The organism is Streptomyces sp. CB01249, assembly GCF_001905735.1.
Lineage (GTDB): Bacteria > Actinomycetota > Actinomycetes > Streptomycetales > Streptomycetaceae > Streptomyces.
In genome coordinates, this window is the sequence record NZ_LISW01000001.1 from 527,064 (window position 1) to 583,066 (window position 56,003).

Consider the following 56,003-nt stretch of genomic DNA (forward strand, 5'->3'; position numbering starts at 1 on the left):
GCCCCCGCCACCACGGCCTCGCCCGAGGCGATCCCGCAGTGGATGTCCAGCCGCACCCCGGGCCCGGTCGCGATCGCCGCCACGGACTCGCGTACGGCGCAGGCGGCCCGGACCGCGTGCAGCGCGTCGTCCTCATGGGTGACGAAGGCGCCGAAGACGGCCATCACGGCGTCGCCGATGAACTTCTCGACCACACCGCCGTGTTCGGTGACCGCCGCGGTGCAGGCGCGGTAGTACCGGTCCATCGTGCGCCGCAGCGCTTCCGGGTCCAGGGTCTCGGCCAGCACGGTCGAGCCGACGAGGTCGATGAAGAGTGCCGTGACGATTCTGCGGCTGTCCGACGACGGCGCCCCCGCGACCACCGGCGTGCCGCACTCGGGGCAGAACCGGGCCCCGTCCGGCACCGCCGCCCGGCAACCGCCGCACCGCGCGGCGGCGTTCACAGGAGCTTGATGTCCTGTCCCTCCACCTCGGCGGAGACCGCTTCCAGTCGCTCCTTGACGGAGTTGAGGACCTGGACCTCCTGCTCGCTGAGCGCCGAGAGGACCGAGCGCTGCTCGACCGCCAGCAGGTCCACCGGATGTCCGGCCTCACGCAGTGCGTGCAGGGCGTCGAAGGTCATGGCTACCGGTACCTCGTTCCCGTAGTGCGGCCAGTCGAGCGAGACGCCGGCCGGTCCGATCGAGCACTCCGCGACCGCCGCCGCGAGGGCGCCGACGGCCTCGGGGGCCTCCTGCCGCTTCCGCTCGTCGGCGGGCAGCGGCGGCCAGATCCCCTGGACCAGAACGCCCTGGGCGTACAGCCGCGCAATCATTTCCGTGCGGTTCGACGCGCCCGTTCTTCGAAGCATGTTGCATAAGTGGGCCGCCACCGTGTGCGGGCTGATGCAGAGAGCTTCGGCGATATCCCGGTTCGAGGAGCCGGCGGCCACGAGCGAAGCGATAAGAATTTCACGCCTGGTCAAACCCTTTACCCCTCATTTCGGTGAGCAAAGCATGGGCCGGCGGAGGGATTTCCTCACTCCCGGGGGTCAGAGTAGCTGCGGGTCATGTTCCGGACAAGAACGCCTTGAGCGGGATCACCCGCCCGCCGATTCATAGTCGATCGAGGGATGTGAAGCCGGGGGACGCCGGAGCAGCCTTGCCGTTGCACCAGCCCGTGACCGTCTCCCTGAAGGAGTGACCCATGTCGCAAGCACCCCTCGACGCACTGCGCAGCGCCGGCACCCCGGTCGACCTGCTGTCGGACTCCGAGCGCGAGATCTTCAACGGCCTCAGCCCGGACGAGGTCGCGGTCCTCGGCTCGATCCAGGCCCGGCTGAACGCCGTGTCGGCCGCGGTCGAGGGCCAGGTCAACGACAACCAGGTCAACGTTCTCTGCTGATCCCAGCCTGGGCGGGTCCGGCGGCACCGGCCGCCGGACCCGCCGGAGACGACGCGCCCGACCGCCGTGCGTCCGGACACCCAGTGGGAGCGTGATGATGGACCAAGTCAGCAGATACCTGGTGCTGAGCGACCGCGCGTACGCCGACACCGCCGGCGTCCCGGTACGGCTCGCCTACGGCACCCGCACCGCGAGCACCGTGGCGGTCGACCTCCCCACCGCACGCGCCCTGGAGGCCGGCGACGCCGCCGCGATCAGCCCGGCCTGGACCGGCGCCCTGCGCGCGGCCCGGCTGCTCGTACCGGCCGGCGAGGACGAGCTGGCCGTCGTGCTCGACCGCAACCGGCGCGCCTCGGCGGACCGTTCGGCGGTCCACATCGCCCTGCTGCCGACCTCCTACTGCAACATGGGCTGCGCCTACTGCGGCCAGGAGCACACCAAGGGCGGCCTGTCCCGCAACCACCGCAGCCGGGTGCACGACCGCGTGCTGCGCGCCGTGACCGCCCCGGAGACCCGCAGCGCCCGCATCGACTGGTTCGGGGCCGAGCCGATGATGGGGTACGCGGTCATCCGCGACCTCGCCCCCCGGTTCGTGGCCGCCGCCGCCGAGCGCGGGGTCGCCTACTCCTCGGTGATCGTCACCAACGGTTCCCTCCTGAATCCCGCAAAAATCAACACCCTCATCCGTTCCTGCGGGGTCACGCATTTCGAGATCACGATCGACGGGCCGCCGGATATCCACAATGAACACCGGCCGCTGAAAAGCGGACGCGGATCTTTCTGGAACATCGTGCGCGCCGTGCGTTCCGTACTCGACGAACCGGACCTGGGGCCCACCCATTTCTCGTTCCGGACGAATGTCGATGTGCACAACCAGGACTCCGTTCCGCGCTATGTCGAGCTGATGGCGGAGCTGGGTTTCGGGCACCCCCGCGTTTCCTTCTCGATCGCTCCCGTGCACTCCTGGGGAAACGACGTGTCGGAGATCGAGGTCTCCAAGTACGAGTTCGCCGAACGCGAGACGGGGTGGCTCAGGCTGCTCACTGGTCACGGGCTGCACACGCAACTGCTGCCGACCACCGCGCGCAAGGTCCTCTGCCCCGCCACGACCCGCTCGTCCGAGATCATCAGCAGCACCGGCAACATCTTCTCGTGCAGCGAGTACCCCCTCGTCCCGGAGGCCGAGCGCACCCTCCCGCTCGTGCACATCGACCGGGCGGGCACCGAACCGCTCCGGCCGCTGGGCCCCTTCGACGGCTGGAACGACGAGATCGCCGCGGGCACCACCTGGTGCAAGAGCTGCGTCTTCATGCCGACCTGCGGAGGCTCCTGCCCCAAGGCGTGGCAGGAGGGCCATCCGCCCTGCCCCGGCTACAAGTACAACGTCCAGGACAGGCTGGACCTCATCGCCGCCCAGTGCGGCCTGCACGAGGTCGCCGGTGAGCCCGCCGGAGCCCGGTGATGACGGCGGAGACCGGCCCGGACACCCCGCGCCGGCTGCTCATCGGGGTCTGCGGCTCCGGCAACGTACTCGCCGTCCCGCAGTACCTCATGGCCCTGCGCACCGGCCTCGGACCCGGCGTCGAGATCCGGATGGCCATGACCCGCTCCGCCGCCGCGCTCATCCCGGCCGCGACCATGCGGCTGCTGTGCCGGGACGTGTACTGCGACGGCGAGGACGAGCTGACGACCGGTCATGTCGCCCCCGCCGTCTGGGCGGACCGGTTCGTCGTCCTGCCCGCCACCGCCAACATGCTCGGCCAGGCCGCCCACGGCCTCGCCTCCGGACTCCTCAGCTCCGCACTGCTCGCCCATGAACGCCCGGTGGTCTTCTTCCCGAGCATGAACAGCCTGATGTGGGAACGCCCCGCCGTCCGCCGCAACGTGGACCGGTTGCGCGCGGACGGCCATGCCGTCGTGGACCCGGTGCCCGCCGCCGGCTGGCAGATCGCCGCGGGCGACGTACGCAAGAACCTCGGGCTGCCGCCGCCCGCCACCGTGACGGCGGTGATCGGCGAGTTCCTGGACATGCCGGTCGGCTCGCTCGGCGGCTGACCACCCCACCCAGCAGATGGAGGAGACGTGGCAGCAGCCGGACAGAGGTTCCGGACGGCACTGACGGGCGGACCCCTGTCCGTGCACGGCTTCCGGCTGCTGCTCGCCGGACAGCTCTCCTCCACGGTCGGCGACTACTGCTACGCCGTCGCGCTGCCCTGGCTGATCCTCTCCGGCGACGGCGGCCCGGTCCTGCTCGGCACGGTCCTGGCCTGCTACGGGATCCCCCGCGTCGTCACCATTCCGCTGGGCGGGGTGGTGGCCGACCGGATCGGCGGCCGCCGGGTCATGCTGATGACCGACCTGGTGCGCGCCGCGGCCGTCGGCATCCTCGCGGTGCTCGCCTCGGCCGGGACGCCGACCCTGGGCCAGCTCGCCCCCATCGCCGTCGTCCTGGGCGCCTGCTCCGGCATGTTCATCCCCGCCTCGTACACCCTGCTGCCCGCCCTGCTGCGCAAGGAGGACCTGGGCCGGGGCAACGCCCTGTCGACCATGGTCAACCAGGTCGGCGGACTCCTCGGCCCCACCGCGGGCGGCGCCTTGGTCGCCGCCTTCGACGCGGGCCCGGCGCTCATCGTCGACGCCGCCTCCTTCCTCGTGTCCGCGCTGGTCCTCGCCCGGATCCGCACCGGCGCGGACGCCCCGGAACACGACGGGCCCGACGCCGCCGACGAGCCCCCGGCCCGCAAGGTGTCCTTCCCGGAACTGCTGCGCCACGGACGGCTGCTGCACGTCGTGCTCGTGGTGGCCCTCGTCTGCAATCTGGCCTTCAACGGCACGATCGAGGTCGCGCTGCCCGAACTCGCCCACCAGGGCATGGGCGCCACCGGCTACGGAATCCTGCTGACCTGCCTCAGCCTGGGCGGACTGGCCGGCTCCCTGGTCGCCGCCCGCAGCCGTCCGGTGCGGTCGCCCGCCTATCTGTTCGCCGCGCTCGCGGTCGTCATGGGCCTCGCCCTGAGCGCCGTCCCGTACGCCGGGGGGCTGGCCGGTGCCGCGGTGTGCGTGTGCGTCTACGCCCTGGCCAGCGGCTGGCAGAACATCGTCGTGGTGACGATGCTCCAGGTCTGGGCGCCCTCCGCGCTCATCGGCCGGGTCATGAGCCTGGTCATGCTGGCCGTCATGGGCACCTTCCCGGTCTCCGTCGCGGTGGCCGGCTTCGGGGTCCGCCACCTGGGCGCGGCCCCCTTCTTCCCGGTGGCGGGCGGGGCCATCGCCCTCACCGTCCTCGGCGCGCTCACCCAGCGGGTGTTCCGCGAGCACCGCGCCGACACCGAGTACGCCCCGCCGGTCCCCGTACCCGCCGGGACCCCGGCCGCCCGCTCCCCGCATCCGGGGCAGGACAACAGTCAGGAGTCACAGCGATGAGCGTGTTCGTCCCGTTGGGCATGCCGCGGTTCGAGGGCGGACCGGACCACGGCGCGCGGCCGGGCCGGGGCACCGGTAACACCGCGTACCTGCTGATCAACCCGCCGGTGACCGACCCGACGACCGCCTACCACTCCATCCCGTACCTCGTGGGCGCCGCCCGGGCGGCCGGCCACACCGAGTACGCCTGCGTGGACGCCAATCTCGACGCCTTCACCCATCTCGCCGACCCGGCACGCTTCGGCGCCACGCTCGCGGCGGCCCGCGCCCTGCGCGCCGAGATCGAGGCCAGGTCCGGCGCCCCCCGCCGCCACGACGAGATCCGCTACCGGCAGGCCCTGGCCGCCGAGGGCCTGACCGCCACCTCGGCGCGCGACGCGATCCGGGTGTTCCAGGACCCCGAGCTCTTCTACCACCCGCCGACCTACGCCCAGGCGGTCGCGGTGACGAGCCGGTGGTGGGAGCTGATCGCGCTGGAGATGCCGCCCGGCGCGGCGGACGGCTTCTCGATGCGGGTGAAGTCCGCGGTCAATCTGTGCTCCACGGCGGACCTGTCCGACCCGGAGGTCCCGGCGGCCGTGGCCCGCCCCTTCGAGGGCTACTTCGCCGACGCGTTCGTCCCGAAGCTGCGCGAACGCCCCTGGGCGGTGGTCGGGCTCTCGGTCAACTACACCAGCCAGCTGCCCGTCGCCCTGCGGATGGCCCGCCTGATCCGGGCCGAGCTGCCCGAGGCGGTGATCGTCTTCGGCGGCACCGAGGTCGGCGACGTGGTCAAGTACGCCACCGACCCGGCGTCGGCGTGGCAGGTCTTCCAGGACGCCGACCTCATCGTTCCGGGCGAGGGCGAGACCGCCCTCATCGGCATCCTCGACGCCGTCGGCAACGGAGCGGTCCGGGGCGGTGACGCCTTCGAGGGCATCGGCGGCGTGATGACCCGGCGCAGGCCCGACCCCGTCATCGCGTACAGCAGTGTGGCGACCCTCGACTCCCCGGCGTACGACGTCTGGGACTGGGACCGCTACTGGGCACCCGAACCGGTGATCCTGTACAGCCCGACCCGGGGGTGCTACTGGAACAAGTGCACCTTCTGCGACTACGGCCTCAACACCGACCGGCCGACCTCGCCCTCCCGCGAACGCCCCGTCGCCGCCGTCCTGGAGGACCTGCGGCAGGTCAGCCGCTACGGCAGGACCCTCTACTTCGCGGTGGACGCCATGTCCCCGCGCTATCTGCGCACCCTCGCCGCCGCCCTCGCCGAATCCTCCCTGGACCTGCGGTGGTCCGCCGAACTGCGCCTTGAGCGGACCTTCCCCAAGCGCTCCGCGGGCGAAGTCCTCGCCGCCTCCGGCTGTGTGGCGGTCTCCTTCGGCTACGAGTCCGGCACCCAGCGGGTCCTCGACCTCATCGACAAGGGCGTCAAGATCGATGTGGTCCCGGACGTCCTCGGGGAGCTGGCGCGCAACGGCATCGCCGCCCAGATGATGGGCTTCACCGGCTTCCCCACCGAGACCCGCGAGGAGGCGCTGGCGACGTACGAGTTCCTCCACCAGCACGAGAAGCTGTGGACGACCTCCGGCATCGGTGTGTTCGCGCTGACCCCCGGCTCCATGGTCGCCAAGGACCCCGACCGCTTCGGCATCGACGTCCTGCCGACCTCCGCGTCGGACGACATCCGGCGCTATCTGCCCTGGCGCGACCGTGAGTCCGGCGAGGTGCACTGGCCGGTCGCCGACGACCCCCGCATCCCGCGCGAGTACTTCGCGGGCAACCGCAGGACCAGCTTCGACCGGCCCTTCGTCGGCGGCATCGACTCCGCGCACACCCTGCTGTACTTCGCCCGCTTCGGCCGGGACCTGCTGCCCGAGGCCCCCGAGGGCGCCGGCCGCGACGAGGAGCCCCGCGTCCGCCTGGTCGAGGAGCCGGTCGTGACGATCCCGTTCGCCTCCATCGAGGGGCTGACCGGCATCGGCGACCTGATGGCGCAGGTCAGCCGCCGCAGCCGGGCGGACCTGGACACCACGTCCGGCGGTTACGCGGAATGGCTCGACGGGACCGGCACGGCCCGCCCCGGCTCCTGCGGGGTCCTTGTCCTCGCCCACGGCGACCTGGTCGAGGTGCCCGCCGGGGTGGACTTCGGCACGGACAACGCCGTGACCCGCGCCCTGCGCCTGATGCTCGCGACGCAGGCCCGCGCCTGAGGCGTCCGGGGCGGCCGATTGAGACGCCGGGCGTCTCGGTTCCGGGGAAACTGGGTATTGGACCGGTCACGCCGCCGGGTGCGAGGGTCGTGCCGGACCCCGCACCCGTCTCCCGGAAAGGCCCCGCCGTGCCCGACGCCCTCGATGTCGTGATCTGCGAACCCCTGCGCACCCCCATCGGCCGCTTCGGCGGGGTGTTCGCCGGGGAGAAGCCGGCCGCCCTCGCGGCCCGGGTGATCGCCGAGGTCGTCGCCCGCACCGGCATCGACCCCGACCGGGTGGACGAGGTGATCCTCGGCCACTCCTACCCGTCGGCGGAGGCCCCCGCGATCGGCCGGGTCGCCGCCCTGGACGCCGGGCTGCCGCAGTCGGTGACCGGCCTCCAGACCGACCGCCGCTGCGGCTCCGGGCTCCAGGCGGTCCTGGACGCGGCGATGCAGATCCGGGCCGGGTTCAGCGAGGTCGTGATCGCGGGCGGCGTCGACGTGATGAGCGGCGCCCCGTACTACACGCACGACGGGCGCTGGGGCATCAAGGGCCCCGGCCTCCAGCTCCACGACGCGCTCGCCCGGGGCCGGGTCACCGCGGGCGGCGTCCACCACCCGGTGCCCGGCGGCATGATCGAGACCGCGGAGAACCTGCGCCGGGCGTACGGGATCAGCCGCGAGGACCAGGACGCGCTGGCCCTGCGCTCGCAGCGGCGGGCCGGGCTGGCCGCCGCCGAGGGCCGGTACGAGAAGGAGACGGTCCCCGTCACCGTGAAGACCCGGAAGGGCGGGACGGTGGTCTCCGCCGACGAGCACCCCCGCCCCGACACTACCGCCGAACAGCTCGCCGCCCTCCGCCCGGTCATGCTGAAGTCCGACCCGGAGGCCACCGTCACCGCGGGCAACGCCAGCGGCCAGAACGACGCGGCGGCCGCCTGCCTGGTGACGAGCGCCGCCACCGCCGAACGCCTCGGCCTGACCCCGCTGGTCCGGCTGGTCTCCTTCGCCCGGGCCGGGGTGCCCGCCGCGACCATGGGCCTCGGCCCCGTCCCCGCCACGGAGGCCGCCCTCGGCCGCGCCGGACTCACGCTCGCCGACCTGGACCTGATCGAGCTGAACGAGGCGTTCGCCGCCCAGGTCCTGGCCTGCACCCGCGAGATGGGCCTCGGCGAGAAGGACCACGAGGAGCGGATCAACGTGAACGGTTCCGGCGTCTCGCTGGGCCACCCGGTCGGTGCGACCGGCGCCCGCATCCTCGCCACGCTCACCCGCGAGCTGTACCGCCGCGAGGCCCGCTACGGCCTGGAGACCATGTGCATCGGCGGCGGCCAGGGCCTCGCGGCGGTCTTCGAGCGTGTGGCGCCCTGACACGACGGCTACCGGGCCTCCGGCCCGAAGTCCTCCGTGAAGTAGCTGTCATGGCGGACGCGGAACCGCTTCAGCTCCTCGGGGCCGCGCTGCGACATCTCCGCGACCTGCTCGAAGTACTCCTCGCGCGGGGCGCCCGGCGAGAACAGCATGAGCATCGACATCGGCTCGTCGGTCACGTTCTTGAAGGCGTGCAGCCCGCCGACGGGCACGTACAGGAAGTCGCCCGTCCGGCCGGTCACCCACTTCTCGCCGTTGTAGAGCTCGATCTCGCCGGAGAGCACGTAGAACGACTCCGACATCGCCTTGTGGAAGTGGGTCTTCGCCCCGGCGGACCGGGCCGCCAGATCGACCTTGTACAGCCCGAACTCGCCGCCGGTGGAGTCGTTGGTGGCCAGGTAGTGGGTGGCGCCGCCGCCCGCCGAGGAGATGTCCGGCGGGGTGTCCGACGGCCGGAAGACGGCGTTCACCTCGCCCGTGGCGCCGAGGTAGCGGGGCTCCGGGTACTCCAGGTGCTCCGGGTACGACATGGTGCACTCCTTCGGTTGGCGTGCCCCCACCCTCGCCCCCGCCCCGGCCGGACGGCATCGGGCGCGCGGACGATCTCGACCCGGCCGGGGACCAGGCCCAGGGCCCCGTCCCCGGCCGACCATCGTCCTAGTTCTCCACGGACACCCGCTCGTCCGCCACCGGCCCCGCCGCCAGGTGGTCCGCCGCCGCGTCCGGGTCCGTCAGCCGGTTCAGCCGGGCCGGGACGTCGAAGCCGACGAGCAGCACCACGATCACCGTGCCCGCGAAGGTCAGCACGGCCAGCGCCCGGCCCAGGCTCATCCCGGACGCCAGATGCGCGCCGAGCACCGGCGCGACCGCCCCGCCCAGCGCGCCCACGTTGTAGGTGAAGCCGAGCGCCGCGCCCCGGCTCCGGGTCGGGAAGTGCCCGCCGATGTAGCGGGGGAGGAGCCCGGAGATGCCGAAGCTGGTCGCCTGGAGCAGGAAGAGCAGGGCGCCGAGGAGCAGGAGGTTGTCCTCCACCGCGAAGACCGGGTACACGAAGGCGAGCGAGGCCAGCAGCGTCAGCGCGTACGCCTTCTTCGTACCGATCCAGTCCCCGAGGAAACCGGCCGTCCAGCAGCCCACCATGGTGCCGAAGCCCGCGAAGTACAGGACATCGGTGACCTGGCCCGTGGAGTAGCCCAGCTCCGTCTTCAGGTACGTCGGCAGCAGCGCCTGGATCGGCCAGGAGTAGAGGAACGCGAAGAACAGCGTCACGATCATCGACAGGTACAGCACCCAGCCGCGCTTCCCGCCCAGCTGCACCGCGAGCGCGGCGAGGGAGACCCCGGCGACCACGGAGAGCAGCGGCACCAGGCCCGCGCCGCCCGGTGTGAAGACCAGGAACAGCGAGAGCGTGGCGACGGCCACCAGCATCGTGTTGACGGCCGCCCGGCGCGGGGTCAGGAACAGCGGCCGGAACGGATTGGGCTTCGCGCCCTCGTCCGCGACGGACTCCGTCCACTCCTCCGCCTCGGGCAGCGCCCGCCGCATCCACAGCGCGATGGCGATCGGGATCAGCCCGAGGTAGAACATCCAGCGCCAGCCGAGCGAGGGCACCACCCAGTCGTACACCTGGGCGGCCAGCACCGAGCCCACCGAGAAGCCGGAGATCAGGAAGCCGCTGGCCCGGTTGCGCAGCGCGGGCGGCCAGCTCTCCATGACGTACGTGGAGCTGGCGCTGTACTCCCCGGCCATGCCCATGCCGATGGCCAGCCGGGCGGCGAACAGGCTGTGGTAGTTCCAGGCGAACCCGCAGGCGAAGGTCCCCAGCGAGTACAGCAGGATGCTCGCCACCATCGACAGCTTGCGGCCGTAGCGGTCGCCGAGGGCGCCGAGCACGGCGCCGCCCAGCCAGCGGGTGATGAAGGCGCCGGAGATCAGGCTGGCGGCCTGCACCGTGCTCAGCCCGAAGTCGTCGCTGATCTCGGTCAGCACGAGGGTGATCAGCACGAAGTCGAAGCCGTCGAGGACATAGCCGATCCAGGCGGCGAAGAACGACTTCCACTGGGTGCGGCTCACCTGGCGGTACCAGGGGAGCGTGGGGGGTGTGGTGGTGTGCACGGTGACTCCAGAGTGCGGGACGGTGTTCGCCTTTGAACAGCCGTCCCGCGAAAAGGGGCAGGTCAGCGCCGGGTGATACCCGTCACGAAGCGGGCGGTGAGCGCCGTGGGCGCGGTGATGGCGGTGCCGACGACGACGCTGTGCGCGCCGCGCGCCAGGGCCTCGGCCGCGTCCTCGGGGGTGTTGATACGGCCTTCGGCGACGACGGGTACGTCGGTCGCGGCGGCGAGTGCGGCGACCAGGTCCAGGTCTGGCCCGGTCCGCTTCGGCTGCCCGGGCACATAGCCGGACAGGGTCGTGGAGACGAAGTCCGCGCCGAGCCGGGCGGCCGCGACGCCCTCGGCGAGAGTGGAGACGTCGGCCATGACGAGCGCGCCGGCCGCGTGCACCGCCTCGACCAGCTCCGCGAACGTCGAGCCGTCGGGGCGCGGCCGGTCGGTGGCGTCCGCCGCGACGACGGCCGCCCCGGCCCCGGCCACCGCGAGGGCGTGCCGGACGCTCGGCGTGATGTACACCCCGGTGTCGCCGTCCTTCCAGAGCCCGATGACCGGCAGGTCCACGGCGGCCGTGATCGCGGCGACGACCTCCGGCTCGTTGGCCCGGATCGCCGCGCCGCCGCCCGCGACCGCCGACTGCGCGAGCCGCACCAGCGTGGCGGTCTCCCGCATCGGGTCGCCCGGGGGCGCCTGGCAGGACACGATCAGCTTGCCCCGGAGGGCGGTGACCAGTTCGCGTGCGTTCATCGAAGGACTCCCGGTCGGTGGAGGGGAAGGGTGTGGGTGAGGGCCGCCGCGCCGAGCACGGCCGCGTCGTGGCCGAAGAGCGGGGCGCGCGGGACGAGTCCGCGCAGCGGCCCCATCAGCTCGGCCGCGAACGCCTCGCGCAGCGCGTCCCCGTACAGCGGTCCGATGCGCGGGACCCCGCCGCCGACGACGACCCGGTCGGGCCCGAGCGCGTTGGCGAGCCCGCCGAGCACCCGCCCGGCGGCCCGGGCGCCCGTGGTGATCGCGGTGACGGCGTCCGCGTCGCCCTCGGCGGCGCGCGCGGCGACCGTCTCCAGGCGGTCCACGGGCGCGCCGGTCAGCCGCGCGTAGTGGGCGGCGATCCCGGGCCCGGAGGCGATGACCTCCAGATGGCCGGTGGCCCCGCAGGTGCAGGGCAGCCCGGCCGCCTCCGGGCTCGGCAGGTGGCCCAGGTGCCCGGCGATGCCGGACGCGCCGTGCACCATCCGCCCGTCGGCCGCGACCGCGCCGCCGACTCCGGTCCCGATCGCCGCGAACAGCAGCGAGGCGTGGCCGCCGTGCTCGGCGCGCAGCGCGTCCAGCTCGGGGCCCGCCGTGGCGCGCACGTCGTTGTCGCAGGCCACCGCGGAGCCGGTGCGGTCCGCCAGGCCGGCGCCCAGCGGGGTCCCGGCCCAGCCCCGGATCGCGTCGGTGGCGCTGGTGACCGTGCCGGTACGGGGATCGATGACCCCGGCCGCCGCGACGCCGAGCACGGACGCGGTGCGGCCGGGGTCCACCTCGGCGACGGCCGCCGCGAGCGCGTCGAGCACCGCCGCCGCGCCGTCCCGGGCCGGGGTGGGCCGGGAGTGCCGGGCCACCACGGCGCCGTCCGCGCCGAACAGCGCGGCGGCGATCTTCGTACCGCCCAGATCCAGGCCCACGACCGGCCGCCGCGCCGAAGCCGCAGCCGTCACCGCAGCCGCCACCGGGTCCGTCTTCGGGCCCGTCATCGGACCGGCGGCAGGCCCGCGTCGCGCAGCCGCCCGGAGACGTACGCGACGGACTCCGCCGACAGCTGGACCTGCGGGAACACCGTGTCGCCGCACGCGATGACCCCGAGCAGCCTCAGCGCCGCCTTGAACGAGCCGAGCGCCGAGGAGCTGCGGCCCATGTCCGCCTCCGGGCCCGCGTCGACCATCGCGAACAGCTCGACCAGCCGCTCCTGCTCTTTGGCGGCCAGCGTCCAGTCCCCGGCGCGCGCGGCCTCGTAGAGCCGTACGTAACCGGCCGGGTCCACATTGCCGATGCCCGGGACGACCCCGTCGGCACCGGCCAGCAGGGCCGCGTCCACGGTCAGTTCGGACCCGGTGAGGATGCTGAAGTCCGGCACCGGGCCGTGCGCCCGGCCCTCGCGGCCGCCGAGCTCCACGACGAGCCGGCGCAGCCCGCCCTCGTCGCCGCTGCTGTCCTTGAGCCCGGCCAGCGTGCCGTCCTCGGCCAGCTCGCGGACCAGGGCGGCGGAGAGCTTGCTGTGCACGGCGACCGGGATGTCGTACGCGAACAGCGGCAGGTCCACCTCGGCGCGCAGCCGGCGGAAGTGGGCGGCGATCTCCCGGGGGTGGGTGCGGGTGTAGAAGGGCGCGGTCGCGACCAGGGCGTCCGCGCCGAGGGCGGCGGCGGTCCTGGCGTGCTCGGCGACCCGGGCCGTGGTGGTGTCGATGACCCCGGCGAGGACCGGGACCCGGCCGTCGGTGGCGTTGACGACGGTCTCCAGGACCGTGGCGCGCTGCTCGTCGGTGAGGTAGGCGACCTCGCTGGTGGACCCGAGCGCGAACAGCCCGTGCACACCGCCGCCGACGAGGTGGTCCACGAGCCGGGCGAGCGATGCGGTGTCGATCTCCCCGTGGGGGTCGAGGGGGGTGCAGACCGGCGGGACGACGCCGCGCAGCGGTGCGGACAGGGACATGAGAAGGACTCCAGACGTGAGACGTAAGATGTCTTATGTCTGCGGTACCTTAATCAGACGCTCCTGCGAACGGTCAAGGGGCACCAGCACCCCGGGAGGACGTTGTGGCGCGGCCCACCATGGCCCAGGACATCGAGCGCAGGGTCAAGGAGCTCATCCTGGAGCGCCGCCTCGCCCCCGGCGACGCCCTGCCCACCGAGACCGAGCTGATGGACCTCTTCGAGGCGGGCCGGGTCTCCGTGCGCGAGGCCCTGAAGTCGCTCCAGGCGGTCAAGGTCGTGGAGATCCGCCGGGGTTACGGGACCTTCGTGGGCTCGCTCTCCCTGTCACCGTTCGCCGAGGGCCTGGCCTTCCGGGCCGCCGTCCGCCACCGCCAGGGCGAACCGGGCCTGGCCGAGCTGATGAAGGTGCGCGAGGCGCTGGAGGCCGGGCTCGTCGGGGCCGTCGCGGCGGGCGTCCCGGAGGACGACCTCGACGTCCTGCGCGGGCTCGTCGCGACGATGGAGACCGAGGCGGCGGAGGGCGGCCGGGTCGCCCGCGCCACGGACCGGGCCTTCCACCTCGCGCTCTACGCCTCGCTCGACAACCACCTGCTCAGCGAGGTGCTGGACGCGTTCTGGGCCGCGATGGACCGGGTGCGCGAGGACTTCGACGACGGCCACCAGGATCCGTCGGTCACCTGCCGCCAGCACCGCGAGATCGTGGCGGCGGTGGCGGCGGCCGACGGCGAACGCGCGGTCCGGGCCATGCGCACCCACTTCGACGGCATCCGGGACCGGCTGAACGCGGGCTGACGCACGGACGCGGCCCCCGGCCCGCGAAGGACCCGGGGGCCGCGCCCGCACGCGTCACGGCGTGACGGTCACCGTCCTGCTCCCGGACGCGGACTTCCCGCTCGCCCGGTACGTCGCGGTCAGCTTCGCGTCACCGGAGGCACCGGCCGGGATCGTGACCGGCACCTTGACGTTGGCGCCTTCCCCGGGACGCGTCGCCGGGAACGCCACCGGCTTCGTCGTCCATCCGGCCGGGACGGCCAGTTCGACCGTGCCCGCGTCGCGCCGGACGTCCATCCGGTTGACGACCCGTACGGTGATCTCCGCGGTCGTCCCCGCCTTCAGCGTGGCCGGCGGGGTGATCGTGAGGTCGGCGCAGGTGCCGCCGAGCCACTTCAGGTCGAACGAGGAGTACGTGATGTGCTCGTAGTTCCCCCGCTCGTACAGCAGCCCGAGCCGGCCGTCCGGGAGCCGGGTCAGCGTCGAGTAGGCGGCGGCGCCGGGGTCCACGACCTTCCTGATCGGCCAGGTCTTCCCGTTGTCGCAGGACATCTTGACCGTGAGGTTCTTGCGCGAGGTCGCCTCGGTGTTGCTGAACAGCAGCCAGGAGGACTGCGGGTCCGAGGCCGCCGCGTCGGGGGCGTACCGCATGATCGACCCGTTGTTCGCCGGGTCGGGCAGCTGGGTGTCCTGGACGAACGGCGTGTACGTGACCCCGCCGTCCGAGGAGTACGCGACCGTACGGTACGGCGCCGAGCGGTTGTTGAGCATGACCCTGCCGTCGTTCAGCTCGACGGTCTTGTTCTCGTCGCCGCCGGGACCGACCGGGGTGCCCGTGTGCCAGGTCTCGCCGTGGTCGTCGCTGTACGCGCTGACCGCGTAGTTGGCGCCACCGTTCCGGATGGCGTACTGCTGGATCAGCCGGCCCTTGTGGGCGCCGTTGCGCAGCTGGATGCCCTCGCCGGACGCGGCGAACATCCCGCCCCAGGCCGGGTTCTTGATCTGCTTGGTGATCCGGCGGTGGGTCCAGGTGAGCCCGTCGTCGTCGGAGTAGCTGTAGTCGGCCTGGAGGACGTCCGGGTCGGTCTCGTCGTTGCCGGTGGCCGAGCCGAGGAAGCCCTGGTTCACCCCGGCCGCGTAGAACAGGAAGATCCGGCCGGTGACCCGGTCGACGAGCAGGCTCGGGTCCCCGTACCCCTTCGGCGCGGCGTCCTTGCGGACCACCTGCTGCGCCTGCCAGGTCGTACCGCCGTCGGTGCTCCGCCGCAGCACGATCCCGATGTTGGACGGCAGGTCGCCCAGGGTCGGCCGGGCGTCGTAGGCGGCGAGCAGGGTGCCCTGGTCCGTGGTGGTGAGCGCGGGGATGCGGTAGTGGGGGGAGCCGACGCCGTCGACGGTCAGGTCCTGGGACGTGAGCGTGCCGGGGGCGGGTGACGCGGCCTGCGCGGTGCCGGTCGTGGTGACGACCAGCAGGGCGGCGCCGAGCAGGGCGACAGGGACGGTTCGCTGCATGGACGATCTCTCTCTCGTCAGGAGCGACCGGCCTGCCCCGATGACAGGCCGGTGAACAGGGAGGCCACCCAGGCCAGTTGCTCCCGCTGCTGGTACTCCGCGCCGCCCTCGTGCCCGTTGAACGGATAGACCCGTACGTCCTTGGGCCCGGCATAGCCGTTGTAGGCGGTGAAGCAGGTGGAGGGCGGGCAGATGTCGTCCATCATCGCGATGGAGAACAGCGCGGGAGCCGTCGCCCGGGTGGCGAACAGTGCGGCATCGAAGTGGGCGAGCGTGCTGAAGACCTGCTCGGTGCGGTCGCGGTGCAGCTTCAGGTACTCGGCGATCTCGGTGTACGGGGGACGCCCCGCGATCTCGGCGCCCCGGCGGACGTTGCACAGGAACGGGACGTCCGGCATGACCCCGGCGAGCCCCGGCACCAGCCCGGCGACCGCCAGGGCGATGCCGCCGCCCTGGCTGACCCCGGTCACCACGATCCGGTCCGGGTCGATCCCCGGGTGCGCGCGCACCGCGTCCACGCAGCGCACCGCGTCGGTGAACAGCCGCCGGTAGTAGTACGTCCCGGGGCTCTCGATCCCCCGGGTCAGGAAGCCGGGCACCACGCCCGAAGCGCCCCCGTCCGGATCGGCGGTGGCGCCGCCGGCCGCCGACCAGCCCTGCCCCCGGGTGTCCATCAGCAGGTGGGCGTAACCGGCCGAGGCCCACAGCAGGTTCTCGTGGGCCAGACCCCGGCCGCGCCCGTAGCCCAGGAACTCCACCACGCAGCCCAGGGGTTGGGCCGCCCCGGCGGGCATCCGCAGCCAGCCGCGTACCGGCTGTCCGGCGAAGCCCGGGACCGTCACGTCGTACGTGCGGACCTGGGTGAGCCCGGTCCGCACCTCGGCGAAGACGGGCTCACCGGACGCCTGGGTGCGGGCCTCGTCCAGGGTCCGGGACCAGAAGGCGTCGAAGTTCGCGGGGACGGGCAGCGGCGGCCGGTAGTCGCGGCAGGCGTCGAGCGAGAGGTCCGTCAACGGCATGGAGGTGCCCTCCTGGGGCGCGGCGGGGGAGTACCGGGGGATCGTGGACCTCGACATCAGATGCATGACGTCAGATGTCCTGTCGGCACACGGACCCTAGGCACCGCCCGAGGCGGCCGTCAAGGGTCGTTCCGGGGTCGCCCGTGCCCGCCTCGGCGACGGCGCCCGGCGCCGCGCGGCGGCTCAGCGCCGGGCGCGGGCCTCCGCGATCCGGCGGCGCACCGGCGCGTAGTGCTCGCCGAGCGCCTTCAGGAACCCGGCGATGTCACCGGCCCGCGCGGCGTCCACGATGTTCTGGTGGGCGGTGATCGTCTCCGTCTCGTCGGCCTGCGTGAACCCGTCCAGGTGCGGCGCGACGATCGTGTACACGTCCCAGAAGGCCATCGAGAGCTGGCCGATCAGCTCGTTGCCCAGCGGGGCCACCAGCTGGGCGTGGAAGGCGCGGTCGGCGTCCACGAAGCCGTGCCCCTCCTGGGCCCCGGTCTCGCGCATCGTGGCCACGAGGGCGTCCAGCGCGTCCAGTTCGTCCGAGCCGAGCCGCGAGACGATCCGGTCGGCCATCCCGCGCTCGAACAGCTCGCGCACGTCCACCAGGTCGGCCATGACCTGGAAGTCGTCGTCGGGGGAGAGCAGGCCCCGGAAGGTCAGGCTCTCCACGAGCGCGGACAGGCTCAGCCGGCCGACGTAGGTGCCGTGGCCGTGCCGGACCTCCACGATGTCCAGCGCGTTGAGGATCTTGACCGCCTCGCGGACGCTGGAACGGCTGGCGCCGAGCGCCTCGCACAGGGCGGGCTCGGTGGGCAGCGGGTCCCCGGGGCGGAGCCGTTCCTCGAGGATGTACCGCTTGATGCCGTCCACGACTTCCTGCCGGAGCAGCTGCCGGCCGGGTTTCGTTCCGGACATAGGTGAACTCCCCACCTCTTGACCCCTCTCGATTGTCAAGCTACGTTCCCACGCTATCAAGGCATCAGACATCTGACGTCTGACGCTCAAGGTTCCGCGGGCGCCCCGCGAGTCCGCGCCGCCCCCCGTTTCCCGTCCCAGACGCCCCACCTCAAGTCCCTGGAGGACCCGTGCCCGAGCTGAGATCAGCCGGTGTCGAGCGCCGCACCTTCCTGCGTTACACCGGCTTCGTCGGCGCCGCGGCCGCCATCACCGCCGGCCTGTCCGCGTGCGGCGGGCCGTCCTCGACCGCCAACGGCGCGGCCGGCAAGGGCGGGAGCGGCGACCTCATCGAGGCCGGCCTGTCCTACCCGCTGTCGACCGGCTTCGACCCCATGATCACCTCGGGCGCGACCCCGTACGCCGCCAATATGCACATCTTCGAGGGCCTGGTGGATCTCGATCCGGCAACGCTCGTGGCCCGCCCCGCGCTCGCCACCGCGATGCCGCAGAAGATCAACGCCACCACCTACCGCGCCACGCTCCGCAAGGGCGCGACCTTCCACGACGGCTCGCCCGTCACCGCCGACGACGTGGTCTTCAGCTTCGAACGCATCCTGGACCCCAAGAACGCCTCCCTGATGGCCCAGTTCGTGCCCTTCATCGACACCGTCAAGGCCGTCGACGCGGGCACGGTCGAGTTCAAGCTCAAGTACCCCTTCGCGCTCTTCCCGTCCCGCATCGCCGTCGCCCGGATCGTGCCGAAGAAGATCGTGGAGCCCGACCCCAAGGCGTTCGACGCCAAGCCGGTCGGCTCGGGACCGTACAAGTTCGTCTCCGCCACCCGCGAGGACAAGATCGTCTTCGAGGCGTACGACAAGTACAACGGCGCCCACCCCGCCAAGGCCAAGAAGATGGTCTGGCGCCTGATGTCCGACCAGTCCGCCCGCGTCAGCGCCATGGAGTCCGGCCGCGTCCAGGCCATCGAGGACGTCCCCTACATCGACGTCAAGCGCCTCTCCGGCTCCGCCACGACCGAGTCGGTCCAGTCCTTCGGCCTGCTCTTCCTCATGTTCAACACGGCCGACAAGCGGTTCGCCGACAAGCGGGTGCGCCAGGCGCTGCACTACGCCCTGGACACCGAGAAGATCATCTCCACCGCCATGGTCGGCAACGCCACCGCCGCCACCGGCTACGTCCCCGCCACCCACCCCGACTACCACAAGGCCGCCACCGTCTACACGCACGACGTGGACAAGGCGAAGAAGCTCCTGGACGAGGCGGGCGTCAAGGGCCTCTCCTTCACCGTCCTGACCACCGACACCGGCTGGGTCAAGGACATCGCCCCGCTGCTCAAGGAGAGCTGGGAGGCCGCCGGGGTGAAGGTCACGCTCAACATCGCCCAGTCCCCGGCCCAGTACGCCAAGATCGACAAGGGCGACTTCGAGGTCCTCGTCGCCCCCGGCGACCCCTCCGTCTTCGGCAACGACGCCGACCTGCTGCTCCGCTGGTTCTACTACGGCTTCTGGCCCGAGAGCCGCTACGGCTGGGGCAGGTCCGCCGCGTACAAGAAGGTGCGGCAGACCCTCGACAAGGCCGCGCAGGCCGCCGACGAGACCAAGCGCAAGGAGCTGTGGGGCCAGGTCACCGACCTCGTCGCCGACGAGGCCGCGCTCTACCCGATCCTGCACCGCAAGCTGCCCACCGCCTGGAACGACAAGGCGCTCCCCGGCTTCAAGCCGCTGCCCACGACGGGCCTGTCCTTCCTGGACGTCAGCCGCGGCTAGCCCTTCCAGAACCCGGTCCGGGGCGCCTCGACCGACACGGCGTCCCGGACCGGACCGCCCAACCGCAAGGAACCCGACGATGGTTGCTTTTCTCCGGCTCGCGCTGCGCCGCGTCGCGATGATGCCGGTGATGATCCTCGGCATCGCGCTGCTCGTCTTCGTGGTGCTGCAGTTCTCGCCGGTCGACCCGGCCTTCAACGCGCTCGGGGAGAGCGCCACACCCGAGGCCCGTGCGGCCTTCGCCGACGCCAACGGCCTCAACGACCCGCTGCCCGTGCGCTACTTCCACTTCCTGGGGCAGCTGCTCCACCTGGACCTCGGCATGACGGTCCCGCCCAGCCAGCCCGTCGCGGACCGCATCACCGCCGCCTTCCCGCTCACCCTCCAGCTGACGGTCCTCGGCCTGATCCTCGCGATCGTCCTTGCCGTCGTCGCCGGAGTGCTCGGCGCGATGTACCGCGACCGCTGGCCCGACCAGCTCTTCCGGGTGCTGTCCATGGCCGGGGTCGCCATCCCCTCGTTCTGGCTCGGCGTCCTGCTCATCCAGCAGTTCGCCCTGAACTCCCCGCTCTTCCCGACCGGCGGCTACACCAACCCCGCCGACTCCTTCGGCGGCTGGCTGCGCTCCATGGCCCTGCCCGCCGTCTCGCTCGCCGTACCCGTCGCCGCCTCGCTCGCCCGCCTCGTACGGACCTCGATGGTCGCCGAACTCGACCGCGACTACGTCCGCACCGCGCGCGGCAACGGCCTGCCCGTCCTCCTGGTCGTCCGCTCGGTGCTGCGCAACGCGCTCGTCACCCCGCTCACCGTGCTCGGCGTCAAGGTCGGCTACCTGCTCAGCGGCGCCGTCGTCATCGAAGCGATCTTCGACCTGCCCGGCATGGGCAAGCTCATCCTCGAAGGTGTCACGGGCGGCGACGTCGCCCTGGTCCAGGGCACCGTACTGACCATCGCCATCGCCTTCCTGGTGGTCAACGTCATCGTCGACCTGCTCTACCTGCTGGTCAACCCGCGCATCAGGACGGTCTGACATGTTTGCCACCAGCCGGCTGACCACCAAGCTCTCCCGCCCCGGAATCGCCTTCCGCGCGCTCCCGGTCACCTCCCGCATCGCGCTCGGCGTGCTGCTCGTCGTCCTCCTGGGCGCGGTCCTCGCACCGCTGCTCACCCAGAACCCGCTCACCACCGGAACCCCCGTCCAGGCACCGAGCGGTGACCACTGGTTCGGCACCGACCGGGCCGGACGCGACGTCTTCGCCCGCGTCGTCCACGGCTCCCGCTACTCGCTGATCATCGGCCTCGGCGCCACCGCCGTCGCCCTGGTCGCCGGCTCCGTGCTCGGCGCGCTCGCCGCCACCTCGCGCAAGCTGGGCGACGAGTCCGTGATGCGCACCCTCGACGTGGTGATGTCGTTCCCGCCGATCGCGCTGGCCGCCGTCCTCGTCGCCGTCTTCGGCACCAGCATTCCCGTCATCATCTTCACCATCGCCTTCGTCTACACCCCCTCGCTCGCCCGCGTCGTCCGCGCCAACGTGCTGTCCCAGTACGGTGAGGACTACGTCGCCGCCGAGAAGGTCATCGGCGCCCGGCGCGGCTACATCGTCCTACGGCACGTCGCCGTCAACTGCATGGCCCCGGTCATGGTCTTCGCCACCGTCATGGTCGCCGAGGCGATCATCTTCGAGGCCAGCCTCTCCTTCATCGGCGCCGGAGTGCAGGACCCCGACCCCAGCTGGGGCAGCGTCCTCGCCTACGGCCGGCAGATCCTCCTGGCCGGCGGCTGGTGGGCCACCTTCTTCCCCGGCCTCGCCCTGCTCGTCACCGTCCTCGCCCTCAACATCCTCTCCGAGGGCCTGACCGACGCCTCCGCCGCGCCCGGGGCCGCCCGTCCCGCCGCCCCCTCCGGCACCCCCACCGCCCCGGACCCCGTCGAGGCCCGCTCCACCGTGGACATCGACGCCGCCCTGGCCAAGCTCGCCCGGCGCGTCAACGCCCAGGAAGCCACCCTCACCCCCGTCCCCGAGGACGCCGCCGAGCTCCTCGTCGTACGCGACCTCGCCATCCGCTTCCCCGACCGGTACGGCACGACCCCGGTCGTGGACTCCCTCTCCTTCACCGTCCACGAGGGCGAGACCCTGGGCCTCGTCGGCGAGTCCGGCTGCGGCAAGTCCATCACCAGCCTGGCCGTCATGGGCCTCCTCGCCCGCAACGCCGAGGTCAGCGGCGAGATCCTGTACCGGGGCCGCGATCTCCTGGCACTCCCGCCGAAGGAACGCCGCGCCCTGATGGGCCCCGAGATCGCGATGGTCTACCAGGACGCGCTCTCCTCCCTCAACCCCTCCGTACTCGTCGGCACCCAGCTGAAGCAGCTCACCTCGCGCGGCGGTACGAAGACCCCGGCCGAACTCCTCGAGCTCGTCGGCCTCTCACCCGAACGCACCCTGCGCAGCTACCCGCACGAACTCTCCGGCGGCCAGCGCCAGCGCGTCCTGATCGCCATGGCCCTCTCCCGCAGCCCCCGCCTCCTCATCGCCGACGAACCGACCACCGCCCTCGACGTCACCGTCCAGGCTCAGGTCGTGGAACTCCTCGTACGGCTCCGCGAGGAACTGGGCTTCGCCATGGTGCTCGTCTCGCACGACCTCGCCCTCGTCGGCGACCTCTCGCACCGCGTCGCGGTGATGTACGCGGGACGCCTCGCCGAGATCGGCTCCACCCGCTCCGTACTCACCGCCCCCACCCACCACTACAGCCGCGGCCTGCTCGGCTCCGTCGTCTCGCTGGAGGCCGGCGCCGACCGGCTGCACCAGATCCGCGGCGTCGTCCCCGCACCCCAGGGCTTCGGTCCCGGCTGCCGGTTCGCCTCCCGCTGCGGCGCGGCCACCGAACTCTGCCGCACCACCACCCCGGCCCTCACCCCGCGCGGCGCCGAGCCGGACCACGGCTTCGCCTGCCACCACCCCGCCAAGACCGCACAGCTGGAAGGGAGCGCCCTGTGATCAGGCTCGACGGCGTCCACGTACGCCACAAGGCACGCAGCGGAGGCGTCTTCCGCCGCGACGCCGTCCACGCCCTCACCGACGCGAACCTGGAAGTGAAGCGCGGCGAGATCGTCGGCCTCGTCGGCGAGTCCGGCTGCGGCAAGTCCACCCTCGCCCGGGTCCTGACCGGCCTTCAGAAGCCCACCGAGGGCACGGTCACCTTCCACGGCCGCGACCTGTGGGAGATGACGGGCAGCCGGCGCCGCCAGGACTTCGGCTCCGCCGTCGGCGTGGTCTTCCAGGACCCGTCCACCGCGCTCAACCCGCGCCTCACCGTCGAACAGATCCTCCGCGACCCGCTCGACGTGCACCGCCGCGGCACCCGGGAGGCCCGCACCGCCCGGGTCGCCGAACTCCTCGACCTCGTCGGCCTCCCGGGCCACACCCTGGCCGCGCTGCCCGGACAGCTCTCCGGCGGCCAGCGCCAGCGCGTCGCCATCGCCCGCGCCCTGGCCCTCGAACCGGAACTGATCGTCGCCGACGAACCCACCTCCGCGCTCGACGTGTCGGTCCGCGCCCAGGTCCTCAACCTCCTGGTCGACCTGCGCGAACGCCTCGGCCTCGGCATGGTGTTCATCTCGCACGACATCCAGACCGTCCGCTACCTCGCCGACCGCATCGCCGTCCTCTACCTCGGCCGCATCGTGGAGGAGGGCCGCGCGGCCGACGTCGCCGGCGCCCCCTCCCACCCGTACACCGAGGCCCTGCTCTCCGCCACGCCCAGCCTGCTGGAGACGACCGAGCGCATCGTGCTCACCGGCCCCGTCCCCTCCGCGACCAACCCCCCGTCCGGCTGCCCCTTCCGCACCCGCTGCTGGAAGGCGGACGACGCCTGCGCCACCGTCTTCCCGGTCCGCACCGAGGGACCCGGCGGGCACGGCCACCACTGCGTCCACCCCCAGATCGCCGTACCGTCCGCAAGGAGCACCGCATGACCGCCCGCACCCCCCGCCACACGGGAGTGATCCCGCCCGTCGTCACCCCGCTCACCGCGGACGGCGAGCTCGACCTCCCCTCGCTGGAGCGGGTCGTCGGCCACCTCATCGACGGCGGTGTCACCGGTCTCTTCGCCCTCGGCAGCTCCGGCGAGACCGCCTACCTCACCCCGGGGCAGCAGGACCGCGTCATCGAGGCCGTCACCGCGGCGGCGGGCGGCCAGGTGCCGGTCCTCGTCGGCGCGATCGAGACCACCACCAACCGGGCGGTCGAACGCGCCCGGCGCGCCGCCGAGCTGGGCGCCGACGCCGTCGTCGTGACCGCCCCCTTCTACACCCGCACCCACGCCACGGAGATCGACCGCCACTTCCGGGACGTCGCCGCCGCCCTCGACCTGCCGGTCCTGGCGTACGACGTGCCGGTCTGCGTGCACAGCAAGCTCGACCCGGAACTGCTGCTGCCGCTGGCCGCCGACGGAGTGCTGGCCGGGGTGAAGGACTCCAGCGGCGACGACGGCTCGTTCCGCCGGCTGGTCATCGGCGCCCGCGAGCTGCCCGGGTTCTCCGTGCTCACCGGCCATGAGCTGGTGGTCGACGCGATGATGCTCGGCGGCGCCGACGGCTCGGTGCCCGGGCTCGGCAACGTCGATCCGCACGGGTACGTACGCCTGCACGAGGCCGCGGTGCGCGGTGACTGGGCGGCCGCGCGCGCCGAACAGGACCGCCTGGTCGCGCTGTTCGACATCGTGCGCGCCGCCCGCCCGGGCACGGCGTCGGCCACGGCGGCGGGGCTCGGCGCGTTCAAGACCGCGCTGATGCTGCGCGGGGTCATCGCCACGAACGTGATGAGCCCGCCGATGCGCCCGCTGGACGCGGCGGAGACGGCGGCGGTCGCCGCCTGCCTGGACCGCGCGGGGCTCGGCGCGGTCTGACCCGTACGCCGTACGCCGCATGGGGCACCGAACACAAGAGGTCCGGCCGGACAGCTCAGGGCTGTCGGGCCGGACCTCTTCGTGCTCGGGGGAGCGTCAGCTCACTTCTTCGCGGCGCGGGCGCGGCGCATCAGCAGGCCGCCGCCGAGCACCAGCGCGGCGCTGGCGCCACCGGCGATGCCCAGGTTCTCGTTGGCACCGGTGTGCGCCATCTGCGGCGGCTTGTGGTGCTTCGGAGGCGTGTGGTGCCAACCGGTGTGGGTCGGCGGGTTGTGCGTGGGCGGGGTGGTCGGCGGAGTGGTGGGCGGGGTGGTCGGCGGGTTGTGGTGGTGACTGGGCGGGCAGTCGTCGTTGTGGTGGTGCACCGGCGGCTTGTGGGGCTTCGGCGGCTTCGGGTGGTGCGGCTTCGGCGGGTTGTGGCTCGGCGGGCAGTCGTCGTCGTGGTGGTGCACCGGCGGCTTCGGGGGCTTCGGCGGCTTGTGCGGCTTCGGCGGGTTGTGCTCGTGGCCGCAGTTGCAGTCGTGGTCGTGGTGACCCTTCGGCGGCTTGTGGTGCGGGGGCTTGTGCGGCGGGTGCTCCGTCGGGGGCTCCTCGGTGGGCGGGTTGCCCTCGTCGCCACCGCCGTTCTGGCACTTGTTGCCGGCGGCCGGGTTCAGCAGGCCGACCACGTTGATGCTGTTGCCGCAGACGTTGACCGGGATGTCGACCGGGGCCTGGACCACGTTGCCCGAGAGCACGCCGGGGGAGCCGGCGGCCACACCCTGGGCGCTCGCGCCCGAGCCGCCGTTGCCCGAGCCGCCGCCCTTGTTCTCGCACTCGTTGCCGAAGGCGGGGTTGAGCGCGCCGACCACGTTGACCGTGTTGCCGCACACGTTGACGGGCACGTGCACCGGGACCTGGACGACGTTGCCCGAAGCGACGCCGGGCGAACCGACGGCCGCACCTTCGGCCGTGGCGTCGGCGAAGGCATAGCCGCCGGAGGCGGTCAGGATGCCTGACGCGGCCGCCATGACGAGCATGCTTTTACTCAAGGCTTTTCGCATTGGTGCCCTTCCTTGGGACATTTCTCGCGGGCGCGGGGCCCACAGTTCGTTCATCAGGCGGTGCAGCAGCCCGTCGGACCGGCCCATCCGGAGGCGGCCCTCCTGGCGGAGCGGCTTGACGACACCCATAACGACGTCCGCGTGCATGGGAAACGTGAATGCCGTGAATTTTCTGTGCGCACGCGGCGGGGCTACGAGTGAACGTTTCGTCTCTCGATTTCCGACAGTATTACTCGATCACTTTCGTACGGACGTCCGTGTCTTCCAGGCATTCGGGTGAATGGCGATAACCAAACGTCGGCCCGGCAGTTGTTCAGGGCGCTCCGGCTACGGGGTATCCAGTACGAGAAGGGTTCATCGTGATCAAGAAGGTCCTGGCTACGGGTGCCGTCGCCGCCTCCATCCTCGGGCTCGGCGCCGCGCAGGCGATGGCCATCGGCAACGACGGTGGCACGACCTCGGTCAACGGCAACGGTGCCTCGCAGTCCTTCGGTAACGCCGTGACCAAGGGCGACGGCAGCCCGCAGTTCGACCTGGTTCAGGGCTCGCTGAACAAGCCCTGCGTCGGCCTGCCGCTCAAGGCGAACGTCGGTTCGCTCATCGGCCTCGTCCCGATCGCGGTCCAGGACGTCAACGTCCTGTCCAACCCGCAGAACCAGCAGTGCACCGAGAACTCCACCCAGGCCAAGGGCGACGAGCCGCTGTCGCACATCCTGGACGGCATCCCGGTCCTCTCGGGCAACGGCGCCGGCAACAGCTGATCCGGCCCCTCCCGGGCCCGGGCCACCGGCGTTCCTCCTCCGGGCGGCCCGGGCCCGCTGCCGCCCCGCGCGTGTCGGGCGGGAGCACGGTCGGCTGACCGAAACTGCATCATTCGGGCGGTATTCGAGCAATCAGCTCGCTGAGCGGTGTCGCATACTGTCCGAAATCGTTACGAATGAGAGTGGCGGAGTTACGAGCGATCAGGTCCGCGCTCGTGCGGCACGAAAGCCGTGGCCGCTCCGGACTCCGCACAAGAAAGGGTTTCAAGTGAAGTACACCAAGATCGCCGCCGTCGCCGCCGGTACGCTCATGGCCATGGGTGCCGCCGCCCCGGCCTTCGCCGACTCGGGCGCCGAGGGTGCGGCCGTGGGCTCCCCGGGTGTCATCTCCGGCAACACCATCCAGGTGCCGGTCCACATCCCGGTCAACGTCTGCGGCAACACCATCGACGTCATCGGCCTGCTGAACCCGGCCTTCGGCAACGCCTGCGTCAACGACTGACCCACTCGCCGAATTCTCTCGGCTCGAAAAGCCCCGGCCCGCGCTCTCGGCGGTCCGGGGCTTTTCCCGTGCCCGCGACCGACCCGGGCCGGAACCTATTCCTTGCGCGCGCTCCGAGAAATCCCGGGCCCTCCAGTTTCCCCGTCGAATCCGGTTCGTTAGCCAGGGAAAGGGCGGCCGGGGACGGGGTCAAAGAAGGCCCGTTCGGCGCGGGGACGCGACCGGAACGGCCGCCGCTGAGAAGGGAACCCGAAAGTGAAGTACGCGAAGTCCGCCGCACTCCTCGCCGGTTCCGTGGTCGCACTCGGCACGGCTGCTCCCGCCTTCGCCGTCACCACGACCACGGCCCCCAACTTCAGCCTCGACGGAGGCGTCAACCAGGTGACGGCGGCCGCCCCGCAGGTGGTCGACCCGGTGCTCGACACCGTCAGCGGCGCCGCCGAACGCCTGCACGAGGACGGCACCGTCTCGAAGGTCTCCGGCCAGGCCACCGACGCGGCGAAGGGCGCGGCCCCGCTCCTCGGCGGCCTCCCGCTCACGAACTGATCCGCACCTTTCGGGTGACGTGCCACAACCATTCCCTCCCCGCCGAGTTGATCAGTGCGCTCGGCACCGGCGGGCAACCAGAGAAAACCAGAAGGGCAGTTTCATGATCAAGAAGATGATGGCCTCCGCGGCCGTCGCCGCATCGATCGTCGGCGTCTCCGCCGCGGTCGCCCCGTCGGCCATGGCCATCGGCAACGACCAGGGCACCACCACCGTCAACGGCAACGGTGCCATGCAGGCGTACGGCAACTCCGCCACCCACGGCGACTGGAGCCCGCAGTTCGCGCTCATCCAGGGCTCGCTCAACAAGCCCTGCATCGCCCTGCCGGCCAAGGCCAACGTGGGCTCGCTGCTCGGCGTCGTGCCGATCTCGGTCCAGGACATCAACGTCCTGTCCTCCCCGCAGAACCAGCAGTGCACCGAGAACTCCACCCAGGCCAAGGGCGACGAGGCCCTGTCGCACATCCTGGACGACATCCCGATCCTCTCGGGCAACGGTGCCGGCAACAACTGACCGGTACTGACGGCGCACCACACGCGGCCCGGCGGTCGCCCGAAAGGGCGGCTCGCTGGGCCGCTTGCCGTAGTACGGGCGGCCGTTTTGCGCCGCAACGGGTAGGGCCTCCGCATGGACCAGCACCACAGCCGGCACCCCGGCAGCGCAACCCCGATCTACGACCGGCTCCTCGCCGAGTGGCGGGCCGCCCACGCCGAACCCGCCCCGGACCCCGGCCCCGCCCGCGCGGGCGGACTCGTGCCCCCGGCGCGCACCTCGGCCGAGACGGGCGGCCGGGGCTGACGCGGAGCCGTCGAACTCATGCGGGATCGAACCCATTTGGGTGGATCAGCGGAACCGAAGCGTCCGCACGGGGTTGATCAATACGTTCCAGACGGAACGCTCCGAAAGGTGAAGCGTGATGAAGAAGATGATGGCCGGCGCGGCAGTGGCCGTGTCCCTGGTCGGCCTGACGGCCGCCGCGGCCCCCTCGGCCATGGCGATCGGTAACGACGGGGGCACCACGACCCTCAACGGCAACGGCGCCGCCAGCTCGTACGGCAACGCCGAGACCCAGGGCGACGGCAGCCCGCAGGCGCAGCTCATCCAGGGCTCGCTCAACGACCTGTGCCTGGGCGTCCCGGTCAAGGCCAACGTCGGTTCGCTGGTGGGCCTGCTGGTGCCGGTCGCGGTCCAGGACGTCAACGTCCTGTCCAACCCGCAGAACCAGCAGTGCGCCGACAACTCCACCCAGGCCAAGGGCGACGAGCCCCTGTCGCACCTGGTGGACGACATCCCGGTCCTCTCCGGGAACGGCGTCGCCAACAACTGATTGCGCGCCGCGCCCGCGTCGTCCGTCCTGTGCGACGCGGGCGCGTACGGCATGACGGAGGCCCACCACCCTCGCCGGGTGGTGGGCCTCTTCCGTGGACCGGGTCAGCCGATGCTGCGCACCGGGAGCACGCAGTGCGCCGAGGTCGCGATGGTGTCCGGGTCGCCCGCGAAGGCGCGCAGCTCCGCCTCGCCGATGGGGAGCCCGGGGGCGCCCTGCGGCCAGGGGCGGGTGGCGAACATCGCGTGCACCTCGCCCTGTTCGTTCGCCGCCGCCAGCCACTCGGGCGGCACCGGGTACTGCGCCTTGAAGTGCGGCAGGGTCAGGACGGCCTGGCCGGCCTGGACGAGGAGCTTCACGGGGAGCCCCGGCGTCTCGTCGGCCCGCACCGGCGCACCGCCGACGGGGAGCCCGCAGCGTTGCAGCGCGAGCCGCATGGCGTTTTCGCCGGCCGCCGGGCCGTCCGATCCGTCGCCCAGCGAATAGGCGAGCAGGAAGGCGGCGTCGCGCCCGCTCTGCCGGTACTCGCCGCTCCAGCCGATCAGGATGAGGGTGCCCAACTGGGCCTGGGTGAACGAGCCGGTGGCTGTCTGGGGGGAGGTCATGTGCGGCACCCTAACCGTCCGCGACCGGTCCAACTCCATGCGTATCACCCGATCGGGGGACGACTGCCACAACCGGGTCCGCGCGAATAATCCGTTGAGCCGCCGGACCGCCGGGGGCTAAGGTGTGCGACGAGACGGACGGCGGACCTGCCGCCGGTACCGGACCTGGACGAATGCGGAGGTGAGGACATTGACGACGGTCGTTGCGGTGGGCGCTGCCCACGAGTCGAAGTTCCTCTTTGTCACCTCCGTGGCCACCGGCTGACCTCTTCGCGCCCTCACGCGCACCGCCGGGCCACCCTGTGAAGGGTTTCCCTTGTCTCTCCCGTCCTCCTCCGCTTTCTCCTCCTCCCTCTCCACCGCCTCGCACCCGCTCGCCGCGTACGGCTGGGACGACGACTGGGCCGCCGAGTTCGCCCCGTACGCCGCCCAGGGACTGGTGCCCGGACGCGTGGTGCGGGTGGACCGCGGGCGCTGCGACATCGTCACGCCCGAGGGCACGATCTGGGCGGACACCGCCTTCGTCGTGCCGCGCGACCCGATGCGGATCATCTGCACCGGGGACTGGGCAGCCGTCGACGCCGACGGCGACCCGCGGTTCGTCCGTACGCTGCTGCCGCGGCGCACCGCCTTCGTACGCTCCACCTCGTCCAAGCGCTCCGAGGGCCAGGTGCTCGCCACCAACGTCGACCACATCGTCATCTGCGTCTCGCTGGCCGTGGAGCTGGACCTGGGCCGCGTCGAGCGGTTCCTGGCCCTCGCCATGTCCAGCTCCGGCGGTGACGCACTGCTCGGCGACGCCGCCGGGGCCGGGGAGCGGACCGCGGAACCGGTCGTCGTCCTCACCAAGGCCGACCTGGTCCCGGACGCGGTCACCCTCTCCCACCTCGTCCAGGACATCGAGCACATCGCCCCCGGTGTGCAGGTGCTCCCGGTCAGCTCCGCCACCGGCGAGGGCATCGACGTGTTCTCGGCGATCGTCTCCGGCGGTACGAGTGTGCTGCTCGGGGCGTCCGGCGCGGGCAAGTCCACCCTCGCCAACACGCTGCTCGGCCAGGACGTGATGGAGGTCCAGGCCGCCCGCGACGTGGACGGCAAGGGCCGGCACACCACCACCACCCGCAATCTGCTCGTGCTGCCCACCGGCGGGGTCCTCATCGACACCCCCGGACTGCGCGGGGTCGGCCTCTGGGACGCCGGGGTCGGCGTCGGCCAGGTCTTCTCGGAGATCGAGGAGCTGGCCGAGGGCTGCCGGTTCCACGACTGCGCCCACGAGGCGGAGCCGGGCTGCGCCGTGCGGGCGGCGATCGAGGACGGCACCCTGCCAGAGCGCCGCTTCGACAGCTACCGCAAGCTCCAGCGCGAGAACCAGCGCATCGTCGCCAAGACCGATGCCCGGGTCCGGGCCGAGATCCGGCGCGACTGGAAGCGCAAGGGGGCCGAGGGCCGGGCCGCGATGGACGCCAAGCGCGGCCGGATCCGGTAGCCGGACCCCCTGGTCGACGTCCGAAAACCGCGAGTGACGGTGCCCGGCGGGGCGCACACTGGACGGTGTGATGGACGAACAGACCAGGTACGAGGCGGTGAGCAGCCGCGACGCCCGTTTCGACGGCGAGTTCTTCTTCGCCGTCGAGACGACCGGCATCTACTGCCGGCCGAGCTGCCCCGCCGTCACCCCCAAGCGGAAGAACGTCCGCTTCTACCCGACGGCGGCGGCCGCCCAGACCAACGGCTTCCGGGCGTGCCGCCGCTGCCGCCCGGACGCCGTCCCCGGCTCCGCCGAGTGGAACGTCCGGGCCGACGTCGTCGGACGCGCCATGCGCATGATCGGCGACGGTGTGGTGGACCGGGAAGGCGTTCCCGGGCTCGCCCACCGGCTCGGCTACAGCTCCCGCCAGGTGCAGCGCCAGCTCAACGCGGAACTGGGCGCCGGACCCGTCGCCCTGGCCCGCGCCCAGCGCGCCCACACCGCCCGGATCCTGCTCCAGACCACGGCCCTGCCCGTCACCGAGATCGCCTTCGCGGCCGGGTTCGGCAGCCTGCGCCAGTTCAACGACACCGTGCGGCAGATCTACGCCCGCACCCCGAGCGCCCTGCGCGCCGAAGCCGGTACGGGGCTGGGCATCGCGGTCCGCCAGGCCGGCACCACCGGCATCCCGCTCCGGCTCGCCCACCGCGGGCCGTACGCCGCCGGTGCCGTCTTCGACCTGCTCGCCGCCGGTCCGGTCGCCCGCGTCGAGGAGATCACCGGGGAGCCCGGCCGCCGGACCTACCGGCGCACGCTGCGCCTCCCGTACGGCACCGCCGTCACCTCCGTGGACGAGCGGTCCGCCGGGGACTGGCTGGACGCCCGCATCCACCTCACCGACCTGCGCGACCTGACCACGGCCGTCCAGCGGCTGCGCCGCCTCCTCGACCTGGACGCCGACCCGTACGCGGTGGACGAGCTGCTGTCCGCCGACCCCGCGCTCGCCCCGGACGTCGCCGCCCGGCCGGGCGTGCGCTCGCCGGGCGCGGCCGACGCCGAGGAGTTCGCCGTACGGGCGCTGGTGGGAGACGCGGCGGCGGGGGAGCTGGTCGAGCAGTACGGCAAGGCGCTGGACGTGCCGTGCGGCGCGCTGACCCACGTCTTCCCCGAGCCGGCCGTGCTCGCCGGGGCGGCCGGTGACCCGGCCCTGCGGGCCCTGGCGACCGCGCTCGCCGACGGCACCGTACGCCTGGACGCGGGCGCCGACCGCGACGAGGCCGAGCAGGCGCTCCGGCGGCTGCCCGGCATCGGCCCCGCCACCGCCGCGCTGATCCGGATGCGCGGCCTGGGCGACCCGGACGTGGACCCGTACGGCACCCCGGGCGCGAGCGGCTGGCGCCCCTGGCGCTCGTACGGGGTGCGGCGGGCCCGGTCCTGCGGTCAGCCCCAGATCAGCGCGCCCAGCCAGGCACCCGTCACCAGCAGGCACGCGAAGAGCTCCACGAGCACCGAGTAGCCGGTCGCCCGCATCACCGTGCGGACCGACGCCCAGCCCGCGCCCCGGCTGCCGAGGCGCAGCCGTTCCGCCCCGAAGATCACCCCGACGTATCCCACGACCGCCCCGACAACGGGCAGCACGAAGAAGCCGACGATGCTGCCCAGCCCGCCCAGCAGCAGCGTCCGGCGCGGGGCCCCCGACTCACGGGGCCGACGCGGCGGCAGAAGCGGTTTGAGCGCCTGGTTGAGCAGGAGCAGCGCGGTCGCGCCGATCAGCACGGCCCACGCGGTCGGGGTCGTGTCGGTGAACGCCCACCACAGGACGGCGGCCCAGACGATCGCCGGCCCCGGCACGCCCGGCACCAGCACACCGATCAGGCCGAGCAGCATCACCAGTCCGACGGCGACGAGCTGCCACACACTCATCTGACCAGCGTGCCGGAGTCCACCCGGTCCCGCCCGTTCTGACCAGCGGTCCTACCGGGCCACCCAGCCCCTTTCGTACGCGTGCCAGCCGAGCTGGAGGCGGGTGGAGACGCCGGTCAGCTCCATCAGGCCCTTGACCCGGCGCTGCACGGTCCGCAGGCCCAGGTCCAGCTGTTTGGCGACGCTCGCGTCGGTCAGGCCGGCCAGCAGCAGCGACAGGATCTCCAGATCCGTCGGGTCCGGGCCGCCCGGCTCCTCCACGACCGCGCCGCTCTCGCCGAGCCGCAGCGGCATGGCCTCCCGCCACACCGCCTCGAAGAGCCCGGTCAGCGATTCCAGCAGCCCCGACGCGTGCACCACCAGCGCGGCGGGCTCGGCGCCGCGCCCGGTCAGCGGGACCATGGCCAGCGCCCGGTCGGCGATCACCAGCTTCGTCGGGACCCGGGGGACCACCCGGCACTGCTCGTCGCGGCTGAGCGCCGCCGAAAGCTCCGTGATCCCGGACTCCAGGCCCAGCACCTCGCGCTCCACGACCACCCGGAACGAGACGCCACGGGTGGCCGCCTCCTCCTCCGACTCGTTGTCCAGGCCGCTGACCGCGATCGGCTTCCCGGTGACCAGCGCGCACACCTCGCTCGTCGCACCCAGCTGGAGCTGGTGGAAGCGGTGGGCCACCGCGCTCGCCCCGGTGACCACCTCGACCAGGTCGTGGACGGCCGGTTCGGCGGCGTCGGCGCGGTACTCCTCGGCGAGCAGGGCCGCCGCCAGTTCGGCCTGTTCCAGCTGATGGCGCTGCTGGGTGAGCAGGGCCCCCAGGGCGACGCCGGGCGGGGCCGCGACCCAGCGGCCCGTGCGGGCGGAGGACTGGGCGGCCAGGCCGTGCTGCTCCAGCCGGCGCAGCGCGCGCTCCGTGTCCCGCTCGGGGAGCGCCAGCCGGTGCGAGAGGTCGGACACCTCGGCGGCCCCCAGCGCCACGAGGGCGCGGTAGGCCGACTCCTGCCTCTCGTCAAGACCTATGGCTGCCAGCATCCCGACCCCTCCCCGGACCCGTGCGTACGCGTGCGGCGCACCCCGTGTGGCGAAAAGTCGCCACGGCGTGATTTCGCCACGGCACATCATCGCCGTACCGTGCGCCACTCTGCCAATGTGGCGGCACAGCGGGACCGGCGGCCTTGTCCGGTACTCGCTCCCCGGACCGGTCTGCCGGGCGTCCTTCCCGTGGGGGGTGGGGTCGCCCGGCGGACCCATTTTGCGGATGCCCGTTTTCGTACGGCCCCCGCGGTCGACAATAAGGACATGAGTCAGCAGGGGGAGAAGCCCGCGGCCCACGAGGACGACTGGTGGCGCAGGCTGTACGACGAATCCGCCCCGGACGCGGGGGCGGCCCAGGCCGCCGACAGTCTCGACGACCGGTTCGACTCGGCGTCGGACACGGTGGCGTCCGGGAAGAGCGCGGTCTCCAGGACGCCGGGGGAGATACCCGAGCCCAGGGAGGAGCCGTGGCCGGTGGGGCCGTCGGCGGTCACCCGGCCGGCGGACCCGGGGCCGCACACCGCGCCGGGCCCGGTCGCGCGGCCGCCGAGGGAGACGCCGCCGGAGCCGCCCGCCCGCGCCCCGTGGGATGTGCAGGCGCCGCCCCGTGCCCCGTGGGAGCCGGTGACCGGGCCCGCGCTCCCGCGCACCTTTCCGGGCCCACCGGCCCCCGAGCCCCCGCCGCCGGACCCGGAGCCCGAGCCGCCCGCCTTCGAGGACCCTCGTGTTCCCGCCGGGCGCGAGGTGCCTCCGCTGCCCAGGCGGCCCGTCACCGAGCGGACCGAGGCGGACGAACCCGCCCCAAAGGAGGCACCGGCGGAACCGGCCGTCCCGCCCGCGCCGCCCCGGGTCGACCACGTCGGGGCCCGGCCGCCCACCTATGACGCCGAGCCGACGGCGCTGCCCGCCACCGACCCGTACGCGCTCGACCGTGTCGTCCCGGACACGGTGCTGGACGGTGCCACGTACGGCACGTACACGCTGCGCGCCGCGTCCGTACGTGGTGACTCGGCCCGGTTCCGGGGTGAGCCGCGCCGGGACGCGCTGCTCACGGCGCGCTTCGGGAACGGGGAGAGCGCGCTGGTGCTGGTGGCCCTCGCGGGCGCGTCGCGGGGCGCGGAGGGGGCGCACACGGCGGCGGCGGACGCCTGCCGCTGGATCGGCGAGGCGGTCGGGCGCAGCCACGCCCGGCTCTCCGACGACATAAGGGCGGGCCGCCGCGCCGACCTGAAGTCCGGGCTCCACCGGCTCACCGACCGCGCCTTCGGCAAGCTGCGCGCCCGCGCCGCCGAACTGGGCGTCGAGCCGGACGCGTACACCGCGAGCCTGCGCTGCCTGCTGCTGTCCGCCGACCCCGACTGCCGCACCCGGGTCTTCTTCGGCATCGGCGCCGGAGGCCTCTTCCGGCTCCGGGACGGCAGCTGGCACGACCTGGAACCGGCGCTGCCGCCGCCCGCCGCGCTGACCGGGGAGCCGGTCGTCGGCTTCGGCTCCTCCGCGCCCGAGAGCGGGCCCGACGGCGACCGGCTGACCATGGACCTGGACATCGTCACGGGCCCCGCCCCGTATGTCGAGGACCCGCTGCCGCCCCCTGCGGAACCGTTCCGCTTCCGGGCCTCCGTCGCCCGGCCGGGGGACACCCTGCTGCTGTGCGGGGCGGGCCTCGCCGAACCGCTGCGCGGCGAACCGGAGCTGGCCGCCGAGCTCGCCACGCGCTGGTCGCCCGTGGAGGCGCCGGGACTCGGGGCGTTCCTCGCGGACACCCAGATCCGGGTGAAGGGGTACGCCGACGACCGGACGGCGGTCGGCGTCTGGGAGGCGTAACCGCGCACGCCATGGGTTGATGGATTCCGGACAACGTCCGGGCCGGGGTTTGACACCCCGCGTCCCGGACAGCCGGACGTGCACGGAGCACAGGCAGAGGGAGTGCGTCACCCATGGCCAAGCAGAACGTGTCGGAGCAGTTCGTCGACATCCTCGCCCGGGCGGGCGTCAAACGCCTGTACGGGGTCGTGGGGGACAGCCTCAATCCGGTGGTCGACGCCGTACGGCGGCACGCGGACGTCGAGTGGATCCAGGTCAGGCACGAGGAGACGGCGGCCTTCGCGGCCGGCGCGGAGGCGCAGATCACCGGCGACCTGGCGGCCTGCGCCGGGTCGTGCGGTCCCGGCAACCTGCACCTCATCAACGGCCTGTACGACGCCCACCGCTCGATGGCCCCGGTGCTCGCGCTGGCCTCGCACATCCCGTCCAGCGAGATCGGCCTCAACTACTTCCAGGCGACCCACCCCGAGCTGCTCTTCCAGGAGTGCAGCCACTACAACGAGATGATCTCCAACCCGCAGCAGATGCCCCGGCTGCTCCAGACCGCCATCCAGCACGCGATCGGCCAGGGCGGCGTCAGCGTCGTCACCATGCCGGGCGACATCGCCGGACAGACCGCTCCCGAGCGCTCCGCGGAGCACGCCCTCGTCACCTCGCGCCCCACCGTGCGGCCGGGCGACGCCGAGATCGAGAAGCTGTGCCGGATGGTGGACGAGGCCAAACGGGTGACGCTGTTCTGCGGCAGCGGTACGGCGGGGGCGCACGCCGAGGTCATGGAGTTCGCCGAGCGGATCAAGTCCCCGGTCGGTCACGCCCTGCGCGGCAAGGAGTGGATCCAGTACGACAATCCGTACGACGTCGGCATGAGCGGGCTGCTCGGCTACGGCGCAGCCTACGAGGCCACCCACGAGTGCGATCTGCTGATCCTGCTCGGCACCGACTTCCCGTACAACGCCTTCCTGCCCGACGACGTGAAGATCGTGCAGGTCGATGTGCGGCCGGAACACCTCGGCCGGCGCACCAAGCTGGACCTGGCGGTCTGGGGCGACGTCCGCGAGACGCTGCGCTGCCTCACGCCCCGGGTGAAGGCGAAGTCCGACCGCAAGTTCCTCGACCGGATGCTCAAGAAGCACGCCGACGCGCTGGAGGGCGTGGTCAAGGCGTACACCCGCAAGGTCGAGAAGCACGTCCCGATCCACCCCGAGTACGTGGCCTCGGTGCTGGACGAACTCGCAGACGACGATGCCGTGTTCACGGTCGACACCGGCATGTGCAACGTCTGGGCGGCCCGCTATCTGACGCCCAACGGCAAGCGGCGGGTGATCGGTTCGTTCAGCCACGGCTCGATGGCCAACGCGCTGCCGCAGGCGATCGGCGCCCAGTTCACCGACCGGAACCGGCAGGTCGTCTCGATGTCGGGCGACGGCGGATTCACCATGCTGATGGGCGACTTCCTGACGCTCGTCCAGTACAACCTGCCGGTCAAGGTGGTCCTGTTCAACAACTCCTCGCTGGGCATGGTGGAGCTGGAGATGCTGGTGGGCGGTCTGCCGTCGTTCGGGACGACCAACAAGAACCCGGACTTCGCGGCCGTGGCGCGCGCGGCGGGGGCGTACGGAGTCCGCGTCGAGAAGCCCAAGGAGCTTCACAGCGCGCTCAAGGACGCCTTCAAGCACAAGGGCCCGGCGCTGGTCGACGTCGTCACCGACCCCAACGCGCTCTCCATCCCGCCGAAGATCAGCGCGGACATGGTGACCGGCTTCGCCCTGTCCGCCAGCAAGATCGTGCTCGACGGCGGGGTGGGCCGGATGCTTCAGATGGCCCGCTCCAATCTTCGTAACGTGCCCCGCCCGTAGGGCCACGCTTACCTGACAGGGCGTCACAAGCGGCTTCAGGTCGCCCTCTTGGCGGCCTCAGAGCCATGTGACATATTACTGCCGTGTTCACGAGACAGCCTCTGGATGTTGTCGTCGTCGGAGCCGGGGTCGTCGGCGCCGCCTGCGCGTACTACGCCACCCGGTCCGGACTCTCGGTCGCGGTGGTGGACGGCGGACCGGTCGCCGGCGGCACCACCGGGGCGGGGGAGGGGAACCTCCTGGTCTCCGACAAGCCGCCCGGGCCCGAGCTCGACCTCGCCCGGCTCTCCGCCGCCCTCTGGCGCGAGCTGTCCGAGGTGCTGCCCGGGGCGGTCGAGTACGAGCAGAAGGGCGGCCTCGTCGTCGCGGCGGACGAGGGGTCCCTAGCCACCCTGACCGCGACCGCCGCCGGACAGTCCGAGGCAGGGGTACGCACCACGGCCGTCGCCCCGCACGAACTGCCCGCGCTGGAACCGCACCTGGCCCCCGGCCTCGCGGGCGGCGTCCTCTACCCGGAGGACGCCCAGGTCCAGCCCGCCCTCGCCGCCGCCCACCTGATCCGCGCCGCCCGCGACGCCGGGGCCGCCCTGCACACCGGCCGCCCGGTCACCGCTGTGCTCACCGGCCCCACGGGCGCGGTGCGCGGCGTCCGCACCGGGGCCGGTGACCTGCTCGCCCCGGCCGTGGTCAACGCGACGGGCGTTCGGGGCGGGGAGTTCGCCGCGCTCGCCGGGGTGGAGCTGCCGGTCCTGCCCCGGCGCGGGTTCGTCCTGGTGACCGAGCCGCTGCCGCCGCTGATCCGGCACAAGGTGTACGCCGCCGAGTACGTGGCCGACGTGTCCAGCGCGTCGGCCGCCCTGCAGACGTCCCCGGTCGTGGAGGGCACCGCCGCCGGGCCCGTCCTCATCGGCGCCAGCCGCGAACGGGTCGGCTTCGACCGCACCCTGTCCGTGCCGGTGATCAGCGCGCTGGCCGGGGCGGCCGCCGCGCTGTTCCCGGTCCTCGGGGACGTCCGGGTGCTCCGCGCCTACCACGGCTTCCGCCCGTACCTGCCCGACCACCTCCCCGCCATCGGGCCCGACCGCCGGGTCCCCGGCCTCTTCCACGCCTGCGGCCACGAGGGCGCGGGCATCGGCCTCGCCCCGGCGACGGCGGCCCTGGTCACGGCGGCGATCCGGGGCGAGGAACCACCCCTGGACGCGGAGCCGTTCCGGCCGGACCGCTTCGGGGCGGACACCGCGCCTTCCCCGTGAGCCACCGCTTCCCTGTGAGCCGCCCGCCCCTCCCCGTACCGCCCGATCCACGAGACAGGAGCCCCGGTGAGACGAGCACGCCGACGTGACCCCGCCCGCACCCCGGCCGGGCTGGCCGGGGCCGCGCCCGGGCCCGCGTTCGAGATCACCTTCGACGGGCGCCCGGTGCCCGCCCTGCCCGGGCAGAGCATCGCGGCCGCGCTGTGGGCCGCGTCCGTCCTCAGCTGGCGTACCACCCGGGTCAACGGGCGGCCCAGGGGCGCCTTCTGCGGGATCGGCTCCTGCTTCGAGTGCCTGGCCACGGTCAACGGGCGCCCCAACCTGCGGGCCTGCCTGCTGCCCGCCCGCCCCGGCGACGCCGTCACCACCCAGGAAGGCAACGGACATGCCGCACCCCGCCCCTGACCGCGCCGAGGTCGCCGTGGTGGGCGCGGGACCGGCCGGGCTCGCCGCCGCCGTCACCGCCGCCGACGCCGGGCTCGACGTGCTGCTGATCGACGCGGCCGACGCCCCCGGCGGCCAGTACTACCGCGCACCCGCCCCCGGTCTCGGCGCCACCCGCCCGGAGGCCCTGCACCACGGCTGGGGCACGTTCACCGCGCTCACCGCCCGCCTCGACCGGCACCGCGCCACCGGGCGGGTGCGCCACCTCACCGGCCACCAGGTCTGGGCGGTCACGCGGACCGGCGAGGACTGGACCCTGCACGCGGTCACCGGCCCGGACGGCGGTGACGGGGCCGCCCCGCGCGCCCGCCGCCTCGTGATCGCGACCGGTGCCGTCGAGCGCCAACTCCCCTTCCCCGGCTGGACCCTGCCCGGTGTGGTCGGCGCGGCCGGGGCGCAGGCCATGCTCAAATCGGGGCTCGTGCTGCCCGGGCGGCGCGTCGTCGTCGCCGGGAGCGGTCCGCTGCTCCAGGCCGTCGCCCTCTCCCTGGCCCGGGCCGGGGCCCGGGTGCCCGCACTGGTGGAGGCCGCCGGCTACGGGGCGTACGCCCGCGCACCCCTGACCCTGGCCGCGAACCCCGACCGACTCGCGGAGGGCGTCCGCCACCGGGCGGGCCTCGCCCGGCACGGGGTGCGGATGCTCACGCACCGGGCCGTCACCGCCGTCCACGGCACCGAACGGGTGGAAGGGGTCACGGTCAGCCGGATCGACCGCGCCTGGCGCCCCGTGCCGGGGACCGGGCGGCGCATCGACTGCGACGCGCTCGCCGTCGGCCACGGCCTCGTCCCGCAACTGGACCTCGCACTCGGCCTCGGCTGCGCCACCCGCACCGGCACGGACGGCTCGGCGGTCCTGGAGGTGGACGCGCGGCTGCGTACCACCGTCCCCGGAGTCTGGGCCGTCGGCGAGACCGGGGGCATCGGCGGGGTCCGACTGGCCCTGGCCGAAGGGGAGCTGGCCGCCCTGTCGGTGATCGCCGACGCGCGGGGCGGCCCGGTCCCGGCCCGCGCGGGGACGCTGCGCCGCCGTCGGCGCCGGATGCGCGGGTTCGCCGGGCTGATGGGGACCGTGCACCGGCCGGGACCCGCGTGGACCGGGTGGCTCGACCCGGACACCGAGGTCTGCCGGTGCGAGGAGGTCACCGTCGGCACGGTCCGGACCGCCGTCACCGAGCTGGGCGCGGGCGACACCCGCACCGCCAAGCTGCTCACCCGGGCCGGGATGGGCTGGTGCCAGGGCCGCACCTGCGGCTTCGCCGTCCGGGCCCTGACCGCCCCGCCCGGCGCCGACGCGCCTCCCGACCGGCGCCCCCTGGCCTGCCCGGTCCCGCTCGCCGCACTCGCCCGCGCCGCCCGGCACGAGGACGCGTGACCCCACGTACCACCCGCCCTGCCCAGCCCCGTACACCCACTCCGAAGGAGCCCGTATGACCTCCGAGCCCAGCCGCACCGGTGCCCCCTGGCGGGGTGTCATGGTCGCCACACCGCTCATCCTGCGCGAGGACCGGTCCGTCGACTTCGACGCGTACGCCGCACACGTCCGCGACCTCATCGACGCGGGGTGCGACGGTGTGGTGCCCAACGGGTCGCTGGGGGAGTACCAGACCCTCAGCGACCGGGAGCGCCAGGAGGTTGTGCGGGTCGCGGTCGAGGCGGCCGGGGACGGGGACAGGGTGATGCCCGGGGTCTCCTCGTACGACAGCGCGCAGTCCCGGCGCCGCGCCGAGGAGGCCGCCGAGGCGGGGGCCGGTTCCGTGCTGCTGCTGCCGCCCAACGGCTACCCGTGCGAGGACGCGGCCGTCCGCGCGCACTACGCCGAGGTGGCGGCGGCCGGGCTGCCCGTCGTCGCGTACAACAACCCGTACGACACCAAGGTGGACCTGACACCCCGGCTGCTCGGGCAGCTCCACGCGGAGGGGTCGGTCGTCGCGGTCAAGGAGTTCAGCGGCGATGTCCGCAGGGCGTACGAGATCGCGGAGGAGGCGCCCGGCCTCGATCTGCTCGTCGGCGCCGACGACGTGCTCCTCGAACTCGCGCTGGCCGGGGCCGTCGGCTGGATCGCCGGCTGCCCCAACATGCTTCCGGGCAGCTGCGTCGCGCTGTACCGGTCGGCCGTCTCCGGGGATCTGGAGCGTGCCCTGCCGCTCTACCGGCGGCTCCACCCGCTGCTGCGTTGGGACTCCAAGCCGGAGTTCGTCCAGGCCATCAAGGCGTCCATGGGCATCGTCGGGCGGCGCGGCGGGCCCACCCGGCCGCCCCGCCTGCCGCTCGACGCCGACGCGCTGGCCGCCGTACGCGCCGCGACGGAGAAGGCCCTCGCCGAGGGCCTGGACTGAGAGGGGGAGGGACGATGCGCAGCCGCCACGTCTTCCACGCCGTCGACTCGCACACCGAGGGCATGCCCACCCGCGTGATCACCGGCGGGATCGGCACGCTCCCCGGCGCCACCATGGCCGAGCGCCGCGCGTACTTCATGGCGCACCGGGACGCGGTGCGCACCCTGCTGATGTACGAGCCGCGCGGCCACTCCGCGATGAGCGGGGCCGTCCTCCAGCCGCCGACCCGGCCCGACGCCGACTTCGGGGTGCTGTTCATGGAGGTCTCCGGCTGCCTGCCGATGTGCGGGCACGGCACGATCGGGGTGGCGACCGTGCTGGTGGAGACCGGCATGGTCGCGGTCACCGAACCGGTCACCACCGTACGGCTGGACACCCCCGCCGGGCTTGTCAGCGTGGACGTACGCGTCGAGGGCGGGGCCGCCACCTCCGTCACCCTCACCAACGTCCCGGCCTTCAGCGCCGGGCTCGGCCTCACCGCGAAGGTGCCCGGCTTTGGTGAGGTGCCGTACGACCTCGCCTACGGCGGCAACTTCTACGCGATGGTGCGGCTGGCGGACCTGGGGCTGCCGTTCGACCGGGCACGGAAGGACGAACTGCTGGCGGCCGGGCTGGCGTTGATGGATGCGGTCAACGCGACGGACCGGCCGGTCCACCCGGTGGACCCCGCCATCCACGGGCTCAAGCACGTCCAGCTGATCGCGCCCGGCTCCGACGCGGCGCACTCGCGGCACGCGATGGCCATCCACCCCGGCTGGTTCGACCGCTCGCCGTGCGGCACGGGCACCTCCGCGCGCATGGCCCAGCTGCACGCGCGGGGCGAACTCCCGCTGGACCGGGACTTCGTGAACGAGTCCTTCATCGGCACCCGGTTCACCGGCCGCCTGGTCGGCGAGACCACGGTGGGCACGCTGCCCGCCGTCGTGCCGACGGTCACGGGGAGGGCCTGGGTCACCGGGACCGCGCAGTACTTCCTGGACCCGGACGACCCCTTCCCGGAGGGCTTCCTGCTGTGAGCCCGCGCCGGGTCCGGGTCCAACGTCACATTGTATTCTGGCCCTCCGCACGGTGCTGGAGGAACAGACATGGCCCGCCTGACCTCGCTCAACGCCATCTCGGCGCAGGAGCACCTGCGCGACCAGGTGGCGCACGCGCTCCGGGCGGCCCTCGTCTCCGGCGAACTGCGGCCCGGCACGGTCTACTCGGCGCCGACGCTGGCCGCCCAGTTCGGCGTCTCCGCCACCCCCGTACGTGAGGCGATGCTCGACCTGGTCCGCGAGGGCCAGGTCGAGGCCGTCCGCAACAAGGGCTTCCGGATCACCGAACTGACCGACCAGGACCTGGACGACTACACCGAGCTGCGCGCGATGATCGAGGTCCCCACGGTCGGCCGGATCGCGCGCATGGGCCTGACGGCCGAGCTGGAGGCGCTGCGGCCCGTCGCCGAGGAGATCGTCGAGGCCGCCCGCCGGCACGACATCCTGGGCTACCTGGAGGCGGACCGGCGCTTCCACCTCGCCCTGCTGGGGCTGGCCGGCAACCGGCGGCTGGTCGAGGAGGTCGGCGAACTCCGCAAGCGCTCACGGCTCTTCGGGCTGAACCGGCTCTCCGAGTCCGGGCAGCTGGCCGCCTCGGCCGAGGAGCACATCGAGCTGCTCGACCTGGTGGTCGCCGGGGACGCCGAGGGCGCCGAGGCCTGCATGCTCGGCCACATGTCGCACGTCCGCTCGCTGTGGGCGGACGGCCGCCGGGGTGAACCGGCGAGCCAGGCGTAACGGCCCAAGCTCTGCCGCATACAAGGGCGTTGACGCGCCGACGAATGTCGTCACGGCCGCTTCCTAAAGACATGTGACATGTGCCATTGTACTGACGGTCGCGCTTGAGGTCGTGTCCATGTCACTTCGCTGACCGTTCCGGTCGCCCGCCGTCCCCGTCCGGCCTCACCCGCGCGCCATCCCCCACGGCCGCGCAACGACGCGCGGCCATCACACCGCTGGGAGGCGGCACGTGAAGAAACGAACGGTCCGACAGAGAGTCACCGGACTCACCACCGCGGCCCTGGCGGCCTGCCTGGGCATCGGCATGCTCGCCGCACCGGCCCCGGCCGCCGAGCCCCGGCCCACCGCCCCGGCCGCCGCGCACCGGGCAGCCGTCCAGGCGTCGCCCGAGCCCGGCGGCCCCGCCGCGCAGGCCGCCACCGCACCCGCCCAGGACCCGGCCCACCTGGGCGAGACGGCCGTCAGCCCCGCCGAGCGGGCCCCGGTCAGCGCCTCCAAGGACGCGCTGCGACGCGACTACGACGACCCGCGCGCCACCGAGCCGAGCCACCCGGCCCCCTCCATGAAGGCGAAGTCCCGTGCACGGGCGGTCGCTTGCTCCGTCGCCGACTTCACCAGCCGCACCGGCAGCGCCCTCGTCCAGCAGATCAAGGCGTCCACCACCGACTGCGTCAACACCCTCTTCTCCGTCAAGGGCAACGACGGCTACCTCGCCTTCCGCGAGGCCCAGATGGTCACGGTCGCGAACGCCCTGCGCGACGGATCGGCCGCCTACCCCGGCGACAGCAGCACCGGCATGCCCCAACTGGTGCTCTACCTGCGGGCCGGGTACTACGTGCAGTACTACGACCCCGGTACGGTCGGCCCGTACGGCACCGCCCTGCGCACCGCCATCCAGGGCGGCCTGGACGCCTTCTTCGCCTCCGCGCACTCCCGCGACGTCACCGACGCCAACGGCGAGACCCTGGCCGAGGCCGTCATCCTCATCGACAGCGCCGAGCAGAACGCCCGCTACCTGGCCGTCCTGAAGCGGCTGCTGGCGGGCTACGACGCCTCGTACAACAGCTCCTGGTACATGCTCAACGCGGTCAACAACGTCTACACCGTCACCTTCCGGGGCCACCAGCTGCCCGCGTTCGTCAGCGCCGTCGAGGCCGACCCGAGCCTGCTCGACGCGCTCGCCGGATTCGCCCGCGACCACCTGGACCTGCTGGGCACCGACCAGTCCTACCTGACCTCCAACGCGGGCCGCGAGCTGGCCCGCTTCCTCCAGGAGGACACGCTCAGGCCCACGGCGAAGCCGCTGGTCATCGACCTCCTCGGCCGCTCCTCGATCACCGGGCCCACCGCGCCGCTCTGGGTCGGCCTCGCCGAGATGGCCGACTACTACGACAACGCCAACTGCTCCGCGTACGGCACCTGCGACCTGGCCGCACGCCTCAAGAGCGCCGTCCTGCCCACCTCGTACACCTGCAGCGACAGCATCCGCATCCTCGCCCAGCAGATGTCCTCGGACGACCTCACCAAGGCGTGCACCAGCCTGCGCGGCCAGGACGCCTACTTCCACCAGGTGGCCCGTGACAGCGGCCCCGTCGCCGGGGACCGCAACACCACCATCGAGGTCGTCGTCTTCGACTCCAGCACCGACTACCAGACCTACGCCGGAGCCATCTACGGCATCGACACCAACAACGGCGGGATGTACCTGGAGGGCGACCCGTCGGCCGCCGGCAACCAGCCGAGGTTCATCGCCTACGAGGCCGAGTGGGTCCGGCCCGACTTCCAGATCTGGAACCTCAACCACGAGTACACCCACTACCTCGACGGCCGGTTCGACATGGCGGGCGACTTCGACGCCGGTGTCACCACCCCGACCGTCTGGTGGATCGAGGGCTTCGCGGAGTACGTCTCCTACTCGTACCGCGACGTCACCTACGACGACGCCCTCACCCAGGCGGGCGCGCACACCTACACCCTGCGCACCCTCTTCGACACCACCTACGAGAACGCCGACCAGACCCGCATCTACAACTGGGGCTACCTGGCCGTCCGTTACATGCTCCAGTCGCACCGCGCCGACATGGACAAGCTCCTCGGCCTCTACCGCGCCGGTGACTGGAACGGCGCCCGCACCCTGCTCACCTCGACCATCGGCACCCGCTACGACGCCGACTGGGCGACCTGGCTCACGGCGTGCGCGTCCGGGAGCTGCGGCACCACCACCAACCCGCCGACCGAACCCACCACCGCGTGCACCGGTAGCGACGCCCGCGAACTCGGACAGGACTGCGCCCGCGACGGCCAGCACGCCACCCGGGGCAACTACGCCTACCTGTACCTTTCCATACCGGCGAACACCGACCGGCTGACCATCACCACCAGCGGCGGCACGGGCGACGCCGACCTCTACTACAGCTCCACCGGCTGGGCGACCACCGGCTCGTACACCGCCAGGGCCACCGGCAGCGGCAACACGCACACCCTCACCGTCGACCACCCGGCCGCCGGGGTGCACTACATCAGCCTGTACGGGGTGCAGGACTTCGGGCAGGTGAGCGTCGCGATCCGCTACTGACCCGGCACACCCTCAGAGCAACCGCAGCGCGTCCGGCCCCGCCCGGTCCCGGATGATCTCCACCAGCCGGTCGAACAGGGTCGGACCGTGCCCCGCAGCCGCCTGCGCGCACTCCTCGCGCAGGCGGCTCCGGTTGCTCTCATGGGCGCGGGCGGCCAGCCGGTCAAGATGGCGGGCGGTCTCCGCATGCCCCAACGCCCGGGCGGACAGGGCATGGTCGCGCCACTCGAAGACGAAGTCGCCGTCGTCCGGCGCGCCCATGCCACCGCCCAGGCAGTCCGCGAAGGCGTCGAGATTGCGGCCGAAGTAGCCACCCGGCCCGTTCACCGCCTCACCGACCACGGTCCAGAAGCTGTCCAGGCCGGTGATCCGGGAACCCTCGATCACATACGTCACGGTCATGGGACGACCCTATGGGTGCGGGGTCAGCAGCCGTGGTCCACCAGGTCGAACGTCTCGTAGTGGTCGGCGGTGTAGTAGTCCTCCTGGCTCTCCTCACCCGTGACGATGCGCCGCGCGCCACGCGTGGAGGAGCCGGGAGTGATGACGGTGTACTCGTGGTAGTAGCCGGTGCTCTGCGACGGCAGCACGCCCTCGCGGTTCTGGAAGACGGTGCCGTCCTGGTCGTACGGGAACGGGCCGCCGGAGTCGATGAGATCCAGGGTGTCGTGGGCCTGGGACGGCAGGTCCGAATAACAGACGCTGCCGACCGATGCGGTCGTCGCCGAGGCGTTCGCGGTGACCGGGCCGCCGACGAGGAGGGCGGACAGGAGGGCGGCGGCGCCGCCGAGCGTGGTGATCCGTGGGGGGATTCGCATGCTCCATGATGACGCGCGTAGACAGCGGCCCGTCAACGCCAACTCGGGTGAATTCTTCGAGAGTTAACCGTGGAGAGGGAACACATCACGTCCCGGGGGCCGCCGGAGTGCCACGACCGTGCGGTGCCCGAACGCCAGTCCGTCGCCCCGTCACGGGCTGACGGACCGCCAGATGTGGTACGGGACCGTGCGGATGGCCTCCTCGATGTCGATGTCGCCCACCGCGAGCCAGCGCCGCGCGATGCTCGTCACCGGCCCCAGGATCAGCGACTCCAGGACCGGGATCGGCAGCGCGACCAGCTCGCCCGACTCCTGGTGGGCATGGAGCCAGGCGGCGAGCGGGGCGATCCGGGCCTCCTGGGCGCCCCGGAGCTGGCGCGCGTTGGTGATGGCCTCGCGGTCGGCGGTGACCGAGTGCATCAGCCGGGCCGCGTCCGGATGTTCCTGGATGAAGCGAAGGTACGTCTCCGTCAGCGCCCGCACCCCGCCGCGCGCGTCCGTGACCTGCTGCAGCGCCCCCACCACTTCGCCGAGGAGGCGGCCCAGCCAGGACTGCGCGAGAGCGAGGACCACGCCCTGGAGGCTGCCGAAGTGGTGGTAGATGCTGCCCGCGCTCACGCCGCTGGCCGAGGTGATCGCGCTCAGGGTGAGACCGGCCTCGCCCTGCTCCGCGTACAGCTCCAGGGCGGTGTCGAGCACCTGGGCGGCCGTGACCTCGCCGCGCTGTTGCTTCGGACTCATCGCTACGGCCCCCGCTTCCGGAATCTCTGGCTCCTCATGATGCCCCCGGGGGACAGCGTAGAAGAATATTCTGGAATTGTTTCCAGAAGTTGTTCCAATCCGCGCCCACTTTGCTTCACACTGAACGCTTGTCGTGCCAAGTCGCGGCCGTAGACGGGGATTTCAGGAGACCGGCGTGAACAACGACGACCACGCGGACCACGAGGACTACCTCGATGGAGGCATCAAACCGCTGACACCGACGGACCCGGCGCGCGTCGGGCCCTATCTGCTGCTGGGCCGGCTCGGCGCGGGCGGCATGGGCCGGGTCTACCTGGCCCGCTCCGACGGCGGCCGCACGGTCGCGGTCAAGGTGGTGCACGCGGAGCACGTCGCGGACCCGCAGTTCCGGGGCCGCTTCCGGCGCGAGGTCGAGGCGGCACGACGCGTCGGCGAGCGCTGGACCGCGCCCGTCCTGGACGCGGCACCGGACGCCGAATTCCCCTGGGTGGCCACCGGTTACGTGCCCGGGCTCTCCCTGGAACAGGTCGTGCGGGGCCACGGCGCGCTGCCCGCCGCCTCGGTGCAGGCGCTCGCCACGGGGCTGCTGCACGCGCTGAAGGACATCCACGCGGCGGGCATCGTCCACCGCGACCTCAAGCCGTCCAACGTGATGCTCACGATGGAGGGGCCCAAGGTCATCGACTTCGGGATCGCCCGCGCCATCGGGACCGCCGTCGAGTCCCTGCTCACCAGCACCAACATGATGATCGGCACGCCCGGTTTCATGGCCCCGGAGCAGGTGCAGGGGGAGAGCGCGGTACCAAAGAGCGACGTCTTCACCCTCGGCTGCGTCCTGACGTACGCGGCGACCGGGACGCTCCCCTTCGGGCACGGGGCGAGCAACCAGCACGCGATCATGTACCGGATCGCGGAGGCCGAGCCCGAGCTCAACCGGGTCCGGGACGCGGACCTCAAGGCGCTGATCGCCCGGCTGCTGGTCAAGCCGATCGACGAGCGGCCCTCCGTGGAGGAGCTGCTGGCCGAGCCGGGGCGCGAGGCCGGTCCGGTCGCCTCCTCCTGGCTGCCGGCCGCCGTCGTGAGCCATCTGGCCCGCCAGTCGGCGCAGTTGCTCGACGCGGAGGCGGAACCGCTGCGGCAGGAGGGGGACCGCCCGACGGTCGACCTCCGGTCGGCGCCCGAGGTGGCGGCGGCGGTGGTGGAGGGCCCGAAGACGGCGGAGAAGGAGAAGCCCAAGCGCCGCCGCCCCTGGCTGGTCACCGTGCCGCTGGTGGTCGTCCTCGGCGGCGGGGGCGGCACGCTGGTCATGCTCCAGCCGTTCAGCCACGAGGGCGGTGACGCGCACGCGGCGCCCCCGGCCGCCACCTCCACCGGCCCGACCGCCGACCCGGGACCCTCGGCGGCCGGCAGCGCCTCCCCGACGGGCAGCAAGAGCCCGAAGGCGTCGCCCAGCAAGAAGAAAAAGAAGGCGGACGCCGGCAAGGACGGGAAGGACGGCAAGGACGGGCAGCCGGGCAAGGACGGCCGGAACACGGGCAGCTCGGGCGGCGGCTCGGGCTCCACGGGAAGCGGCTCGTCCTCGGGCGGTTCGTCCTCCACGGGCGGTGGCGGTTCGTCCTCCACCACCAGCGGCGGCGGTTCGGGCGGCAGCAGCACGGGCGGCTCTTCCACGAGCACCTCCGGCGGCGGTGGCTCGACCAGCACCTCGGGCGGCTCCTCCACCGGCGGCTCGGGCGGCGGCGGCTCCACGGTGCCGGCGTCATTCGCCGGCACCTGGAAGTACGGCGAGATGTACCCCGTGGGCCAGCCGGACACCATCAGCATCGCCAAGGCGGGCGTGGTGAAGCTGAGCGGCTACATGTACAACCAGTGCACGTACGAGGCGAAGGTCACGTCCACCTCCAACGGGGGCAAGCGCCTCAACGTCGGTACGGCCACGCTCACCGGTCCCAACGTTCCGTACTGCATGCCGACGATTCCCGCTGCCTACTTCGATATCAGCGGCAGCGGCATCAACTACTCCGTCAGCGGCGGCAAGTACTACTACAAGCGCGCCTGAGCCCCGCACGATTCCCTCCGGTCCGAAGGGCTCCGCAAGCGTGACAGCCGGTAGGCGGGGCATGCATTGCGTGAGCACCTTCGAGACAGGGGGCGAATGGCCGTGTGGGCGGGGGAAACGATGGAGCGTCACGAAGAGACCCGGATGCATCGCAGGGTGGACCGGGCCGACCTGGCAGCCGTGGGGGAAGTCCGGGGCGCGGTGCGGGAGTTACTGCGCTACCGCTGGAAGGAAGAACCTGCGCAGGTCGCCGAGCTGCTGCTCAGTGAGCTGGTGACCAACGCCCTGGTGCACACGGACGACGGCGCGGTCGTCGCCGTGAGCGTCGCACCCCGCCGCCTGCGCGTGGAGGTGCGGGACTTCGTCCCCGGAATGGACCCCGAGTCGCACGTACCGCCCGCCGACGACGGTACGCACGGCCGGGGGCTGATCCTGGTGGAGAGCCTGGCCGACTCCTGGGGGATCAGCCCCCGCTCGCTGGGCAAGGTGGTGTGGTTCGAGCTGGACGGCGAACGGCCCTGACGGTCCTTCCGGACCGGCAGGGCCGTTTCCTCGCATCCGCTGTTCCGCGTCAGCCGAACTGCTGCTCCAGGTCCTTGAGTTTCTGCTCCAGCGAATCGAGCCGGGGCAGAGCCTGGGTGTCGTCGTCGGCGACGGGATCGACCGCGGCCGACTCGCTCGCGCCCAGTTCAGGGACGCTCGCCGAGTTCGAGTGGTTCACGGCTTGCAGGGATGGCCGGGGTCGCAGGGGCAGCTGACCCGGCTCGGATATGGCGGGCTCCGCGACGGACTGCGCGGAGCCCGTCGCCGGGGCCAGGGCGGCCACCTCGACCGGGGAGCCACCCCGTCCGAGCCGTCCCCAGGCCCGGTTCTGCCGGTTCAGGGCCTTGATGTGCGCCCGGTCCAGCTTCTCCTGGTCCTTTCTGCGGAGACGGTTCTGCTCCTTCTCCCTGCGGTCCTCGCGTACCTCGTCCACCGCCTCGTCCAGCGTGCGTACGCCTTCGAGGAGCATCAGCGACCAGGCGCCGAAGGTCTCCCGGGGCGCGCGCAGCCACCGCACGATCCGGATCTGCGGCAGCGGGCGGGGCACGAGGCCCTGCTCGCGCAGCGCGGCACGGCGGGTCTGCTTCAGCGCGCGGTCGAACAGCACGGCGGCCGAGAGCGACATGCCCGCGAAGAAGTGCGGGGCACCCGCGTGGTTGATACCGCGCGGCGCGTGCACCCAGTTGAACCAGGCGGCGGCACCGGCGAAGGTCCACACCAGGAGGCGCGAGCCGAGCGCCGCGTCCCCGTGGCTGGCCTCCCGTACGGCCAGGACCGAGCAGAACATCGCCGCCCCGTCCAGGCCGAAGGGCACCAGGTACTCCCAGCCGTCGGAAAGGCCGAGGTTCTGCTCGCCGAAGCCGACGAGTCCGTGGAAGGAGAGTGCGGCGGCGACCGCCGCGCAGCAGAACAGCAGCACGTACGAAGCGGTGGCGTACAGCGCTTCCTTGCGTCTGCGCCGCTCCTCGCTGCGTTCCCAGCTGTCGTCGGCCGAGGCTGCTGTGTCAGAGGCGCGCCTTCCGCGCGCGACCACCGCCACCGCCGCCATGACCCCCACGAGCAGCACGGCGCCCGGAAGCAGCCAGTCAAGCGATATGTCGGTCAGTCTCATGCGCGGTCCCTTGCGTCACGTAGGGCGTTTCGGGCGCCATCGTGGCGGAAATCCCGTCACGGCCAGGCGGTTTCGGGGCAAGAGAACGCCAAAGGGGTGCAGGAGGCCGCCGATATGGACGTTCTGGTCGAACGCCCTTCAGCGGTTTGCGCATGATGTTCGAATACCTGCCACCCGTCCGGGCGGAGTGAATCCGGCGGAGTGGATCAGGGCGCGGGCGTCAGTTTGCGGACGCGTTCCTCGTCGCAGGTACGCGGGCACGTGACGCAGGTGTCCTCGGGGCGCAGCGTGTAGAACAGGCAGCAGCTCGCCCGGTCCCGGGTCGGCAGCGACTCCCCGTTCGGCCCGGTCAGCTCGCGGAAGCCCGCGGTGCCGACGTACGGCTTGGTGGTGCCCGGGAGCAGCGCCTCCAGCTCCGTCATGGCGCGCCGCTCCTCGCCCAGCAGATGGGCGACGTACCAGAGGCCCTCGACGATCTCGTCGGTCGCCATCCCCCACAGGGCCCGCTTGCCGCGCCGCATCCGCGGCCGGAAGCCGTCGAGCACCGGGCTCAGGTGTTCGGCCACCGCGTCCAGCACCTCGGCCCGCAGCGCCGCCTCGTCGGTCACCACCCGGGCCCCCGGCAGCCCGGCCGCCGGATCGTCGGGCAGGCAGGCGAACTCCCGCACCCGCAGCGTCAGATGGCCCAGCGCCCGCTGGAACGAGACGTCCTCGACCGGGACGCGGGGCACCCGGCGGTGCAGGAACCACGGCACCGTCACCAGCAGACAGGCCGGCCACGCGTACCGGTGCAGCCCGAAGCTGGCGATCACATCGGGGCGGCCCTCCTGGCCGTAGTCCCGCCGCACCTGCTCGGCGTCGAAGGCGAGGAACGTGTCCAGCGCCTCACCGCCGGCCGCCAGCTCGTGCGCGCCCACCCAGCCGGGGCCGCCGGGGGCGGTCTCGCCCTCGGCGAGGATCTCGGCGCGCACCCCGGGGAAGACCTCGGTCAGGCGCGCGTAGGCGTCGGCCACGGGCGAGGCCGTCACTGCGGGGAGCAGGGCGGGCATGGTCATACGGGGACCACCGATTCACGATCGTCAGCAGGTAAGCCTTACCTTACCCTGCCGGATCGATGTTTGAACTGGGGGCCCTTGCGCCTATCGTGCACTCAGGGCGCCCGACGCGCGAGCGCGCCCGTGACCGGCCGAGGAGGTGCCCGTGGAGCAGGGCGGAGCGCGCGAGGAGGTGCGTCCTCCGTACGCCGGAGGCGCGGCCGTGCCCGCCTCGGCCATCCGGGTGCCCGAGCAGGCCCGCGGCGAGCACACCCACGGGGAGCACCCGCACGAGGCCCCCCGCGCCCAGGTGCGACGGCACTCCGTGCGCGGCCAGATCCTGGAGGCCCTGCGCACCGCCCTGGTCGACGGCGAGCTGGTCCCCGGCCAGGTCTACTCGGCGCCCGTGCTCGGCGCCCGCTTCGGCGTCTCCGCGACCCCGGTCCGCGAGGCGATGCAGCGGCTGGCCACCGAGGGGGCCGTGGAGGTGGTGCCCAACCGGGGCTTCCGGGTCGCCGAGCGCGGACCGCGCGAGCTGGCGGAGCTGGCCGAGGTCCGCGCCCTGATCGAGGTCCCCGTCATGCTGCGGCTCGCCCGCACCGTCCCGCCCGCCCGCTGGTGCGCGCTGCGCCCGCTGGCCGACGCCACCGTGGCCGCGGCTGCCGTCGGCGACCGGGCGAGCTACGCGGACGCGGACCGGGCCTTCCACAGCGCGGTGCTCGCCCTTTCCGGGAACCACAGCCTGGTCGCCGTCGCCGACGACCTGCACCGCCGCTCCCAGTGGCCCCTGGTCGACAACCCGGTCACCCGCCGCGCCGACCTGCTGGCCGACGCCTCCGAGCACACCGCGCTGCTCGACGCCCTGATCGCCCAGGACGTGGCGGTCGTCCAGTCGCTGGTACGCGAACACTTCGCGGGCGCCGACGGCTGACCCCGTAAGCCCTGATGCGTACGGGGACGGGCCGGGCGCCCGCGCTCAGTTCGCCTCGATCGTCTCTGGCGGGGGCTGGTCCAGGTGCGGGCCCAGCCAGGTCGGGACGCCGCCCAGCAGCCGGAAGAGGCGGGCCGCCTCGGCGCGCAGCCGGGTCGCCGCCTCCGGCTCCGGCTCGGCGTCGGCCAGCGCGATGAGCGCCGGGGCCGTACCGACCAGGTAGCCCAGCTCCTCCCTTATCCGCAGGGACTCCGCGAAGCCGTGCCGGGCCTCCGCGAGCTCGCCCTCGCGCAGGGCGATCAGGGCGAGGTGGCGCCAGGTCGAGGAGAGCAGCAGCGCGTCGCCCTGCGCGGTGGCGCCCGCGTGGGCCCTGCGGTAGGCGGCCCGGGCGGCCTGCGGGGAGTCCGCGATGTTCTGCGCGATCAGGCCGCGCCGGAAGTCGAGGAGCGGGCGGCCCTGGGCGGCGGGCGAGAGCAGGGCCGCGGCCCTGCTCAGCGCCACCCGGGCCTCGTCGGCCCGGTCCCGCACCCCGAGCAGGGTCGAGGCGTACGCGAGGTGGCCGCGCTCGCAGGCCGCCGCGCCGCGCTCCTCGTCGTCGTGGGCCATGGCCTCAGCGGTGCGCAGGGCGTCCTCGGCGTCCGTCCAGCCCTGCCCGGTGTACAGGCAGCGCTCGGTCAGCAGGGCCGTCCGCTGGAGGGCCGCGGCCGGGTCGGTGGCGGCGTCGTGTTCCAGCAGGGCCGCGGCGTCCGTCCAGCAGCCGCGCGAGCGCAGCCGCCATACCGCGGTCTGGAGCGGAGGATCGTCATCTGCTGTCGTTCCGGAACCAGACATGGCGGTATGCGCCACATTGCCCTCCCCGAGCGCGCCGTCGAGCTGTTGAGTATGGGCCGCATCACAGCACGGAATGGCACGCCGGGCCAAGAGGTCGAGGCAATGTCAGGTGAAACTTTTCACAATCGGCGACGCGGGGCCGGACGCCCCCGGGGCCCTTGTCCGGCCCGGGATTTCAGCTCATCCGCAGGGCGAGGAAGAAATCGAGCTTGTCCTCCAGGCGCGCCAGATCACGCCCCGTCAACTGCTCGATTCGCCCGACCCGGTAGCGCAGCGTGTTGACGTGCAGGTGCAGCCGGGCCGCGCAGCGGGTCCACGAACCGTCGCAGTCCAGGAAGGCTTCCAGGGTCGGGATGAGCTCCGCGCGGTGGCGCCGGTCGTACTCGCGCAGCGGGTCCAGCAGCCGCGCGGTGAACGCCCGCCGCACGTCGTCCGGGACGAACGGCAGCAGCAGCACGTGCGAGGCCAGCTCGTGGTGCCCGGCCGCGCAGACCCGGCCCGGCCGGGCCGCCGCCACCCGGCGCGCGTGCCGGGCCTCCTCCAGGGCGCCGCGCAGCCCCTCCGCCGAGTGCACGGAGGCGCTGACACCGAGTGTCAGGCGGCCGTCGTCGCCGAGACCCGCGGAGAGCGGGGCGCGCACGGCGGCGAGCAGCGCGTCGGCGTGCAGGGCGGGGCCTTCGCCGGGTCCTTCGGCGCCGGGGTCCTCGTCGGACGCGGTGTCGGAGCCGGTGTCGGACGCCTCGCCGTCCGGCCGGTCCGGGGCGGCGGGCAGCGGCACCAGGGCGATGGCCTCGTCACCCGTGTGGGCGACGGCGATCCGGTCCGCCGAGTCGGGGCCCGTCACCGCCGGGTCGACCAGGATCTCCTCAAGCAGCGCCTGGGCGACCGGGCCGCCCCGGACCTCGGACGCGCCGTCCTCGTCCCACTCGACCCGGGCCACCACGACCTGCCAGTGCGGCGCGGTGCCGAGGCCCGGGAGCAGGACCGGCGTTGCCACGCGCAGCCGGGCGGCGATCTCGGCGGGCGCGGCACCCGCCTGGACCAGCTCCAGGACCTCCTGGGCGAGCCGGCGGCGCACCGTGCGGGCCGCGTCGCGCCGGTCGCGCTCGACGGCGATCAGCTGGGTGACGCCCTGGAGCAGGTCGAGCCGCGCGGCCGGCCAGTCGCCCGCGTCGGCCTCCACGGCGAGCAGCCAGTCGGAGAGCACCGACTCCCGCACGTCGCGGGCGGGCGGCACCGCGCCACCCCGGCCGTTGTTCCGGATCGGGAAGAGCGAATACGTCGTACCGCCGAGGGCCGCCCGGTGCGGGGCGCGGCGGCCGGAGCGGACGGCGGCCAGATGCAGCCCGGCCAGCTCGGCCCCGGCTGCGGCGGGCAGCGGGGCGCCCGCGCCCGCGATCTGCCGCCCGGTGGGGGAGAGCACCCAGGCGTGGAGGTCCAGGTCGGAGCCCAGGAGATCGAGGACCACCTCGGGGCCGCCGCCGGTCGGGCCCGAGGTCATCAGCCTGCGGTGGCGGTCCACCACGGCCGCCAGGTCGCCGGCCCGCTCGCCGGACACCTGGCGCACCACGTACTCGGTGATCGTTGCGAACGCGACCGTCTCGTGGACCGCGAACAGGGGCAGCCGGTGGTGGCGGCACGCCTCCACGAGATCGTCCGGGATGTCGCCGAGCTCCGCCTCGCCCGCCGCGAGACCGGCCACCCCGGCGCCCGCCAGGATGCGCACGAACGGCTCCGAGTCCGCGGCGTCCCGGCGCCAGGCCAGACCGGTCAGGACCAGCTCGCCGCCGGTGAGATAGCGGCTCGGGTCGCGCAGGTCGGTCGTCATCACCCCGCGGACCGACCGGTCCAGCTCCTCGTCGCCGCCGAGCAGCCGCAGGCCCAGCGCGTCGTTCTCCAGCAGTGCGCGCAGCCGCATCTGGTCGCCGCCGATCTCTTTCGTTGGTACGGGTGAAGTCTGGGTGTTGCGGTGAGGCTGTTGAGCCCCGCCATTCGTTCGAATCTACAAGACATGAGCGGAGACCAGCCAACTGCTTCATGGGTTCGGTGACTGCACCAGGTGGAGCAGGGCTTGTGTACTGGGCCACACACCGCGTGAACAAGACATGAACAAGTTCGAGGGCCGGCCGTCACCCAGCCCAGCGTGAAGACCCGATTGAGAAGAAGAGAGCCACCATGGACTTCCTTCGCCCCGCAAGCTGGGAGGAGGCGCTCGCCGCCAAGGCCGAGCACCCGACGGCTGTGCCCATCGCCGGGGGCACCGATGTGATGGTCGAGATCAACTTCGACCACCGGCGCCCCGAATACCTCCTGGACCTCAACCGCATCGGTGAGCTCACCGAGTGGGAGGTGGGCCAGGAGAACGTACGGCTCGGTGCCTCGGTCCCGTACAGCCAGATCATGGAGCACATGCGGGCCGAGCTGCCCGGTCTCGCGCTCGCCTCGCACACCGTCGCCTCCCCGCAGATCCGCAACCGCGGCGGCGTCGGCGGCAACCTCGGCACCGCCTCCCCGGCCGGTGACGCCCACCCCGCCCTCCTCGCGGCGGGCGCCGAGGTGGAGGCCGAGTCCGTACGCGGCACCCGGATGATCCCCATCGACGCCTTCTACACCGGCGT

The 56,003-nt window shown here is 72.8% G+C and carries 54 protein-coding genes and 1 pseudogene (2 of these 55 cut by a window edge); 33 read left to right on the forward strand and 22 right to left on the reverse strand.

Going from position 1 to position 56,003, the window contains the following annotated elements:
* From AMK18_RS02175 to AMK18_RS35645, 3 genes and pseudogenes are all read right to left on the reverse strand, one after another.
* Positions 1-443 carry the start of an adenylate/guanylate cyclase domain-containing protein gene (locus tag AMK18_RS02175; RefSeq protein ID WP_073861424.1) on the reverse strand. 2,671 nt of this gene lie to the left of the window's left edge, so the window shows 443 of its 3,114 coding nt (coding positions 1-443); it begins with the start codon at positions 441-443; its stop codon lies off the left edge, out of view.
* Positions 440-814: an aroma-sacti cluster domain-containing protein gene (locus AMK18_RS02180; protein ID WP_018100618.1), complete on the reverse strand. Its 375-nt coding sequence runs from the start codon at positions 812-814 to the stop codon at positions 440-442. Before AMK18_RS02180 ends, AMK18_RS02175 begins: the two co-directional genes overlap by 4 nt.
* A gap of 6 nt (positions 815-820) precedes the next feature.
* Positions 821-964, reverse strand: a pseudogene (locus AMK18_RS35645) (helix-turn-helix domain-containing protein); the annotation flags it as partial.
* 221 nt (positions 965-1,185) lie between these two features.
* Between AMK18_RS35645 and AMK18_RS02185 the strand changes: the two are divergent.
* From AMK18_RS02185 to AMK18_RS02210, 6 genes are all read left to right on the forward strand, one after another.
* Positions 1,186-1,383 (forward strand): aroma-sacti cluster domain-containing protein, encoded by a 198-nt coding sequence (locus AMK18_RS02185; RefSeq protein ID WP_018100617.1) that lies wholly within the window; start codon positions 1,186-1,188, stop codon positions 1,381-1,383.
* Between the two features lie 94 nt (positions 1,384-1,477).
* Positions 1,478-2,845: a radical SAM protein gene (locus tag AMK18_RS02190; RefSeq protein ID WP_241836428.1), complete on the forward strand. Its 1,368-nt coding sequence runs from the start codon at positions 1,478-1,480 to the stop codon at positions 2,843-2,845.
* Positions 2,845-3,438, forward strand: a complete 594-nt coding sequence (locus AMK18_RS02195; RefSeq protein WP_073861426.1) for a flavoprotein — start codon at positions 2,845-2,847, stop codon at positions 3,436-3,438. Before AMK18_RS02190 ends, AMK18_RS02195 begins: the two co-directional genes overlap by 1 nt.
* Before the next feature lie 27 nt (positions 3,439-3,465).
* Positions 3,466-4,806 carry an MFS transporter gene (locus AMK18_RS02200; protein ID WP_241836429.1) on the forward strand — a complete coding sequence of 447 codons (1,341 nt, stop codon included), beginning with the start codon at positions 3,466-3,468 and terminating at the stop codon, positions 4,804-4,806.
* Positions 4,803-7,004: a B12-binding domain-containing radical SAM protein gene (locus AMK18_RS02205; RefSeq protein WP_073861427.1), complete on the forward strand. Its 2,202-nt coding sequence runs from the start codon at positions 4,803-4,805 to the stop codon at positions 7,002-7,004. Before AMK18_RS02200 ends, AMK18_RS02205 begins: the two co-directional genes overlap by 4 nt.
* A 128-nt stretch (positions 7,005-7,132) precedes the next feature.
* Entirely contained in the window at positions 7,133-8,359 is a 1,227-nt protein-coding gene (locus AMK18_RS02210) for an acetyl-CoA C-acetyltransferase (RefSeq protein WP_073861428.1), read from the forward strand.
* A gap of 8 nt (positions 8,360-8,367) precedes the next feature.
* Here AMK18_RS02210 and AMK18_RS02215 read toward each other — a convergent pair whose 3' ends face one another.
* The 5 genes from AMK18_RS02215 to AMK18_RS02235 all read right to left on the reverse strand — a co-directional run bounded on the left by AMK18_RS02215 (position 8,368) and on the right by AMK18_RS02235 (position 13,162).
* Complete coding sequence (locus tag AMK18_RS02215) at positions 8,368-8,889, reverse strand: cupin domain-containing protein (RefSeq protein ID WP_073861429.1); 522 nt, start codon at positions 8,887-8,889, stop codon at positions 8,368-8,370.
* 127 nt (positions 8,890-9,016) lie between these two features.
* Complete coding sequence (locus tag AMK18_RS02220; protein WP_073861430.1) at positions 9,017-10,474, reverse strand: sialate:H+ symport family MFS transporter; 1,458 nt, start codon at positions 10,472-10,474, stop codon at positions 9,017-9,019.
* A 62-nt stretch (positions 10,475-10,536) separates the two neighbouring features.
* Complete coding sequence (locus tag AMK18_RS02225) at positions 10,537-11,217, reverse strand: N-acetylmannosamine-6-phosphate 2-epimerase (RefSeq protein ID WP_073861431.1); 681 nt, start codon at positions 11,215-11,217, stop codon at positions 10,537-10,539.
* Positions 11,214-12,206 carry an ROK family protein gene (locus tag AMK18_RS02230; protein ID WP_241836430.1) on the reverse strand — a complete coding sequence of 331 codons (993 nt, stop codon included), beginning with the start codon at positions 12,204-12,206 and terminating at the stop codon, positions 11,214-11,216. Before AMK18_RS02230 ends, AMK18_RS02225 begins: the two co-directional genes overlap by 4 nt.
* Entirely contained in the window at positions 12,203-13,162 is a 960-nt protein-coding gene (locus AMK18_RS02235; protein ID WP_073861432.1) for a dihydrodipicolinate synthase family protein, read from the reverse strand. Before AMK18_RS02235 ends, AMK18_RS02230 begins: the two co-directional genes overlap by 4 nt.
* Before the next feature lie 104 nt (positions 13,163-13,266).
* On the opposite strand from AMK18_RS02235, the gene AMK18_RS02240 reads away from it, so the two are divergent.
* On the forward strand, positions 13,267-13,956 hold the full coding sequence (locus tag AMK18_RS02240) for a FadR/GntR family transcriptional regulator (protein ID WP_073861433.1): 690 nt from the start codon (positions 13,267-13,269) through the stop codon (positions 13,954-13,956).
* 54 nt (positions 13,957-14,010) lie between these two features.
* Here AMK18_RS02240 and AMK18_RS02245 read toward each other — a convergent pair whose 3' ends face one another.
* From AMK18_RS02245 to AMK18_RS02255, 3 genes are all read right to left on the reverse strand, one after another.
* Positions 14,011-15,447: an exo-alpha-sialidase gene (locus AMK18_RS02245; protein ID WP_073861434.1), complete on the reverse strand. Its 1,437-nt coding sequence runs from the start codon at positions 15,445-15,447 to the stop codon at positions 14,011-14,013.
* A 17-nt stretch (positions 15,448-15,464) separates the two neighbouring features.
* Complete coding sequence (locus tag AMK18_RS02250) at positions 15,465-16,466, reverse strand: acetylxylan esterase (RefSeq protein ID WP_073862282.1); 1,002 nt, start codon at positions 16,464-16,466, stop codon at positions 15,465-15,467.
* Between the two features lie 183 nt (positions 16,467-16,649).
* Positions 16,650-17,369 (reverse strand): FadR/GntR family transcriptional regulator, encoded by a 720-nt coding sequence (locus tag AMK18_RS02255; protein ID WP_073861435.1) that lies wholly within the window; start codon positions 17,367-17,369, stop codon positions 16,650-16,652.
* 170 nt (positions 17,370-17,539) lie between these two features.
* Between AMK18_RS02255 and AMK18_RS02260 the strand changes: the two genes are divergently transcribed.
* The 5 genes from AMK18_RS02260 (at position 17,540) to AMK18_RS02280 (ending at position 24,043) form a co-directional block, all read left to right on the forward strand.
* Complete coding sequence (locus AMK18_RS02260) at positions 17,540-19,135, forward strand: ABC transporter substrate-binding protein (RefSeq protein WP_073861436.1); 1,596 nt, start codon at positions 17,540-17,542, stop codon at positions 19,133-19,135.
* 79 nt (positions 19,136-19,214) lie between these two features.
* Positions 19,215-20,165, forward strand: a complete 951-nt coding sequence (locus tag AMK18_RS02265; protein ID WP_073861437.1) for an ABC transporter permease — start codon at positions 19,215-19,217, stop codon at positions 20,163-20,165.
* 1 nt (position 20,166) lies between these two features.
* Positions 20,167-22,134, forward strand: a complete 1,968-nt coding sequence (locus tag AMK18_RS02270; RefSeq protein ID WP_073861438.1) for a dipeptide/oligopeptide/nickel ABC transporter permease/ATP-binding protein — start codon at positions 20,167-20,169, stop codon at positions 22,132-22,134.
* Positions 22,131-23,111, forward strand: a complete 981-nt coding sequence (locus AMK18_RS02275) for an oligopeptide/dipeptide ABC transporter ATP-binding protein (protein ID WP_073861439.1) — start codon at positions 22,131-22,133, stop codon at positions 23,109-23,111. The genes AMK18_RS02270 and AMK18_RS02275 overlap by 4 nt, the downstream gene beginning before the upstream one ends.
* The gene (locus AMK18_RS02280) at positions 23,108-24,043 is read left to right on the forward strand and encodes a dihydrodipicolinate synthase family protein (RefSeq protein WP_073861440.1); all 936 of its coding nucleotides are present in this window, start codon (positions 23,108-23,110) and stop codon (positions 24,041-24,043) included. The genes AMK18_RS02275 and AMK18_RS02280 overlap by 4 nt, the downstream gene beginning before the upstream one ends.
* A 101-nt stretch (positions 24,044-24,144) precedes the next feature.
* Here the strand turns inward: AMK18_RS02280 and AMK18_RS02285 are convergent, their stop codons facing one another.
* A complete protein-coding gene (locus AMK18_RS02285) occupies positions 24,145-25,062 on the reverse strand; it encodes a chaplin (RefSeq protein WP_073861441.1) in 918 nt (305 codons plus the stop codon).
* 383 nt (positions 25,063-25,445) lie between these two features.
* Between AMK18_RS02285 and AMK18_RS02290 the strand changes: the two genes are divergently transcribed.
* The 6 genes from AMK18_RS02290 (at position 25,446) to AMK18_RS02310 (ending at position 28,223) form a co-directional block, all read left to right on the forward strand.
* Positions 25,446-25,847, forward strand: a complete 402-nt coding sequence (locus tag AMK18_RS02290; protein WP_018100608.1) for a rodlin — start codon at positions 25,446-25,448, stop codon at positions 25,845-25,847.
* A 268-nt stretch (positions 25,848-26,115) separates the two neighbouring features.
* Complete coding sequence (locus AMK18_RS02295; protein ID WP_018100607.1) at positions 26,116-26,349, forward strand: chaplin; 234 nt, start codon at positions 26,116-26,118, stop codon at positions 26,347-26,349.
* A 255-nt stretch (positions 26,350-26,604) separates the two neighbouring features.
* Positions 26,605-26,895, forward strand: a complete 291-nt coding sequence (locus tag AMK18_RS02300) for a hypothetical protein (RefSeq protein WP_018100606.1) — start codon at positions 26,605-26,607, stop codon at positions 26,893-26,895.
* A 103-nt stretch (positions 26,896-26,998) separates the two neighbouring features.
* Positions 26,999-27,409, forward strand: a complete 411-nt coding sequence (locus AMK18_RS02305) for a rodlin (protein ID WP_018100605.1) — start codon at positions 26,999-27,001, stop codon at positions 27,407-27,409.
* A 114-nt stretch (positions 27,410-27,523) separates the two neighbouring features.
* Positions 27,524-27,694, forward strand: coding sequence for a hypothetical protein (locus AMK18_RS34810; protein ID WP_198956931.1), 171 nt, complete (start codon positions 27,524-27,526; stop codon positions 27,692-27,694).
* 118 nt (positions 27,695-27,812) lie between these two features.
* A complete protein-coding gene (locus AMK18_RS02310) occupies positions 27,813-28,223 on the forward strand; it encodes a rodlin (protein ID WP_018100603.1) in 411 nt (136 codons plus the stop codon).
* Between the two features lie 104 nt (positions 28,224-28,327).
* On the opposite strand, the gene AMK18_RS02315 is transcribed toward AMK18_RS02310, so the two are convergent.
* Positions 28,328-28,828, reverse strand: coding sequence for a DUF5949 family protein (locus AMK18_RS02315; RefSeq protein ID WP_018100602.1), 501 nt, complete (start codon positions 28,826-28,828; stop codon positions 28,328-28,330).
* A gap of 316 nt (positions 28,829-29,144) precedes the next feature.
* Between AMK18_RS02315 and rsgA the strand changes: the two genes are divergently transcribed.
* On the forward strand, positions 29,145-30,314 hold the full coding sequence (rsgA, locus tag AMK18_RS02320; RefSeq protein WP_073861442.1) for a ribosome small subunit-dependent GTPase A: 1,170 nt from the start codon (positions 29,145-29,147) through the stop codon (positions 30,312-30,314).
* A 70-nt stretch (positions 30,315-30,384) separates the two neighbouring features.
* On the forward strand, positions 30,385-31,812 hold the full coding sequence (locus AMK18_RS02325) for a DNA-3-methyladenine glycosylase 2 family protein (RefSeq protein ID WP_018100600.1): 1,428 nt from the start codon (positions 30,385-30,387) through the stop codon (positions 31,810-31,812).
* On the opposite strand, the gene AMK18_RS02330 is transcribed toward AMK18_RS02325, so the two are convergent.
* Together AMK18_RS02330 and AMK18_RS02335 are read right to left on the reverse strand one after the other, a co-directional pair.
* Positions 31,737-32,219: a DUF456 domain-containing protein gene (locus tag AMK18_RS02330; RefSeq protein WP_073861443.1), complete on the reverse strand. Its 483-nt coding sequence runs from the start codon at positions 32,217-32,219 to the stop codon at positions 31,737-31,739. The genes AMK18_RS02325 and AMK18_RS02330 overlap by 76 nt on opposite strands.
* Positions 32,220-32,270: 51 nt before the next feature.
* Positions 32,271-33,248 (reverse strand): helix-turn-helix domain-containing protein, encoded by a 978-nt coding sequence (locus AMK18_RS02335; RefSeq protein WP_026171185.1) that lies wholly within the window; start codon positions 33,246-33,248, stop codon positions 32,271-32,273.
* 267 nt (positions 33,249-33,515) lie between these two features.
* On the opposite strand from AMK18_RS02335, the gene AMK18_RS02345 reads away from it, so the two are divergent.
* The 9 genes from AMK18_RS02345 (at position 33,516) to AMK18_RS02385 (ending at position 45,317) form a co-directional block, all read left to right on the forward strand.
* The gene (locus AMK18_RS02345; RefSeq protein ID WP_198956932.1) at positions 33,516-35,075 is read left to right on the forward strand and encodes a protein phosphatase 2C domain-containing protein; all 1,560 of its coding nucleotides are present in this window, start codon (positions 33,516-33,518) and stop codon (positions 35,073-35,075) included.
* 113 nt (positions 35,076-35,188) lie between these two features.
* Positions 35,189-36,931 carry a pyruvate dehydrogenase gene (locus AMK18_RS02350; RefSeq protein ID WP_073861445.1) on the forward strand — a complete coding sequence of 581 codons (1,743 nt, stop codon included), beginning with the start codon at positions 35,189-35,191 and terminating at the stop codon, positions 36,929-36,931.
* An 83-nt stretch (positions 36,932-37,014) separates the two neighbouring features.
* Entirely contained in the window at positions 37,015-38,184 is a 1,170-nt protein-coding gene (locus AMK18_RS02355; protein ID WP_073861446.1) for an NAD(P)/FAD-dependent oxidoreductase, read from the forward strand.
* A 66-nt stretch (positions 38,185-38,250) separates the two neighbouring features.
* Positions 38,251-38,589 (forward strand): (2Fe-2S)-binding protein, encoded by a 339-nt coding sequence (locus AMK18_RS02360; protein WP_073861447.1) that lies wholly within the window; start codon positions 38,251-38,253, stop codon positions 38,587-38,589.
* Positions 38,570-40,000 (forward strand): FAD/NAD(P)-dependent oxidoreductase, encoded by a 1,431-nt coding sequence (locus tag AMK18_RS02365; RefSeq protein ID WP_073861448.1) that lies wholly within the window; start codon positions 38,570-38,572, stop codon positions 39,998-40,000. The genes AMK18_RS02360 and AMK18_RS02365 overlap by 20 nt, the downstream gene beginning before the upstream one ends.
* A gap of 55 nt (positions 40,001-40,055) precedes the next feature.
* Entirely contained in the window at positions 40,056-40,964 is a 909-nt protein-coding gene (locus AMK18_RS02370; protein WP_073861449.1) for a dihydrodipicolinate synthase family protein, read from the forward strand.
* A gap of 14 nt (positions 40,965-40,978) precedes the next feature.
* Positions 40,979-41,980, forward strand: a complete 1,002-nt coding sequence (locus AMK18_RS02375) for a proline racemase family protein (protein ID WP_073861450.1) — start codon at positions 40,979-40,981, stop codon at positions 41,978-41,980.
* A gap of 69 nt (positions 41,981-42,049) precedes the next feature.
* Complete coding sequence (locus AMK18_RS02380) at positions 42,050-42,739, forward strand: GntR family transcriptional regulator (protein ID WP_018100589.1); 690 nt, start codon at positions 42,050-42,052, stop codon at positions 42,737-42,739.
* A 232-nt stretch (positions 42,740-42,971) separates the two neighbouring features.
* Entirely contained in the window at positions 42,972-45,317 is a 2,346-nt protein-coding gene (locus AMK18_RS02385) for a M9 family metallopeptidase (protein WP_073861451.1), read from the forward strand.
* Between the two features lie 12 nt (positions 45,318-45,329).
* Here AMK18_RS02385 and AMK18_RS02390 read toward each other — a convergent pair whose 3' ends face one another.
* The 3 genes from AMK18_RS02390 to AMK18_RS02400 form a co-directional block, all read right to left on the reverse strand.
* Positions 45,330-45,719: a barstar family protein gene (locus AMK18_RS02390; RefSeq protein WP_073861452.1), complete on the reverse strand. Its 390-nt coding sequence runs from the start codon at positions 45,717-45,719 to the stop codon at positions 45,330-45,332.
* 23 nt (positions 45,720-45,742) lie between these two features.
* Entirely contained in the window at positions 45,743-46,135 is a 393-nt protein-coding gene (locus tag AMK18_RS02395) for a ribonuclease domain-containing protein (RefSeq protein WP_073861453.1), read from the reverse strand.
* A gap of 150 nt (positions 46,136-46,285) precedes the next feature.
* Complete coding sequence (locus AMK18_RS02400) at positions 46,286-46,876, reverse strand: TetR/AcrR family transcriptional regulator (protein ID WP_073861454.1); 591 nt, start codon at positions 46,874-46,876, stop codon at positions 46,286-46,288.
* Positions 46,877-47,051: 175 nt separating this feature from the next.
* Between AMK18_RS02400 and AMK18_RS02405 the strand changes: the two genes are divergently transcribed.
* Together AMK18_RS02405 and AMK18_RS02410 are read left to right on the forward strand one after the other, a co-directional pair.
* The gene (locus AMK18_RS02405) at positions 47,052-48,935 is read left to right on the forward strand and encodes a serine/threonine-protein kinase (protein ID WP_073861455.1); all 1,884 of its coding nucleotides are present in this window, start codon (positions 47,052-47,054) and stop codon (positions 48,933-48,935) included.
* 156 nt (positions 48,936-49,091) lie between these two features.
* The gene (locus tag AMK18_RS02410) at positions 49,092-49,457 is read left to right on the forward strand and encodes an ATP-binding protein (RefSeq protein WP_018100583.1); all 366 of its coding nucleotides are present in this window, start codon (positions 49,092-49,094) and stop codon (positions 49,455-49,457) included.
* Between the two features lie 49 nt (positions 49,458-49,506).
* On the opposite strand, the gene AMK18_RS02415 is transcribed toward AMK18_RS02410, so the two are convergent.
* Both AMK18_RS02415 and AMK18_RS02420 read right to left on the reverse strand, forming a co-directional pair.
* A complete protein-coding gene (locus tag AMK18_RS02415) occupies positions 49,507-50,589 on the reverse strand; it encodes a DUF2637 domain-containing protein (RefSeq protein ID WP_018100582.1) in 1,083 nt (360 codons plus the stop codon).
* Between the two features lie 206 nt (positions 50,590-50,795).
* Positions 50,796-51,644 carry a (2Fe-2S)-binding protein gene (locus AMK18_RS02420; protein ID WP_073861456.1) on the reverse strand — a complete coding sequence of 283 codons (849 nt, stop codon included), beginning with the start codon at positions 51,642-51,644 and terminating at the stop codon, positions 50,796-50,798.
* Positions 51,645-51,789: 145 nt separating this feature from the next.
* Between AMK18_RS02420 and AMK18_RS02425 the strand changes: the two genes are divergently transcribed.
* Complete coding sequence (locus tag AMK18_RS02425) at positions 51,790-52,554, forward strand: GntR family transcriptional regulator (protein ID WP_018100580.1); 765 nt, start codon at positions 51,790-51,792, stop codon at positions 52,552-52,554.
* 45 nt (positions 52,555-52,599) lie between these two features.
* Here the strand turns inward: AMK18_RS02425 and AMK18_RS02430 are convergent, their stop codons facing one another.
* The gene (locus AMK18_RS02430; RefSeq protein WP_073861457.1) at positions 52,600-53,385 is read right to left on the reverse strand and encodes a hypothetical protein; all 786 of its coding nucleotides are present in this window, start codon (positions 53,383-53,385) and stop codon (positions 52,600-52,602) included.
* Between the two features lie 175 nt (positions 53,386-53,560).
* Positions 53,561-55,303 carry a PucR family transcriptional regulator ligand-binding domain-containing protein gene (locus tag AMK18_RS02435; RefSeq protein WP_018100578.1) on the reverse strand — a complete coding sequence of 581 codons (1,743 nt, stop codon included), beginning with the start codon at positions 55,301-55,303 and terminating at the stop codon, positions 53,561-53,563.
* Between the two features lie 257 nt (positions 55,304-55,560).
* Here AMK18_RS02435 and AMK18_RS02440 point away from each other — a divergent pair, with 257 nt between their 5' ends.
* A protein-coding gene (locus AMK18_RS02440; protein WP_073861458.1) for an FAD binding domain-containing protein crosses the window boundary here: on the forward strand, positions 55,561-56,003 show its beginning. 448 nt of this gene lie beyond the right edge of the window; the window shows 443 of its 891 coding nt (coding positions 1-443); it begins with the start codon at positions 55,561-55,563; the stop codon falls past the right edge of the window.

Bases quoted from the DNA above. Each gene is read 5' to 3' on its own strand.
- AMK18_RS02180 (WP_018100618.1), bottom strand. From the start codon at position 814: ATGATTGCGCGGCTGTACGCCCAGGGCGTTCTGGTCCAGGGGATCTGG.
- AMK18_RS02185 (WP_018100617.1), top strand. From the start codon at position 1,186: ATGTCGCAAGCACCCCTCGACGCACTGCGCAGCGCCGGCACCCCGGTC.
- AMK18_RS02190 (WP_241836428.1), top strand. From the start codon at position 1,478: ATGATGGACCAAGTCAGCAGATACCTGGTGCTGAGCGACCGCGCGTAC.
- AMK18_RS02195 (WP_073861426.1), top strand. From the start codon at position 2,845: ATGACGGCGGAGACCGGCCCGGACACCCCGCGCCGGCTGCTCATCGGG.
- AMK18_RS02205 (WP_073861427.1), top strand. From the start codon at position 4,803: ATGAGCGTGTTCGTCCCGTTGGGCATGCCGCGGTTCGAGGGCGGACCG.
- AMK18_RS02215 (WP_073861429.1), bottom strand. From the start codon at position 8,889: ATGTCGTACCCGGAGCACCTGGAGTACCCGGAGCCCCGCTACCTCGGC.
- AMK18_RS02225 (WP_073861431.1), bottom strand. From the start codon at position 11,217: ATGAACGCACGCGAACTGGTCACCGCCCTCCGGGGCAAGCTGATCGTG.
- AMK18_RS02230 (WP_241836430.1), bottom strand. From the start codon at position 12,206: ATGACGGGCCCGAAGACGGACCCGGTGGCGGCTGCGGTGACGGCTGCG.
- AMK18_RS02235 (WP_073861432.1), bottom strand. From the start codon at position 13,162: ATGTCCCTGTCCGCACCGCTGCGCGGCGTCGTCCCGCCGGTCTGCACC.
- AMK18_RS02245 (WP_073861434.1), bottom strand. From the start codon at position 15,447: ATGCAGCGAACCGTCCCTGTCGCCCTGCTCGGCGCCGCCCTGCTGGTC.
- AMK18_RS02250 (WP_073862282.1), bottom strand. From the start codon at position 16,466: ATGCCGTTGACGGACCTCTCGCTCGACGCCTGCCGCGACTACCGGCCG.
- AMK18_RS02255 (WP_073861435.1), bottom strand. From the start codon at position 17,369: ATGTCCGGAACGAAACCCGGCCGGCAGCTGCTCCGGCAGGAAGTCGTG.
- AMK18_RS02265 (WP_073861437.1), top strand. From the start codon at position 19,215: ATGGTTGCTTTTCTCCGGCTCGCGCTGCGCCGCGTCGCGATGATGCCG.
- AMK18_RS02270 (WP_073861438.1), top strand. From the start codon at position 20,167: ATGTTTGCCACCAGCCGGCTGACCACCAAGCTCTCCCGCCCCGGAATC.
- AMK18_RS02280 (WP_073861440.1), top strand. From the start codon at position 23,108: ATGACCGCCCGCACCCCCCGCCACACGGGAGTGATCCCGCCCGTCGTC.
- AMK18_RS02285 (WP_073861441.1), bottom strand. From the start codon at position 25,062: ATGCTCGTCATGGCGGCCGCGTCAGGCATCCTGACCGCCTCCGGCGGC.
- AMK18_RS02305 (WP_018100605.1), top strand. From the start codon at position 26,999: ATGATCAAGAAGATGATGGCCTCCGCGGCCGTCGCCGCATCGATCGTC.
- AMK18_RS34810 (WP_198956931.1), top strand. From the start codon at position 27,524: ATGGACCAGCACCACAGCCGGCACCCCGGCAGCGCAACCCCGATCTAC.
- AMK18_RS02310 (WP_018100603.1), top strand. From the start codon at position 27,813: ATGAAGAAGATGATGGCCGGCGCGGCAGTGGCCGTGTCCCTGGTCGGC.
- AMK18_RS02315 (WP_018100602.1), bottom strand. From the start codon at position 28,828: ATGACCTCCCCCCAGACAGCCACCGGCTCGTTCACCCAGGCCCAGTTG.
- AMK18_RS02325 (WP_018100600.1), top strand. From the start codon at position 30,385: ATGGACGAACAGACCAGGTACGAGGCGGTGAGCAGCCGCGACGCCCGT.
- AMK18_RS02330 (WP_073861443.1), bottom strand. From the start codon at position 32,219: ATGAGTGTGTGGCAGCTCGTCGCCGTCGGACTGGTGATGCTGCTCGGC.
- AMK18_RS02335 (WP_026171185.1), bottom strand. From the start codon at position 33,248: ATGCTGGCAGCCATAGGTCTTGACGAGAGGCAGGAGTCGGCCTACCGC.
- AMK18_RS02345 (WP_198956932.1), top strand. From the start codon at position 33,516: ATGAGTCAGCAGGGGGAGAAGCCCGCGGCCCACGAGGACGACTGGTGG.
- AMK18_RS02350 (WP_073861445.1), top strand. From the start codon at position 35,189: ATGGCCAAGCAGAACGTGTCGGAGCAGTTCGTCGACATCCTCGCCCGG.
- AMK18_RS02365 (WP_073861448.1), top strand. From the start codon at position 38,570: ATGCCGCACCCCGCCCCTGACCGCGCCGAGGTCGCCGTGGTGGGCGCG.
- AMK18_RS02370 (WP_073861449.1), top strand. From the start codon at position 40,056: ATGACCTCCGAGCCCAGCCGCACCGGTGCCCCCTGGCGGGGTGTCATG.
- AMK18_RS02375 (WP_073861450.1), top strand. From the start codon at position 40,979: ATGCGCAGCCGCCACGTCTTCCACGCCGTCGACTCGCACACCGAGGGC.
- AMK18_RS02380 (WP_018100589.1), top strand. From the start codon at position 42,050: ATGGCCCGCCTGACCTCGCTCAACGCCATCTCGGCGCAGGAGCACCTG.
- AMK18_RS02390 (WP_073861452.1), bottom strand. From the start codon at position 45,719: ATGACCGTGACGTATGTGATCGAGGGTTCCCGGATCACCGGCCTGGAC.
- AMK18_RS02395 (WP_073861453.1), bottom strand. From the start codon at position 46,135: ATGCGAATCCCCCCACGGATCACCACGCTCGGCGGCGCCGCCGCCCTC.
- AMK18_RS02400 (WP_073861454.1), bottom strand. From the start codon at position 46,876: ATGAGTCCGAAGCAACAGCGCGGCGAGGTCACGGCCGCCCAGGTGCTC.
- AMK18_RS02415 (WP_018100582.1), bottom strand. From the start codon at position 50,589: ATGAGACTGACCGACATATCGCTTGACTGGCTGCTTCCGGGCGCCGTG.
- AMK18_RS02420 (WP_073861456.1), bottom strand. From the start codon at position 51,644: ATGACCATGCCCGCCCTGCTCCCCGCAGTGACGGCCTCGCCCGTGGCC.
- AMK18_RS02430 (WP_073861457.1), bottom strand. From the start codon at position 53,385: ATGTCTGGTTCCGGAACGACAGCAGATGACGATCCTCCGCTCCAGACC.
- AMK18_RS02435 (WP_018100578.1), bottom strand. From the start codon at position 55,303: ATGCGGCTGCGCGCACTGCTGGAGAACGACGCGCTGGGCCTGCGGCTG.